67 protein-coding genes (1 of these 67 running past the window's edge) are annotated in these 57,671 nt (G+C 30.3%); 5 read left to right on the plus strand and 62 right to left on the minus strand.

Annotated features, from left to right (window positions below; all coding sequences use genetic code 11):
• Positions 1 to 361: 361 nt before the first annotated feature.
• Positions 362 to 901, minus strand: coding sequence for a metallophosphoesterase family protein (locus B5E87_RS05960; protein ID WP_087244015.1), 540 nt, complete (start codon positions 899 to 901; stop codon positions 362 to 364).
• 173 nt (positions 902 to 1,074) lie between these two features.
• Between B5E87_RS05960 and B5E87_RS05965 the strand changes: the two genes are divergently transcribed.
• From B5E87_RS05965 to B5E87_RS05985, 5 genes are all read left to right on the plus strand, one after another.
• Positions 1,075 to 1,389 carry a PTS sugar transporter subunit IIB gene (locus tag B5E87_RS05965; protein WP_087244016.1) on the plus strand — a complete coding sequence of 105 codons (315 nt, stop codon included), beginning with the start codon at positions 1,075 to 1,077 and terminating at the stop codon, positions 1,387 to 1,389.
• 83 nt (positions 1,390 to 1,472) lie between these two features.
• The gene (locus B5E87_RS05970) at positions 1,473 to 1,745 is read left to right on the plus strand and encodes an ACT domain-containing protein (RefSeq protein WP_087244017.1); all 273 of its coding nucleotides are present in this window, start codon (positions 1,473 to 1,475) and stop codon (positions 1,743 to 1,745) included.
• Between the two features lie 11 nt (positions 1,746 to 1,756).
• Positions 1,757 to 3,121, plus strand: coding sequence for a PFL family protein (locus B5E87_RS05975; RefSeq protein WP_087244018.1), 1,365 nt, complete (start codon positions 1,757 to 1,759; stop codon positions 3,119 to 3,121).
• Between the two features lie 47 nt (positions 3,122 to 3,168).
• The gene (locus B5E87_RS05980) at positions 3,169 to 4,398 is read left to right on the plus strand and encodes an ATP-binding protein (RefSeq protein WP_087244019.1); all 1,230 of its coding nucleotides are present in this window, start codon (positions 3,169 to 3,171) and stop codon (positions 4,396 to 4,398) included.
• On the plus strand, positions 4,395 to 6,104 hold the full coding sequence (locus B5E87_RS05985) for a GNAT family N-acetyltransferase (protein ID WP_087244020.1): 1,710 nt from the start codon (positions 4,395 to 4,397) through the stop codon (positions 6,102 to 6,104). Before B5E87_RS05980 ends, B5E87_RS05985 begins: the two co-directional genes overlap by 4 nt.
• Before the next feature lie 365 nt (positions 6,105 to 6,469).
• Here the strand turns inward: B5E87_RS05985 and B5E87_RS05990 are convergent, their stop codons facing one another.
• The 61 genes from B5E87_RS05990 to radC all read right to left on the minus strand — a co-directional run.
• The gene (locus B5E87_RS05990) at positions 6,470 to 6,739 is read right to left on the minus strand and encodes a hypothetical protein (RefSeq protein ID WP_087244021.1); all 270 of its coding nucleotides are present in this window, start codon (positions 6,737 to 6,739) and stop codon (positions 6,470 to 6,472) included.
• 12 nt (positions 6,740 to 6,751) lie between these two features.
• Positions 6,752 to 7,936: a phosphopentomutase gene (locus B5E87_RS05995; protein WP_087244022.1), complete on the minus strand. Its 1,185-nt coding sequence runs from the start codon at positions 7,934 to 7,936 to the stop codon at positions 6,752 to 6,754.
• Positions 7,923 to 8,846, minus strand: coding sequence for a tyrosine recombinase (locus B5E87_RS06000; protein ID WP_087244023.1), 924 nt, complete (start codon positions 8,844 to 8,846; stop codon positions 7,923 to 7,925). The genes B5E87_RS05995 and B5E87_RS06000 overlap by 14 nt, the downstream gene beginning before the upstream one ends.
• Before the next feature lie 58 nt (positions 8,847 to 8,904).
• Positions 8,905 to 9,474 (minus strand): hypothetical protein, encoded by a 570-nt coding sequence (locus tag B5E87_RS06005; protein WP_087244024.1) that lies wholly within the window; start codon positions 9,472 to 9,474, stop codon positions 8,905 to 8,907.
• 38 nt (positions 9,475 to 9,512) lie between these two features.
• A complete protein-coding gene (gene dinB / locus B5E87_RS06010) occupies positions 9,513 to 10,736 on the minus strand; it encodes a DNA polymerase IV (protein ID WP_422879805.1) in 1,224 nt (407 codons plus the stop codon).
• Between the two features lie 14 nt (positions 10,737 to 10,750).
• A complete protein-coding gene (spo0A, locus tag B5E87_RS06015) occupies positions 10,751 to 11,572 on the minus strand; it encodes a sporulation transcription factor Spo0A (RefSeq protein ID WP_087244092.1) in 822 nt (273 codons plus the stop codon).
• 212 nt (positions 11,573 to 11,784) lie between these two features.
• Positions 11,785 to 12,777 carry a SpoIVB peptidase S55 domain-containing protein gene (locus B5E87_RS06020; protein ID WP_087244026.1) on the minus strand — a complete coding sequence of 331 codons (993 nt, stop codon included), beginning with the start codon at positions 12,775 to 12,777 and terminating at the stop codon, positions 11,785 to 11,787.
• Between the two features lie 61 nt (positions 12,778 to 12,838).
• Positions 12,839 to 14,491, minus strand: a complete 1,653-nt coding sequence (recN, locus tag B5E87_RS06025; protein WP_087244027.1) for a DNA repair protein RecN — start codon at positions 14,489 to 14,491, stop codon at positions 12,839 to 12,841.
• Between the two features lie 9 nt (positions 14,492 to 14,500).
• The gene (locus B5E87_RS06030; RefSeq protein ID WP_087244028.1) at positions 14,501 to 15,304 is read right to left on the minus strand and encodes a TlyA family RNA methyltransferase; all 804 of its coding nucleotides are present in this window, start codon (positions 15,302 to 15,304) and stop codon (positions 14,501 to 14,503) included.
• Complete coding sequence (gene dxs, locus B5E87_RS06035) at positions 15,285 to 17,159, minus strand: 1-deoxy-D-xylulose-5-phosphate synthase (protein ID WP_087244029.1); 1,875 nt, start codon at positions 17,157 to 17,159, stop codon at positions 15,285 to 15,287. Before dxs ends, B5E87_RS06030 begins: the two co-directional genes overlap by 20 nt.
• Positions 17,160 to 18,050, minus strand: a complete 891-nt coding sequence (locus B5E87_RS06040; protein WP_479684545.1) for a polyprenyl synthetase family protein — start codon at positions 18,048 to 18,050, stop codon at positions 17,160 to 17,162.
• Positions 18,016 to 18,231, minus strand: a complete 216-nt coding sequence (gene xseB, locus B5E87_RS06045; RefSeq protein ID WP_087244031.1) for an exodeoxyribonuclease VII small subunit — start codon at positions 18,229 to 18,231, stop codon at positions 18,016 to 18,018. Before xseB ends, B5E87_RS06040 begins: the two co-directional genes overlap by 35 nt.
• 8 nt (positions 18,232 to 18,239) lie before the next feature.
• A complete protein-coding gene (gene xseA, locus B5E87_RS06050) occupies positions 18,240 to 19,493 on the minus strand; it encodes an exodeoxyribonuclease VII large subunit (RefSeq protein ID WP_087244032.1) in 1,254 nt (417 codons plus the stop codon).
• Positions 19,493 to 19,897: a transcription antitermination factor NusB gene (nusB, locus tag B5E87_RS06055; protein ID WP_087244033.1), complete on the minus strand. Its 405-nt coding sequence runs from the start codon at positions 19,895 to 19,897 to the stop codon at positions 19,493 to 19,495. The genes xseA and nusB overlap by 1 nt, the downstream gene beginning before the upstream one ends.
• Before the next feature lie 97 nt (positions 19,898 to 19,994).
• Positions 19,995 to 20,342 (minus strand): Asp23/Gls24 family envelope stress response protein, encoded by a 348-nt coding sequence (locus B5E87_RS06060; RefSeq protein WP_087244034.1) that lies wholly within the window; start codon positions 20,340 to 20,342, stop codon positions 19,995 to 19,997.
• A gap of 56 nt (positions 20,343 to 20,398) precedes the next feature.
• Complete coding sequence (locus tag B5E87_RS06065) at positions 20,399 to 20,857, minus strand: SpoIIIAH-like family protein (protein ID WP_087244035.1); 459 nt, start codon at positions 20,855 to 20,857, stop codon at positions 20,399 to 20,401.
• A 62-nt stretch (positions 20,858 to 20,919) separates the two neighbouring features.
• On the minus strand, positions 20,920 to 21,480 hold the full coding sequence (efp, locus tag B5E87_RS06070) for an elongation factor P (protein ID WP_087244036.1): 561 nt from the start codon (positions 21,478 to 21,480) through the stop codon (positions 20,920 to 20,922).
• Positions 21,481 to 21,569: 89 nt separating this feature from the next.
• Positions 21,570 to 21,725 (minus strand): hypothetical protein, encoded by a 156-nt coding sequence (locus B5E87_RS15000; protein WP_158093990.1) that lies wholly within the window; start codon positions 21,723 to 21,725, stop codon positions 21,570 to 21,572.
• A 13-nt stretch (positions 21,726 to 21,738) separates the two neighbouring features.
• A complete protein-coding gene (locus tag B5E87_RS06075; RefSeq protein WP_087304189.1) occupies positions 21,739 to 22,101 on the minus strand; it encodes a hypothetical protein in 363 nt (120 codons plus the stop codon).
• Positions 22,094 to 22,558 carry a competence type IV pilus minor pilin ComGF gene (locus tag B5E87_RS06080; protein WP_255374755.1) on the minus strand — a complete coding sequence of 155 codons (465 nt, stop codon included), beginning with the start codon at positions 22,556 to 22,558 and terminating at the stop codon, positions 22,094 to 22,096. The genes B5E87_RS06075 and B5E87_RS06080 overlap by 8 nt, the downstream gene beginning before the upstream one ends.
• Positions 22,559 to 22,711: 153 nt before the next feature.
• Positions 22,712 to 23,143, minus strand: coding sequence for a competence type IV pilus minor pilin ComGD (comGD, locus tag B5E87_RS06090; protein ID WP_087244040.1), 432 nt, complete (start codon positions 23,141 to 23,143; stop codon positions 22,712 to 22,714).
• Entirely contained in the window at positions 23,097 to 23,402 is a 306-nt protein-coding gene (gene comGC, locus B5E87_RS06095) for a competence type IV pilus major pilin ComGC (protein ID WP_087244041.1), read from the minus strand. Before comGC ends, comGD begins: the two co-directional genes overlap by 47 nt.
• A 17-nt stretch (positions 23,403 to 23,419) precedes the next feature.
• Positions 23,420 to 24,418, minus strand: a complete 999-nt coding sequence (locus B5E87_RS06100) for a type II secretion system F family protein (protein WP_087244042.1) — start codon at positions 24,416 to 24,418, stop codon at positions 23,420 to 23,422.
• Entirely contained in the window at positions 24,411 to 25,397 is a 987-nt protein-coding gene (locus B5E87_RS06105; RefSeq protein WP_087244043.1) for an ATPase, T2SS/T4P/T4SS family, read from the minus strand. The genes B5E87_RS06100 and B5E87_RS06105 overlap by 8 nt, the downstream gene beginning before the upstream one ends.
• Before the next feature lie 75 nt (positions 25,398 to 25,472).
• Positions 25,473 to 26,087, minus strand: a complete 615-nt coding sequence (locus tag B5E87_RS06110) for an MBL fold metallo-hydrolase (protein WP_087244044.1) — start codon at positions 26,085 to 26,087, stop codon at positions 25,473 to 25,475.
• 43 nt (positions 26,088 to 26,130) lie between these two features.
• A complete protein-coding gene (gene rpmG / locus B5E87_RS06115) occupies positions 26,131 to 26,280 on the minus strand; it encodes a 50S ribosomal protein L33 (RefSeq protein ID WP_066443283.1) in 150 nt (49 codons plus the stop codon).
• Positions 26,281 to 26,355: 75 nt separating this feature from the next.
• Positions 26,356 to 28,419 (minus strand): peptidoglycan D,D-transpeptidase FtsI family protein, encoded by a 2,064-nt coding sequence (locus tag B5E87_RS06120; RefSeq protein WP_087244045.1) that lies wholly within the window; start codon positions 28,417 to 28,419, stop codon positions 26,356 to 26,358.
• Between the two features lie 87 nt (positions 28,420 to 28,506).
• A complete protein-coding gene (gene lepA, locus B5E87_RS06125) occupies positions 28,507 to 30,315 on the minus strand; it encodes a translation elongation factor 4 (RefSeq protein ID WP_087244046.1) in 1,809 nt (602 codons plus the stop codon).
• A gap of 75 nt (positions 30,316 to 30,390) precedes the next feature.
• On the minus strand, positions 30,391 to 30,723 hold the full coding sequence (locus B5E87_RS06130) for a single-stranded DNA-binding protein (protein WP_087244047.1): 333 nt from the start codon (positions 30,721 to 30,723) through the stop codon (positions 30,391 to 30,393).
• A gap of 207 nt (positions 30,724 to 30,930) precedes the next feature.
• Positions 30,931 to 31,260 (minus strand): holo-ACP synthase, encoded by a 330-nt coding sequence (gene acpS / locus B5E87_RS06135; RefSeq protein ID WP_087244048.1) that lies wholly within the window; start codon positions 31,258 to 31,260, stop codon positions 30,931 to 30,933.
• Positions 31,260 to 31,859 carry a hypothetical protein gene (locus B5E87_RS06140; RefSeq protein ID WP_087244049.1) on the minus strand — a complete coding sequence of 200 codons (600 nt, stop codon included), beginning with the start codon at positions 31,857 to 31,859 and terminating at the stop codon, positions 31,260 to 31,262. Before B5E87_RS06140 ends, acpS begins: the two co-directional genes overlap by 1 nt.
• A gap of 41 nt (positions 31,860 to 31,900) precedes the next feature.
• Positions 31,901 to 32,221: a thioredoxin family protein gene (locus tag B5E87_RS06145; RefSeq protein WP_224762514.1), complete on the minus strand. Its 321-nt coding sequence runs from the start codon at positions 32,219 to 32,221 to the stop codon at positions 31,901 to 31,903.
• Positions 32,214 to 32,876 (minus strand): tRNA (guanosine(46)-N7)-methyltransferase TrmB, encoded by a 663-nt coding sequence (trmB, locus tag B5E87_RS06150; RefSeq protein ID WP_087244051.1) that lies wholly within the window; start codon positions 32,874 to 32,876, stop codon positions 32,214 to 32,216. The genes B5E87_RS06145 and trmB overlap by 8 nt, the downstream gene beginning before the upstream one ends.
• A gap of 19 nt (positions 32,877 to 32,895) precedes the next feature.
• Positions 32,896 to 33,618 (minus strand): pseudouridine synthase, encoded by a 723-nt coding sequence (locus tag B5E87_RS06155; RefSeq protein ID WP_087244052.1) that lies wholly within the window; start codon positions 33,616 to 33,618, stop codon positions 32,896 to 32,898.
• Positions 33,615 to 34,082 carry a hypothetical protein gene (locus tag B5E87_RS06160; protein WP_087244053.1) on the minus strand — a complete coding sequence of 156 codons (468 nt, stop codon included), beginning with the start codon at positions 34,080 to 34,082 and terminating at the stop codon, positions 33,615 to 33,617. Before B5E87_RS06160 ends, B5E87_RS06155 begins: the two co-directional genes overlap by 4 nt.
• A gap of 129 nt (positions 34,083 to 34,211) precedes the next feature.
• Positions 34,212 to 34,367, minus strand: coding sequence for a DUF1540 domain-containing protein (locus B5E87_RS06165; protein ID WP_087244054.1), 156 nt, complete (start codon positions 34,365 to 34,367; stop codon positions 34,212 to 34,214).
• 35 nt (positions 34,368 to 34,402) lie between these two features.
• Positions 34,403 to 34,573 carry a sporulation protein Cse60 gene (locus B5E87_RS06170; protein ID WP_087244055.1) on the minus strand — a complete coding sequence of 57 codons (171 nt, stop codon included), beginning with the start codon at positions 34,571 to 34,573 and terminating at the stop codon, positions 34,403 to 34,405.
• A 39-nt stretch (positions 34,574 to 34,612) separates the two neighbouring features.
• Entirely contained in the window at positions 34,613 to 35,491 is an 879-nt protein-coding gene (locus B5E87_RS06175) for an aldose 1-epimerase family protein (protein WP_087244056.1), read from the minus strand.
• Between the two features lie 13 nt (positions 35,492 to 35,504).
• Positions 35,505 to 36,635 carry an N-acetylglucosamine-6-phosphate deacetylase gene (nagA, locus tag B5E87_RS06180; RefSeq protein WP_087244057.1) on the minus strand — a complete coding sequence of 377 codons (1,131 nt, stop codon included), beginning with the start codon at positions 36,633 to 36,635 and terminating at the stop codon, positions 35,505 to 35,507.
• A 71-nt stretch (positions 36,636 to 36,706) separates the two neighbouring features.
• Positions 36,707 to 37,060 carry a 30S ribosome-binding factor RbfA gene (gene rbfA / locus B5E87_RS06185; RefSeq protein WP_087244058.1) on the minus strand — a complete coding sequence of 118 codons (354 nt, stop codon included), beginning with the start codon at positions 37,058 to 37,060 and terminating at the stop codon, positions 36,707 to 36,709.
• Between the two features lie 13 nt (positions 37,061 to 37,073).
• Complete coding sequence (gene infB / locus B5E87_RS06190) at positions 37,074 to 38,924, minus strand: translation initiation factor IF-2 (protein WP_087244059.1); 1,851 nt, start codon at positions 38,922 to 38,924, stop codon at positions 37,074 to 37,076.
• A 13-nt stretch (positions 38,925 to 38,937) separates the two neighbouring features.
• Positions 38,938 to 39,231 carry a L7Ae/L30e/S12e/Gadd45 family ribosomal protein gene (locus tag B5E87_RS06195; RefSeq protein WP_087244060.1) on the minus strand — a complete coding sequence of 98 codons (294 nt, stop codon included), beginning with the start codon at positions 39,229 to 39,231 and terminating at the stop codon, positions 38,938 to 38,940.
• Positions 39,221 to 39,475: an RNase P modulator RnpM gene (gene rnpM / locus B5E87_RS06200; RefSeq protein WP_087244061.1), complete on the minus strand. Its 255-nt coding sequence runs from the start codon at positions 39,473 to 39,475 to the stop codon at positions 39,221 to 39,223. The genes B5E87_RS06195 and rnpM overlap by 11 nt, the downstream gene beginning before the upstream one ends.
• Positions 39,476 to 39,487: 12 nt before the next feature.
• Positions 39,488 to 40,849 (minus strand): transcription termination factor NusA, encoded by a 1,362-nt coding sequence (nusA, locus tag B5E87_RS06205; RefSeq protein ID WP_087244062.1) that lies wholly within the window; start codon positions 40,847 to 40,849, stop codon positions 39,488 to 39,490.
• Positions 40,850 to 40,864: 15 nt separating this feature from the next.
• A complete protein-coding gene (locus B5E87_RS06210; protein ID WP_087244063.1) occupies positions 40,865 to 41,326 on the minus strand; it encodes a ribosome maturation factor RimP in 462 nt (153 codons plus the stop codon).
• A 112-nt stretch (positions 41,327 to 41,438) separates the two neighbouring features.
• The gene (locus tag B5E87_RS06215) at positions 41,439 to 45,761 is read right to left on the minus strand and encodes a PolC-type DNA polymerase III (RefSeq protein ID WP_087244064.1); all 4,323 of its coding nucleotides are present in this window, start codon (positions 45,759 to 45,761) and stop codon (positions 41,439 to 41,441) included.
• 40 nt (positions 45,762 to 45,801) lie between these two features.
• Positions 45,802 to 46,884 (minus strand): M50 family metallopeptidase, encoded by a 1,083-nt coding sequence (locus tag B5E87_RS06220; protein ID WP_087244065.1) that lies wholly within the window; start codon positions 46,882 to 46,884, stop codon positions 45,802 to 45,804.
• The gene (locus B5E87_RS06225) at positions 46,885 to 48,036 is read right to left on the minus strand and encodes a 1-deoxy-D-xylulose-5-phosphate reductoisomerase (protein ID WP_087244066.1); all 1,152 of its coding nucleotides are present in this window, start codon (positions 48,034 to 48,036) and stop codon (positions 46,885 to 46,887) included.
• A 1-nt stretch (position 48,037) separates the two neighbouring features.
• A complete protein-coding gene (locus tag B5E87_RS06230) occupies positions 48,038 to 48,826 on the minus strand; it encodes a phosphatidate cytidylyltransferase (RefSeq protein WP_087244067.1) in 789 nt (262 codons plus the stop codon).
• On the minus strand, positions 48,823 to 49,572 hold the full coding sequence (locus B5E87_RS06235) for an isoprenyl transferase (RefSeq protein ID WP_087244068.1): 750 nt from the start codon (positions 49,570 to 49,572) through the stop codon (positions 48,823 to 48,825). The genes B5E87_RS06230 and B5E87_RS06235 overlap by 4 nt, the downstream gene beginning before the upstream one ends.
• A gap of 112 nt (positions 49,573 to 49,684) precedes the next feature.
• A complete protein-coding gene (gene frr / locus B5E87_RS06240) occupies positions 49,685 to 50,230 on the minus strand; it encodes a ribosome recycling factor (RefSeq protein WP_087244069.1) in 546 nt (181 codons plus the stop codon).
• Positions 50,224 to 50,952: a UMP kinase gene (gene pyrH / locus B5E87_RS06245; protein ID WP_087244070.1), complete on the minus strand. Its 729-nt coding sequence runs from the start codon at positions 50,950 to 50,952 to the stop codon at positions 50,224 to 50,226. Before pyrH ends, frr begins: the two co-directional genes overlap by 7 nt.
• 62 nt (positions 50,953 to 51,014) lie before the next feature.
• Entirely contained in the window at positions 51,015 to 51,902 is an 888-nt protein-coding gene (gene tsf, locus B5E87_RS06250) for a translation elongation factor Ts (protein ID WP_087244071.1), read from the minus strand.
• Between the two features lie 59 nt (positions 51,903 to 51,961).
• A complete protein-coding gene (gene rpsB / locus B5E87_RS06255; RefSeq protein ID WP_087244093.1) occupies positions 51,962 to 52,828 on the minus strand; it encodes a 30S ribosomal protein S2 in 867 nt (288 codons plus the stop codon).
• A 147-nt stretch (positions 52,829 to 52,975) separates the two neighbouring features.
• A complete protein-coding gene (locus B5E87_RS06260; protein ID WP_241147140.1) occupies positions 52,976 to 53,650 on the minus strand; it encodes a site-2 protease family protein in 675 nt (224 codons plus the stop codon).
• Positions 53,651 to 53,708: 58 nt separating this feature from the next.
• A complete protein-coding gene (locus B5E87_RS06265; protein ID WP_087244073.1) occupies positions 53,709 to 54,296 on the minus strand; it encodes a M23 family metallopeptidase in 588 nt (195 codons plus the stop codon).
• Positions 54,297 to 54,340: 44 nt separating this feature from the next.
• Positions 54,341 to 55,117, minus strand: coding sequence for a septum site-determining protein MinD (gene minD / locus B5E87_RS06270; protein WP_087244074.1), 777 nt, complete (start codon positions 55,115 to 55,117; stop codon positions 54,341 to 54,343).
• Complete coding sequence (locus B5E87_RS06275) at positions 55,086 to 55,676, minus strand: hypothetical protein (protein WP_087244075.1); 591 nt, start codon at positions 55,674 to 55,676, stop codon at positions 55,086 to 55,088. The genes minD and B5E87_RS06275 overlap by 32 nt, the downstream gene beginning before the upstream one ends.
• Entirely contained in the window at positions 55,676 to 56,197 is a 522-nt protein-coding gene (locus B5E87_RS06280) for a rod shape-determining protein MreD (protein WP_087244076.1), read from the minus strand. The genes B5E87_RS06275 and B5E87_RS06280 overlap by 1 nt, the downstream gene beginning before the upstream one ends.
• Positions 56,194 to 57,051, minus strand: coding sequence for a rod shape-determining protein MreC (mreC, locus tag B5E87_RS06285; RefSeq protein WP_087244077.1), 858 nt, complete (start codon positions 57,049 to 57,051; stop codon positions 56,194 to 56,196). Before mreC ends, B5E87_RS06280 begins: the two co-directional genes overlap by 4 nt.
• A 96-nt stretch (positions 57,052 to 57,147) precedes the next feature.
• A protein-coding gene (gene radC / locus B5E87_RS06290) for a RadC family protein (protein ID WP_087244078.1) crosses the window boundary here: on the minus strand, positions 57,148 to 57,671 show its 3' portion. Its footprint extends 154 nt past the window's final position; the window shows 524 of its 678 coding nt (coding positions 155-678); its start codon lies beyond the right edge, outside the window — the gene reads right to left on this strand; the stop codon is at positions 57,148 to 57,150.

A 57,671-nucleotide genomic window follows, 5' to 3' on the forward strand; every position in this document is an offset into this window, starting at 1 on the left:
TAGAGCGGTCTGACCAATGGATAAATAAATGTCCAGTCAATGGCTTCCTCAAGCTCTCTTACCTTGTGATCTGATGGTACTAATTCATCTATAGTACTCAAAATAAAGCTGTCATTTTTGCGATTGTTTAAACATGTCATTGCCATAATATTTTACCTCCAAATACGCACTTACATTATATCATATTTTCATGACATGATGATAAAAAAAGGTCGTGGAGCCTCAAAGTTTGCGTACTTGGAAAGAAGTCATCCACGACAATGGATATAATACCATATATTCTTTCATTTGAAAACTAAAAGCTGTTGACTTTTTTACTTTGTCAACAGCCTGAAATTAGTTACAGAAGCTAATTTCTTTTTTATTTTAACAGTGTTTTAAATTCTTCTAATAATTCAAGTCCTTCATCTAATATATCCTGATTACAAATCTCATCTGTTTGACAATGATGAAATTCAACTTGGATATCATTGTTATCACGAATATCAATAAGAGCATATGTTCCATATCCATAACTTCCTCGATTCATCATCAAACTTCCTGGATTAACAAAAAGAATGTTTTGATGTTTTTGGACCGTTGGAACATGTGTATGACCATGTAAACAAAGATAACAATTTTCTTTTTGACAAAGCTGTATTAATTGATCATATCCATAATAAACTCCATAATATTGTCCATGTGTAACACAGATATGTTGAAATGTTTTATAGATAGGGAAGGGTGCATCATCATGGTTTCCCTTAACAACAATATCAAATAATTGTATATATGGATCATCAACAGGTAAAGATGAATCACCACAATGAATCATATAATCAACATGAAAACGATAGTGAGTTACCACACGCTGTAAATAATTTTCGTAAAGATGACTATCGCTGACAACTAATAATTTCATTTCAATCAACTCTTTTCTTATATTATTCTATCATATTTCAATTATAAATTCATAATTATATTGATAGAATCAACCGATTTTCTCAAATAGAAAATTTTTATCCGTAAGTGTTTACAATTCAGGTAAAAATTGTTACAATATATATTGTAATAATAAGAAAGGGAGTAAGAAATATGAAAACTATTTTATTAGTATGTTCTGCAGGAATGTCTACAAGTTTATTAGTTACTAAAATGGAAGCTGCTGCTAAAGATGCTGGTGTTGAATGCAAAATCTTTGCATTACCATTCTCTGATGCACCTAGAGTATTAGAAGAAGTTGATTGCATCTTGCTTGGCCCACAAGTTAGATTCCAAAAAGCTGCTATTGAAAAATTAGCTGCTGGTAGAAAAGCTGGACCTATCCCTGTAGATGTCATTGATATGAGAGATTATGGAACAATGAACGGTAAAGCCGTATTCGAAAAAGCTTTATCTTTATTAAAATAATTTCTTAAAGGAGCTATGCTCCTTTTTTTCTTTTCTTTTTACATATTGTTTGTTATAATGTTTAAAAATCAGGAGGAAGAAAAATGGAAAAAGCAATTATAACAGTTGTAGGTAGAGATCAGGTTGGCATTATTGCTCATGTATGTCAATTTTTATCTAAAGCAAATATTAATATTTTAGATATTTCTCAAACAATATTAGATGGGTACTTTAATATGATGATGATTGTTGATATGTCTTTAGCAAAAGAATCATTTTCAGACGTTTGTGATCAATTAGAAGATTTAGGAAATCATATAGGCGTTTATATTAAATTACAGCATGAAGATATTTTTAATAAAATGCATAGAATCTAAGGAGGAAAATCATGATAAATTTATTTGAAGTTAATGAAACAAATAAGATGATTGAGCAGGAAAACTTAGATGTCCGCACTATTACAATTGGGATTAGTTTACTTGATTGTATTGATGCTAATATAGATACTTTATGTCAAAATATTTATCATAAAATTACAAGTGTTGCTGAACATTTAGTTGAAACTGGAGAAAATATTGAAAAAAAATATGGGATTCCTATTGTTAATAAAAGAATTTCTGTAACTCCAATTGGTCTTATTGGTGCATCTGTATGTCAATCAACAGATGATTTTGTCAAAATCGCTAAGACTTTAGATCGTTGTGCTAAAAAAGTTGGTGTGAATTTTATCGGTGGTTACAGTGCGATTGTTTCTAAGGGAATGACACCTGCTGAAAAATTATTAATTCAATCTATTCCTCAAGCTATGAAAGAAACTGAATTGGTATGTAGTTCAGTAAACGTAGGATCTACAAAAACGGGAATTAATATGGATGCAGTTAAATTAATAGGGGAAATCATCAAAGAAACTGCTGAATTAACAAAAGAACAAGATTCTATTGGGTGTGCAAAATTTGTTGTTTTTTGTAATGCACCTGATGATAATCCTTTTATGGCTGGAGCTTTCCATGGAGTCAGTGAAGCTGATGCTATTATTAATGTGGGTGTCAGTGGTCCTGGTGTTGTAAGAAAAGCAATTCAAACAGCTAAAGGAAAAGATTTTGGAGAATTATGCGAAATTGTTAAAAAAACTGCTTTTAAAATTACACGTGTTGGACAATTAGTCGCTAGAGAAGCTTCTGCAGCTTTAAATATTCCTTTTGGAATTATTGATTTATCATTAGCCCCAACACCGGCAGTTGGTGATAGTATTGCCGACTGTTTAACAGAAATGGGCTTAGAAAGAGTAGGGGCTCCTGGAACAACAGCTGCTCTAGCTATTTTAAATGATCAGGTTAAAAAAGGTGGTGTTATGGCATCTTCATATGTTGGTGGACTTTCTGGAGCGTTTATCCCTGTCAGTGAAGATCAAGGTATGATTGATGCTGTTGAAGCTGGTGCCTTAACATTGGAAAAATTAGAGGCTATGACATGCGTATGTTCAGTTGGTTTAGATATGATTGCGATTCCAGGGAAAACATCAGCAAAAACAATTTCTGGAATTATTGCAGACGAAATGGCTATTGGTATGATTAATCAAAAAACAACTGCAGTACGTATTATTCCTGTTATAGGTAAAGATGTTGGTGAAAAAGTAGAATTTGGTGGTTTATTGGGATATGCACCTATCATGCCTGTCAATCCATTCTCATGTGATGAATTTATTGATAGAGGTGGACGTATTCCTGCTCCTATCCACAGTTTTAAAAATTAACAAAAAGACGATTTTATCGTCTTTTTTTACAGAAAGGAGTTCAATTTATGATTAACGATCAGCTTATAGTCTATAAAAATATATCTCAGGATGATGTTGTTTTAAAATGTTTATCTTTTATGGATGATGATGCATCTATTGATGAATCAGAATTTATTGCTAGTCTTCTTGTTTTAGCTGAAAAATATGAATTACATGGACAATTATTTCAAAGTCTATTAACGCATTTATTAGCTTATCATGAAAATACATTCACATTGGCATTAGAAAGAAAAAAAGACATTTCTGCTTCTTTAAAAAAAGTAGTTTGTCATGATTTTGAAATCATTTACAATCTTTATCATTATGATTTTTCTTATCTTGATTCTTTATATAAAGATTTATTTTTTGACTTTCAAAACAGTTCTACGATTATCAATCAAGAAATTTTTGATGTATTAACAAATTTACAAACTCAGCTTTCTCAAAGCACATCAGTGGAAGAGTTTTATCAAATATTATATAATCATTATTATCAGTATGGTGTTGGAAAATATGGATTAAATAAAGCCTTTCGATATTTGAATAATCAAATTATACCAATTGATCATATTGGCAATAATACACTTGAACAATTAATTGGTTATAAAAGTCAAAAAGAACGCTTAATAGCAAATACTGAAGCATTTTTAAATGGTCAAAAAGCCAACAATGTTTTACTTTATGGCGATAGTGGGACAGGAAAGTCAAGTAGTATTAAAGCTTTATTGAATCGTTATTATAAACAAGGTTTAAGAATGGTTGAAGTCTATAAACATCAATTTATATCATTGCCTCAAATTATTAATGAATTACAAAATAGAAATTATCGTTTTATCATTTTTATGGATGATTTGTCTTTTGAAGAATTTGAAGTTGAATATAAATATTTAAAAGCTGTTATTGAAGGTGGTCTTGAAAAGAAACCTGATAATATTTTAATTTATGCAACAAGTAATCGTAGACATTTAATCAAAGAAACATGGAATGATCGTAATCATGATCAGGAAATTAATAATAACGATGCTATGCAGGAAAAATTATCTTTAGTATCTCGATTTGGTGTTCAAATCATGTATATTCATCCAGATAAACAACATTATTTAGATATTATTGATGCATTAGCTAAGACTTATCATTTAACAATGCCAACTGAACAACTACATGAATTAGCATTACAGTGGGAAATAAGAAATGGAGGTTTTTCAGGAAGAACAGCAAAACAGTTTATTCATATGCTGCTTTCTCAACAATCATGAAACAATTAAAATTAGAAGATTATGCAATTATTCAACCGTATTTAGAAAAAGCCAATTATGAAGGATATAACTCCAATTTTGTCACAATGATGATGTGGAATCATGAGTATCATATACAATATGAAATACATGATAACTTTCTTATTATGCTGCATCATTATAAAAACATTTATTTTTGGGCCATGCCTTTTACGACACCCGAATTTTATCAGGAAGCTTTGGATTACATGATTAAATATAGCCATCAACATGGTTTTCCTTTTATGATTGATTGTGCTATTGAAAGTTTTGTTTCAACACTTCAAAAAAATGATTATTCGCATCAATTCCTTTTTGAAAGGACACCATTTAATGATGATTATATCTATGATAAAGATATGCTTCAAACTTTAGCTGGTAAGAAAATGCAAAAAAGACGTAATCATTACAATGCTTTTCTTAAAGCTTATCCTGATTATGAATATCGTGATTTGGATATAGTCAAAGATTTCGATATCATTTTTACATGTCTAAATAGATGGGAAGGGGAAAAGGATAATTTAAGTGAATCAATGACAAGTGAAGTTAGAGGAATCATGTCATTGCTTTCCTCAAAGCATCTTTTACCATTTCATATTGGAGGAATTTTTATCCATAACCAATTAGAAGCTTTTATTATTGCTTCAAAACTTAATCATTCTACTATTCAAATACACGTTGAAAAAGCAAATAAAGATATTAGAGGATTATATCCTGCTATATTAAAAGAACTATTAGAACATCATTTTCAAAATGAAAAATGGGTAAATAGGGAAGAAGATATGGGTCTAGAAAATTTAAGACGATCAAAGCAATCATTACACCCTGTTAAGATGATTCATAAATATCGTATTTATGAAAATCAGACAATAATTGAAAAAGCAAATGATCATGATTTAGAAGATATTAAAAAACTATGGCTACAATGTTTCGAAGATGAAACAGAAGAATCAACAAACTATTATTTTCAAGAGCTTTATCATAAAGAAAATACTTTTGTACTTAAAAATGATAATCGTATTTTATCTGCTTTACAAATCGTTCCAATGTCTATTATGAAAAATAAGAAGCCAGAAGAATGTTATTTTATATTAGGTGTGTGTACACATCCATATTTTCAAAAACAAGGCTTAATGAAGCAACTTCTATATTTTGTTTTGAGTAAATACACAAATAAAACGATTTATCTGCAAGCTTATCATCCTGAAATTTATCGACCTTTTGGATTTCATGCATCACATTATCATCAGGTTATTGAGATTGATAAAAATATGTTGGAAAATTATTCTGATTTGAAAATAAGTCAGCAATATGATTTGTTAGAAAAATATTATCATCAATTTGTTAGTCATTTTGATGAATATCGTATTCGTAGTCATGAATACTGGCAACTTTTAAGAAAAAGATGTGAAAGTTTCAATGATCAAATCCTTATATTTGAAGATTTAGGCTATTTTATATATCATGAAGATGATGAAAGTATTTATATAAGTGAAGCCATCTATTTCAATCAAAATAATCTTTTACAAATGTTGTCATATTTTAAGAAATCTTCTAAAAAGTTAATTCTTGAATGTGATATGACTGTAAATTTAAACTGTGAAAGTAAATATATCATTACAATAATGAGCAATACGCTTCAAAAAGATAGAATGGAATCTAATAAATATATTAATGAAGTATACTAATGAAGAAGCTAAAATGCTTCTTTTTTTATAAAAAAATACTGATTTTCAATTATCAATAATACAAAAACAACGGAAAACAAATATATCGTGTTATAATAGATATAAGATAAATTGTAAACGGATTTAATAATTCCATTTATTATGATTGATTTTGTAAAAATTTTATGAAAAAAAATCCAAAAAATCAATGTATTATTTAGATATAGAATATCTATGTCAATATAAATAAAGATAAATGGGAATTTGCTCATAAATATGCAGGGATGCAGGGGAGTCATATTTAAACATAATAAAAAGTCTTATAAATCAGTAATAAGACTTTTTAAAAGTATATACAACTTCGTATAATATATATTATGTGAATTTTATAAGAATATTGAAACAAAAGAATATGTACTTATAGCCAAAACTATGATAATCAATATAAGAATAGATATCATGAGATGAGAAGACATTTTTTTATACTGTTGAAATGCAGCTAAAAAAGAACAAGTATACAATATCATTGCGATGATATAATTTGTTATAATGACAAAATGATTATCTAAAGACAAAGCAAAAATATATAACAAAGCACCAATAAGAGTACCTCCTAAAGTTATCATAATACCATGTCTAGTGTCCTGTGAATTCATAATAGATTTCTCCTAGATGATTTGATTTAATATAGATGATCCTATACCAGGATTTTCAACATCAAAATTATCTGCAATGGTTGCTCCAATGACTGCATAACTTTTTAACAGTCCTAAATGTTTAGGCATTTGTAAAGACTTGCTATAAATGATAAGTGGAACATTTTCGCGTGTATGATCTGTTCCTTTGTATGTTGGATCATTTCCATGATCAGCAGTAATCATTAACAAATCATCACTATTTAAACAATATAATAATTCTTCTAACTGATGATCAAATTCAACAATGGCTTGTCCATATCCTTCAGGATTTCTTCGATGTCCATAAACAGCATCAAAATCTACTAAATTTAAGAAAGCTAATCCACGAAAATCTTCTTTCGCAATTTCTATTGTTTTTTCCATACCATCATGATTAGAAACAGTTTTGACTTTACGTGTAATACCTTGATCAACAAATATATCTGGTATTTTACCAATTCCAATGACTTCAATTTGATTTTCTTTAAGACTATCTAAAACAGTTTTACCAAATGGTTTTAACGCTAAATCATGACGATTAGCTGTTCTTACGAATTCACCTTTCTTTTTACCAACAAATGGTCTGGCAATGATGCGTCCGACTTTCCATCTGTCATCCATTGCAATTTCTCTAGCAATTTCACACGCTTTATATAATTCTTCAAGAGGTATAATTTCTTCATTAGCAGCAATTTGAAATACTGAATCTGCTGATGTATAAACAATCCAATCACCAGTTTTTATCTGATGTTCACCCCAGTCATCAAGTATTTTTGTGCCACTTTCAGCATAATTTCCAACACATTTACGACCTGTTTTTTCTTCAAATAGATCAATGAATTCTTTTGGAAATCCTGTTTCAGTGAATGTTTTAAAAGGTTTGGTAATATGTAATCCCATCATTTCCCAATGTCCAGTCATTGTATCTTTACCATTGGAAACTTCTTCAAGTCTTGCAGTATAAGCTAATTGATTTTTTAAAGCATGAATACCTTGAAATTGACCAATATTTCCTAAGCCCATTCCTTCTAAACAAGGAACATCTAGCCCCCCTACTTTTTCGCAGATATGACCTAAAGTATTTGCGCCAACATCATCAAATTGTGCAGCATCATGTGCATCTCCTATACCTAATGAATCTAACACTATTAAAAATACACGTTTATATTTTTCCATTTTTCTTGTTCCTTTCTTGCATTCTAGGATGTAATTGACGATAATCCTCAATTGCTTTATTTTGTGATACATGTGTATAGATAGTTGTTGTTGAAATATCACTATGCCCTAGCATTTCCTGAATTGAACGTAAATCAGCATCATGTTCTAATAAATGTGTCGCAAAAGTATGGCGTAAAGTATGAGGACTTATATGTTTCATTAAACCACTATTTTTCACTAAATGTTCAAGAATATGATAAAAATCATCTCTCGTCATTACTTTTCCATTTTGAGTTAAAAAAAGATAAGGTGTTGTTCCTTTTTTGCAAAGTTCATCACGGTACTTTTCAATATATTCTTTGAGTAGAAGTCCACAACTTTTATTCATTGGAATAATTCTTTCTTTATTTCCTTTTCCAACACATCTAACAAATCCTTTTTGAATATTAACACTTTGCAAAGTTAATGAACACATTTCACTCACACGCAAACCACATCCATATAAAACTTCTACCATACAACGATTTCGTGATGAAATGGCATCTTTTACAACAATAGAATTTAATAATTGAAACATTTCTTCTTCACTTAAAACCTGTGGCAGATATTTTTTACGCTTTGGCATTTCAAAAGAACTCATTATATTTTGAGAAACAATTTTTTCTTTAATGAGAAATTGATAAAACTGTCTTAAAGATATCATATGACGATCAATAGTTGCATCACTTAATTTTTGACGCATTGTTTTTAAGTATGAATATACATGATCCTTGTTTACATCCTCGATATATTGAATTTCATACATCTTAAAAACATAATCCAAAAAATGTTTAATATCTCTTTGGTATGCATGAACAGTATGCTGACTATAATTTTTTTCAACAATCATATACTCTCGATATTCCAACATAGCATCTTTACATTTCAAAATACATCACCATTGCTATTATAACAATTTTTATCAAAAAAAACTACTAAAGTCACTTCTAAAATAAAGGAACAATATATAATCGAAAAGCTAATGAACATGTGAGTACAATCAATGAGGCAATAATAAAATTAAGTCGATAATTTAAAATACTTTTGATATTAAAATTCTGTTCGATATAAAAATTAACTAATGTCACATAACTAGATATATATAGGCCAATATAAACAATAATTGAAACTATGATGATTTCAAAAAGAATTTCACATAACATTAAAATAACCATAATTACATTCATTTGAACAACAGATAAAACATATTGTAGAGAAAATGATATTTGTAATCCTTTTAAAAAAGTTATAAATAACAAACCTAATTGTCCTACATAACTCGTACTTAAATATGTACAAATAAAAATCAATAATCCACTTTGAATAATATATAATTGGTAATGATTTGTATAACTTTCAATATTTAAATAAAATAAATAATGGAAAAACTTTTGTATAGGGTCCTGTGTATGCGTATACTGATAAAAACCAAATAAAAAGCCCATTAATCCAGTAACCCCAATTGCAATAAGTATATATTTTTTATTTTGAATAAAACGCTGTAAAAAAACACTCATGTTATCACCTCTGTAAAGCATATGAGCGTTCTTTAAAATTATTCATTATTTTTGAGATACTTTTTTTGAATTTCATCATCTTCAATAAGTGAGGATGCTTTCATAACTTTCATATCAGGAAAGTGTTCATTAAATTGATGAATAAACTGATCGGTTTGAGAATGATGAGATAGATGATTCCCTTGTTTACCAAATAAAGATAACTGTATATTTAAATCTTGAACATGAACAACATTATTTAAACTGACACCAACAAGACGTAAATTTTCACCATTATAAATACTTTCAAACAATAATAAAGCTGTCGCATAAATGATATCAAAATCATTTGTATATTGATCAATAATAGTTTGTTTTGTTTTTGATTTTTCTCGTGTATATTTAAGTGTAATAGAAATAGAATTAGATACAAGATCTCTTTTTTTGGCACGATTTGAAACTTCCTGTGATAAAGAATGAAAAACAGATTTAATGAATTCTTCATCATGACTATCATTTTCAAAAGTCGTTGAATTTCCAACTGATTTTAACTCATTCTTCTTATAATTGATTTTAGAGAAATCTTTGCCATTAGCTCTTTGATAAACAATAAATGTATTCTTTTGAAAAATAGTTCTTATTTTTTCATAGTTTTCATATTTTGCCAAATCACCAATAGTATAAATTCCCATTTGCTGTAATTTTGGAACAGTCTTTTTCCCAATTCCATGCATATCCCCTACAGGTAAATGCCAAAGTTTTTCTTTAAAATTACGATTTGTAATCATGGTTATCCCCATTGGTTTTTTCATATCACTAGCCATTTTAGCAAGAAATTTATTAGGCGCAACACCAATAGAACATTGTAATTTTAAAGTTTTAAAAACATGATTTTGAATGTCTTTAGCGGCCTGATATGGATGGATATGCTGATGTTGAATATATTCTGTCATATCAACATAGCACTCATCAATACTTGCGACTTCAAGTTTTTTTGAAAAAGATGAGATAAGCTCAAAAAATTGTTGAGATAGAGTTTTATATAGTTGAAAATGAGGTGGAACAGTAATCAATTGAGGACATAGTTCTTTTGCTTGAAATAAAGGCATAGCTGAATGAATTCCATATTTTCTTGCTTCGTAAGAGGCAGTTGTAATAATGCTGCGACGTGACTCACGACAGACAACAATAGGTTTTCCTTCTAAATCAGGATTTTGAGAGATTTCAGCACTTGCAAAAAATGCATTCAAATCAATATGAAAAATAATTTGCAAAGAAATCACCTCAACTTTCATAACTATTTTAACATATAGTTTTTATAATTATAAAGACTTTCTTTTTTTACATGATCAGTTTTATGTGCTAATCTTAATTTATCAGCAATCATTGCAATAAATTCTGAATTTGTTGGTTTCGCTTTAACTGCCGAAACAGTGTAACCAAATATATCATCAATAGCATCTGTATTTCCCCTATTCCATGCGACTTCAATAGCATGTCTAATAGCTCTTTCTACACGAGATGAAGTTGTATTATACATTCTTGCTATATCTGGATATAAAACTTTTGTAACCTGACCAAGAATTTCAATATTATAATATGTTGTTAAAATAGCTGTTCTTAAGTACATATAACCTTTAATATGCGCAGGTATTCCAACTTCATGTAAAATTTCTGTGATTTCATTTTCAATCTTCACTTTTTTATATTTTTCAGATTCATCCTGATCCATTAAATCTGTTTTTTGGAATTCAGAAGCAGTAATATAAAGTGTTGATTGAATAAAGTGTTGAATATCAAAAGGATATTTAAAGCAATAAGTGACACCAAGTTCTTCTAACATATTGCAAATTGTCTGATTTGTAAATTGGGTAATACAGATAACTTTTTGAAAAGATTGTTTATTCATTTCTTTTAGTTTTTTCAAAACGCCAATGCCATCAATTTCAGATAACATCAGATCAATAATTAATAAATCACAAGTTCTTTGATTAAAGAAATTTAAACAATCAATACCATTTTGTGCCGTTCCAACAACAGTCATTTTATTTGTTTTTTCTAAATTATATTTTATATTTTCCAATAACTCTGGTTGTTCGATAGCAATAAATGTTTTCATAATTTCCAATTTTCCCTTTCGATTTCTTCTCATCAGCAAATTTATTATATATGTGTCAAATTCATATTCCTAGTCTTTATACAAAAAATAAATGTGAAAAAATGAATTTATATCTATTCGTCAAAATTTTCACTGCTTTTTTCGACATAAAGTTTGTTAAAAAGTCTAATCGTGTTGAAATAAGAAAAAGAGAATCTAGCAGGATTCTCTTTCTATTTGTCGTTTTTAAGCATCCAATCAATATATAATCCATAACCTTGATGAACATTGTTTATGTCAACATGTGTTACACATCCAATGAGTTTATTGTTTTGAATGATAGGTGAACCACTCATTCCTTGAACAATACCATTTGTTAATGACAGAACTTCTTCATCTGTTATTTCGAAAGTTATACCCTTTACATCAGGCTCGTTTTGTTTCTTTAAATCAGTGATGCGAATTGAACAACGACTGACTTCGTGACCATTGAGAACAGTTAAAAAATAAGCTTCTCCCAATTCAATCTCATCCATAGAAGCCGTTGAAATTGTTTGAAGTTGATCAGAAAGATTTGTATATTGGCCATAAATACCATAATTATTATTTTCATACAATCTTCCTATTTCAATAGAACCGATTTCAGCAATTTTTTCTCCTGGATTTCCATTTTGAGAAGGGTTTATTTTTTTAACATACGAATTATAAACTGTTCCATTTTTAATCGTTGTATCACTTGATAATGAAGTATCATACATCATATGTCCTAATGCTCCAAAGTGATGTGTTTCAGGGTTATAATACGTCATCGTCCCTATGCCAGTTAAACCATCCTGAACATAAAGTCCAGTCGTAAATTGATCATCTTTTTTTTGAAATTTCAATTCTTTTTTTATGGTCTTATACTGACGTTTTAAGGTTAACATAATTTTTTGATTCTTTTCTACACTGTTTTTAACAGATTCCATTAACTCTGAAATAGATTCTACATTCTGCTGATTCACTTGCGTAATTAAATCACCAGACTGATAGCCATCACTTGCTGGATTATAAGGACGATTGTCAATAGAAATATCATAAGTTCCAGTAATCATAATACCTTCATAATCAAGCTCGATACCTATTGATTGACCACCTAGAATAACATCTGCTGCAAAGACTTGAAAGGATGGGAATACTAATGAAACGACAGTGATGAGTGATATACTCAACTTTTTAAAAAGCAAAGCATATACACCTCCTTGTAATCAAATTGATTACATTTTATTTTGGCATATATGCTTTATTTTATGCATCTAATAATTTTTTAGCATTTGCTATAGCTTCTTGAGTCATAGTTTCACCAGATAACATTTTTGCAATTTCTATAATTTTTTGGTTAGAATCTAGAAGATGAATAGAAGTGATAGTTTCATCATCAGTTGATTTTTTTTCAATACAATAATGATAATCTGCCAAAGCTGCAACCTGAGGTAAATGAGTAATACAAATAACCTGTTTTTTTAAAGCTGTTTTTTTCATTTTTTCACCAATTTTCGTTGCTACTTTTCCACTGACACCAGTGTCAATTTCATCAAAAATAATAGTATCAATACTGTTATATTCTAAAATTGTTGTTTTTATTGCTAACATTATACGTGAAATTTCTCCCCCACTTGCTGTTTCGTTTAAAAGGCTTAAATCTTGTCCCTGATTGATAGAAACCATAAATTGTACATTAGTACATCCTAGTGGCTGAAGCATTTGAGATTCTTTTATTTGAACTTTAAAAATAGCTTTATCTAAATATAAGTCTTGGAGTTCTTGATGAATATCAGCTTCAAATTTTTTAGCATATTTTTTACGTATATGATGCATTTGCATTGCGATATCTTTTGTTTTCTTTTCTTGTTGCTGAAGCTTATTTTGAAGCTGTAAAATATATTCTTCTCTATTTTCAATAGTTTGAATTTTTTGTATTAATTCATCATGATATTCCTGAATATTTTGCATTGTAAAACCATATTTTCTTTTTAATCTATTGACTTTAAATAAAATGTCTTGAAGTTCATTAAAACGATATTCATCAAAATGAAAAGAACGATATGTATCCAGTATATTTTCTGTAATATCTAATAAGTTATAATAAAGATTTTGTATACTTTCTACAGGTTCCTCAAACTCTTGATAAGAAGATAATGATTGGATTTCATAAGTAGCCTCTTTTAATTTTGGTAAAACACCTTGACCATTATTCATAAGTTGTTCAAAATTTTGAATACATGCATTCATTTTCTCATAATTTTGTAATATTTTTAATTCTTCTTCAAAACGATCTATTTCATCATCTGTATAACTGACTTCTTCAATTTCTTTTAATTGACTTTTTAAAAAATCAAGCTGTTCATCTGACATATCTTCTTGAATAGTTTGATTCAAATGTTGTTGTATATCTTTATATTGTTGAAATTGAGTTTGATAATCTAAGAAAAGATCTTGTAGCTCATCTTTTGCATATTCATCCAATAAAAGGATATGATTTTTTTGAGCAAAAAGTTTTTGTGTTTCAAATTGAGAATGAATATCAATCAAATAAGGCATTAATAACTTTAAAGCATTATGAGTAGATGATTGATAATTGATTTTAACTTGACTCTTACCATTACTTTGAATATTTTTTGTAATAATAAATTCGTCATCAGCTTCTATATGTAATTGCTGACATATGGCTTCTAGTTGAGGTGTTACAGTCACATCAAAAACACCTTCAATGACAGTTTCTGAACATCCTTTTTTGACAAATGAAGCGGAAGAGCGGTTACCACATAATTGTCCAATAGCATCAATCACAATAGATTTTCCAGCTCCTGTTTCTCCAGTAATAACGCTCATTCCTTCTTGAAAATCAATTTTCATTTTATCAATAATAACAAATGATGAAACATATAAACTTTTTAACATGTATTTCACCTACCCTTTAAAATGGCTGTGTGCTTCTTCGACAACTTTATAAATATCTATATCTTTATCTACATTCTGACGATGAATAAAGCATCCTAAAAACTCAATATTCCCTTCTCCTCCAGTAATTGGCGAGTAAGTCAGTCCCTGTAAAGAAAATCCTTGTTCATGGGCATATGTAATAACTTCTTGAATGACTCTTTGATGAATTTCAGGTTGAGAAACAATTCCATGTTTTCCTACATCTTCTCTGCCAGCTTCAAATTGTGGTTTAATTAAAGCTACACAATATGAATCCTTTTTTAAAATCTGAGATAAAGCAGGAAAGATATGTTTTAACGAAATAAACGAAACATCAATACTCGCAAAATCCGGTTGACCATATTGAAATAAATCCATTGTAGCATATCGAAAGTTTGTTTGTTCTAAAACGTGAACACGAGGATCATTTCTTAATTTCCAGACTAACTGATTTGTTCCAACATCTAATGCATAAACCTCTCTAGCACCATGTTGTAAAGCACAATCTGTAAATCCTCCTGTAGAAGAACCAATATCAAGCATTAATAGATGATTTAAATCTAAATTAAAAATTTGAATAGCTTTTTCAAGCTTTAGTCCGCCACGTGATACATAAGGCAATTTTTCTCCTTTGATATACAAATGTGAATCAACTGGTATTTTAGTACCAGGTTTATCAATATAGTCATAATCATCACGAACGATTCCCGCCATTATAGCTCGCTTTGCCTTTTCGCGAGAATCAAATAATCCCTGTTCTACACAAAGAATATCAACTCTTTCCTTCTTCATCAAGTATCTCCTTTACTTTTTGTTTTAAATCATCTAAATGTATATGTTCTATTTTGAATAATGTGTCTAAATCTCCCTGAGGTGTGTAATGGTCATCAATTCCTATATAATCAATAGTCATAGGCATTTTCTTTCTTGAATAATAATGAGCAATAGATGCACCTAACGACCCAATCATCAAATCAGTTTCATAAACAAGTATATGTTGATGTGTTTGAGACAGTTCATCAAGAATATTTTCATCCATAGGTTTAATAAAACGTGCATTAATTAAATTAACTGGTAATTGTTCTGTCATAAGCCAATGAGCAACACGATCAACTTTTACATCATAAGTCATAATAGTTAAAGCATTCTGTGAATCAAAGATAATCTTTTCCCATGATCCTATACTTATCTCCTTATCTAAAGAAACATCTTTATCTTCAATATTCCCCTTTGGAAATCTGAGAATATATGGATGTTGAAAGTGACGAAAAACAGTATTTATCATCATTTTCATTTCAATAGCATCTTTAGGTGTCATAATAACAAGATTTGGAATAGATGAAAGAATACTCATATCAAAAACGCCATGATGTGTTTCACCATCTGCACCAACAAGTCCACTACGATCCACGCCTATGAGACATGGTAATTGCATTCTTGCAATATCATGGTTGATCTGATCATATGCACGCTGTAAAAAAGAAGAATAAATAGTAATAAATGGTTTCTTTTGAGCATTTGAAAGTCCAGCAGCAAAAGTCATAGCATGTTCTTCAGCAATGCCTACATCAAAAGCACGATCAGGAAAAGTATCAAAAATATGACGCAGACAGCTTCCTGATATCATTGCTGGTGTAATTGTTACAATGTCCTGGTCTTCATACATCCATTTTTCAATATGTCTTGCAACAACTTCACTCCAGCTAATCATAGAACTTTCTTTTGAACGAATACCTTCACGATAATCAAATGGAGCAACACCATGATATACTCCATAGTAATCATTTTCAGCAAGAGGGTATCCTTTTCCTTTTACAGTATGGACATGAACAACAACACTATGATCCATTTCAGATGCCAAACTCAAAGCATTAAAAAGATCATGAAAATCATGACCATTAATAGGTCCTATATAATCTAAACCAAATTCACCAAAAATATTATCATTAATAACATTGTTTTTTATTTGATCTTTCACTTTTTTTGTTATTTTATAAACTTTTTTTCCTAAATTTGATTTACTCAAAAAAGAAATATAATTATTACGAGCGTTTTTATATTGCGTAGACATACGAATATCAGAAAAGAAATTACTTAAGCCACCAACATTTCTAGAAATAGACATATTATTATCATTAAGAATAATAATCACTTTAGAATCAACAGATCCAATATAATTAAGCGCCTCAAATGATTCCCCACTCATAAGTGCAGCATCACCTACAACACATATCATTTCACCTTGTTCGTGATTTAAATCTCTAGCAATAGCCATTCCAATAGCTGCTGATAATGCTGTTGATGAATGACCAGCTTCCCATACATCATGAATACTTTCTTTTTTCTTTTGAAAACCACTCAAACCATTATATTGTCTAAGTGTTGAAAATTGTGCAGCTCGTCCTGTCAATATTTTATGAACATAAGATTGATGTCCAACATCAAAAATGATTTTATCTAATGGTGAATCAAAAATATAGTGTAAAGCAATTGTTAATTCAACAACCCCCAAATTACTAGAAAAATGTCCACCTGTTTCAGATACATGATGAATAATAAACGACCTGATTTGATCAGCCAGTTCTTCTAGTTCTTCAATATTTAATTGTTTTAAAAACTGAGGATTCTTGATTTGCTCAAGTTTCATTTAACTCACCCTTTTCAAAATTTTTATAAACAATTCTAAAATCAATCCATGATTAATTTGCATTGCATAAATTCTTTCATAACATTTTTGGAATAATTCTTCGATTTTTTTCTGTGAAGCTTCGACTCCTATCAAGCTTACATAAGTAGATTTATGATTTTCCAAATCACTTCCAACCTTTTTTCCTAACTCTTCAGTCGTCCCTGTAACATCTAAAATATCATCCTGAATTTGAAATGCTAAACCTAAGTCAAAACCTAGTTGTTTCCATGCATCAAGATCACTTTTTTTGGCGATACAGGCAGCCATTTGCATGCTAACTGAAATTAACTCTCCTGTTTTATGTTTATGGATATCTTCTAATTGAGATAAATCAGCTTTTCGATTTTCAAAATAAAGATCTTGTTGTTGCCCATAAATCATCCCATTAATTCCACTTGCCTGATACAAAAGATTAGTTAGTTGAACTTTTAAAGAATCATCAAGTGAAGTTGTTTGTAATATGATATTAACTCCTAAATTTAATAAAGCATCTCCAGCCAAAATAGCTGTAGCTTCATCAAATTCTTTATGACACGTTTTTCTTCCTCTTCTTAAATCATCATTATCCATACCAGGTAAATCATCATGAATAAGTGAATAAGTATGAATCATCTCAATTGCACATGCAACATCTAAATATTGATGGTAATCAAATTGATAAGCTCTTAACACTGTTAAAAATAAAATTGGACGCAAACGTTTACCAGGTGCCAATAATGAATATAACATTGCATCCTTGACTCTTCCATCTTTCAATGGTTCACATAATTCCGCTAAACGTTGATTAATTTCTTCTTTCATTGTATCCATTGTATTATTCCCCATTCTTAAATTCTTTGAGCTTTCCATCTTCATATATTTGTGCAACTTTTTCTTGAATATTTTTTAGTTTTTCATCACAATATTTGGAAAGAGTAATACCTTCTTGAAATAAAGCTATGCTATCTTCTAATGCAATTTCATTATTTTCAAGTAAACTTACAATTTCTTCTAAACGCTTTATAGCTTCTTCATATGTCATTGCTTCCATTTTCTCACCTACTTTATTTGTGCTTTTCTCATACCATCATAAAATTGTATATCAATAAGATCGTCTGTTTTTACATCATTTTGAGATTTTATAAGTTGATTATCCTTCTTTATTAAAGTATAACCTCTCTGCATAACTTTTAAAGGGCTTAAAGCATCAAGTTGGATAATCAATTGTTGGATTTTATAGTTTTGTTTTTGTATATTTTGATCCATTTTTTGCTTTAACTGTTTTTGATGATGTAAAAGCTGTTGTTCAACTTTCATATTTAATAACTTAAACTGATAAGAGAACTGATCTTGTAAATGTGTTAGACGTAATATCTCTTGTGAATAAAGAGCTTCTGGTGTTGTTAAAAAATAAGAATTTTTTAATCTATTTAATGTTTGTTGACAATTTTGAAGATAGTGGTTCATATCATGCACCAATTGTTGGGTTAATCCATTCAAATGTTTTTTTAATTCTTCCTGATCAGGCGTAGCGCTTACAGCTGCTGCTGTTGGAGTTGGACAACGCAAATCACTGACAAAATCGCATATTGTAAAATCTAATTCATGTCCAACGGCACTAATAATAGGCGTCTGGCATTGAAAAATAACGCGGGCTAAAGCTTCTTCGTTAAAATTCCACAAATTCTCAATTGTACCACCACCACGTGTTATCACAATTAAATCAAAACCAATGCGATCTACATTTTGTAAAGTTTCGATAATTTTTAAATATGCATTTTTCCCTTGGACTGGAATTGGGAAAAAAATCAATCTTACAAAAGGGAAACGTGAATGTGCAATTTCAATAAAATCATGAACAGCATCTCCACTTTTAGCTGCTAAAATAGCGATAGATTTAGGAAAACGAGGTATAGGCTTTTTATACTTTTCATCAAATAAGCCTTCTTTTGCTAATTTCTTTTTCAAATCTTCAAATGCTAGATATAACTTTCCTAGGCCATCCTGTTCAATTGATTGTACATATAACTGATATTCACCAGTGACTTCATAAACCGAAACACGGGCTCGTATATACACTTTCATTCCATTTTCCAATTGAAATTGAAGTTTTTTTGCTGCCGAAGAAAACATAACTGCTGAAATTCTTGAATGATCATCTTTTAAAGTGAAATAAAGATGACCACTAGGATGTGGTCTATAATTTGAAATTTCACCAGTAATATAGACATTATGCAAAGAAGCATCCTGATCAAATCTTGCTTTTATATATTTATTTAATGTATGTACACTAATATATTTTTTTGCATCCATTAAGCAATATGTCCTAAAATACCATTAATGAATTTATAAGATTCATCATCACAGAACTTCTTAGCATTAACAACAGCTTCATTAATCACAATTGTTTTAGGAAGATCGGATTCCAACAATTCACAAGCCGCAATTAATAAGATGGCTCTTTCCATAACGCTTAAACGTTCAAAAGTCCAACCTTTCTTTAAATGTTTTTCTAATAATTTTTGATAAGATTCTTTACTCTGTAATGTTGTTTCTACTAACCACAACGCAAATTTTAACGAATCTTCGCTTTTTGATAACTTTTCATTTTCTGATATATAAGTACGCATTTCATCAAGAGAAGTTCCTACTAATAAATTTTGATAAATACAAATCGTAGCTTGTTCTCTCGCTATTTTTCTATGTGTTTTTTCCATATAATTAAGTTGCCTCCACAATTTTCAAATATATTACATTTTACCACAATTATATATAAAAATAAACAAAAGAAAAGTAAGAAATCATTTTCTTACTTTAATCAAACTCAATATTATCAACTTCAATATTGATGTGTTGTACGTCAACATCAGTCATTTGTTTAACAGCAACTGCTATTTTCTCCTGAATTTCTTTTGTTATTGATGAAATATTAACACCATATTTAATACGAACATGGATACATATATAAACTTCATTATCTTTTATTGAGCAGTTTACTACTTTTTTTGTACCGGGAATCTGCATTCCCTTAGATGTATCTAAAGAAACATTTTTCATTTCATTGACAGTTCTCTTTGTAATTTCATCAAACACTTGAACATTCATCAAAATCTTTCCATTAACACGTCCTTGTGTATAAGTATAGTATTCATTATGTGCCATAACATTACCTCTCTTCTTACTACTATTGTATATAAAAAGTTACAAAAATACAAGTTTTATTCATCAATAAATTTAACTTCCACCTGATATGAATCACCTACTAAATTAAGAACTTCTTTAATGACATTTGAAGCATCACTTTGTGTTGCATCCTTTTTCAAAATTGTTATTTTGACAGTCTGATTATCAATTTCTACATAACTTTCCTGATAACCAAGTTCCCCTAATTGTGTGACAATTGATTTTTCTTTTTCAGTCACATTTTTTGTTTCACTTATAGTTTCTAGTGCTTCATTAATAGATTCAGAAGTGCTTGATTCTTTTGCAATAATTTCATTGTTTTTAGTAATAATATCTTCTCTTTTTTTATCAAGCTGATTCTGTAATTGTTCAATAGTAGAAATATCATTTTGAACAACTTCATTTTGTGAGGTTGGTGGTAACATGATGTAATAAATTGATAACACAAGAATAAGACTAAATAAAGTTAAAAATGTAAAAGCCTGTTTATTCATATTCATTCTCCTTTTTTCTATATACTATATGATAAAACAGACTTAATTATGAAAAAAAGAGCTTACGCTCTTCCTTGATATTTACCATCAACTGTATTAACAATAACAACTTCACCTTCATTAATAAATAAAGGAACTTTAATTTGATATCCAGTTTCGATAGTTGCATTTTTTGTTGCTCCAGTTGCTGTATCACCTTTTACAGCTGGTTCAGTTTCAGTAATTTTAAAAGCAACATTAATTGGTAATTGAATTCCTAAAACTTCACTTTCATAACTTGTTATTTCTACTTCGTCTGAAGGTTTTAAGAAATTCTTTTCCCATTCAAGACGACTAGCAGGAATTTCAATTTGTTCATAAGTTTCATTATCCATGAAAACAAAGCTATCTCCTGAATCATATAAATATTGCATTTTTCTTTTTTCAATCATTGCTAAATCAACTTTTGCAGTAGGATTATAAGAAACTTCAGTAATAGCACTTGTTCTCATATTTTTTCTTTTTACCATATATTTTCCTGATAATCTACCTTGTTTATTTTGATCATTAGAAATACATAAAAAAAGATCATTATTTTCTGTATATGCATTTCCTGGTTTTAATTCTTTAATGTTGACTGCCATAAAAAATATCTCTCCTTTGCTATATGTCTTCTAGATTATAGCAAATTTCAATGATATTGTAAAATAAAAAAGTGCATTGTACTATTGCTTTAGAAAAAAAGAATAAAGATAAAATCTATTGCAAGTAAAATATAGGTCATAACTTTTAGATTGCGTTTCTTTTTTTCATCTATCATTGCCTTATTACAATAACATGTTAATAAAAAACAAATAATCAAAATACCAAAAACAATATAATAAATCATAAAATAGAACCTCCTATACATATTCAAATTTTAAAATGGCTCCTGTATCCACTTCTACCCACACTAAAAAAGAATACTGCATCTGTTTTGTTTGAACAAATGTTGTGACTTCATAATAATTCCCTAAATCATCTACGGTTGATATCACTTCATTACCATTAAAACTGTAATCATCACTTAGTAAAATATCATTTTGAACAGTATCGCTATAATATTTTACCAAGAAAATTTCTAAATTTTTTTGTTTCAATAACAAAGAAATAGAATGGAGCTGGCTGGCAGATTGAAGAATATAAAAACTCGTTATAGATAATGCTAATGTTAAAAGCATAAAAACAATTAATACGATTTGAAGAATAGATCCCCTTCTATTCATTAGTAACGATTTCATCTTGTCCTTCCTCTTTTTCAGAAGTAAACGCATATGTCAATAGAAAAGAGTAACGTTGACGATCTCTTGTTAAATGGATATATATCAAATCATTTTCAATAGAAAAAGAAACATCATCAACATGAAATAATAATATTTCAAATCCTGGCGTTTTTACTAATCTATTGTTATCAAGAATAAGCGAGTTCTCTTCTCCATCAAAATCTAAATAGCGAAATACCTCTCCAACTTCTATGTACGATGTTCCAATGGTATATTGACTGCATTGTTTGGCTGCAATATAAATATCTTCATTATTTGCAGTATGATGAGTATAAGCGTATTGTATAAGATTAAATAAACCAGTTAAAGTGAAAATAATCATCAGTGTTATTGAAAGAGATAATAATACTTCAATTAAAGTAAAACCATCTCGATGATACTGACGTAATCTTGTGAATATGTGAAATCACCTTCTTCTTTTAACAATAATTGATAATCTTGATGTATCTTTATTTCCTTTTTGTATAATATTGAAAATAAACTTATAAAGAGAATAAAAACTGAAATAAAAATTCCAAAAGCAAACAAGCTTTCAATTAATGTAGTTCCTTTTCTATTGAACATAAAAACTACCACTTCCAATCTGATAAACAAGTGTATAAACTTGACTCCCACAATAATAGGTGAGTGTCTTTGCTCCTTGAATGTTTCCATTTTCATTAAATGTCAGCTGATGTGATTCAAATGAATCATTTGAATCAAGAGTAAAAGTTTGTGAGGATTCTTCCCATTCGTATTGAATAAAATCAGATGCAAAAGTCACTGTCACTTGCGTTTTTAGATTCATAGCTGTCAATTTCGCCTGATATAAAAAACGTGTTATTTCTTCAATCTTTGTATGATCGTTTTTGACTGGTAAATGTATGCGCCACGACAAACAAAATAACATACACATAATCATGAGAACAAATAATGTTTCAATCATAGTGAATCCTGATTTATCGTACATAGGCTTGCCCATTTTTGATAGATATTTTCTTTCCATTTGGACAGACACCTTGCTTTTCTGTTAAATATGGATCAGAGCCACTTGTTAAATCAGAAATCTTAGTAGGTAATTTACCATTTTCAATTTCATATAACAAAATTTGTGAATTGACAACCTCAATTTGAGCTTCACACCCTTTATTTTTAACAACAGTATTTTTAGATGTTACATTAGGAATAACAAGAAGTAGAATAACTAAAATAACACTAATACAGAAGATCATTTCAATTAAAGTAAACCCTTTTTTATTAAACATATTAACTTTCCTTTCTATTATATATTTGATATGGAATTCATCATAGGAATAATAATGGCTATATAAATTGTAATGACAAACAAAGCCACAAAGCCATAAATCATAGGAATCAGATATTTTAAAAAACGTTCTATATAATAATCTAAATATTCATATGTAACCTGAATATAATAAGATAATGAATGTCTTTGTTGTGGATTTTTCATATACATCTGAAAAAAAGATATAAATAAATCATCAAAATATTCAAAGTCTTCCAATATTTCTTCTAAGTTCTCACCTCCATACAATCGATTATTTATCTCATACAAAATAATTTTTAAATCACTATCCGTCATCTGTTCATTTAAAATGCTTATAACACTGGTACTGTCAATATCTTCACTTAATAATTCATGAAAGTATAATGCAAATTTGAGTGAAAAATATTTTTGTAAAATCAGCTTAAATATCGGCCATTTGAGATACATTTCAATAATTCTATATAATTTATGCTTTAACGCATAAATCAGCCTTAAAACAAGATATAACGCTATAAAAACAGCACCAATAATAAAACTTGGTATAAAATAAAAAAAGCTAAATAAAATCTCTATAAGAAATGATTTTTCGATTTGGAAAGAACTAAAAAGCTGATTGACATTCGGTAACAGCATAAACACAACAAATAGTGAAAAAAGAAATAAAAAAGTCACCAATATAGAAGGGTATGTTAACTTTGATTTCAGTTTATTTTGATATTCTTCTTTCATTATGCATATATCTAGGCTTTTCTTAATTGCTTCTGATAAACAATTTTTATTTTGAAAAAAACGAAAATATTCGCAGAACAAATGTGGTAAAGAAGAATTCAATAAAATGTTTTCTATTGATTCACCGTGATTTAACTGCTCCAACATTTCATCAATAACATGATAATGAATCATTTGCTGACATAAACGTAAAGCTTCTTCAATACTATAACCTGCTTCCAATAAACCATACAGATTTTTTAATAACAAATAATCTTTATTCATAGACAAGTTCCTCTTCAAATAATTCAGATGGGAATCCCATTTCAATGAATTGATGAGCTGCTTTATGAAAAGAAAGATAAGAAAACTCCTGATGATTTAGATATTTGTCTATATCCTCTTTTTTCATGAGTTCAGATATGACAAATGCCTTTTTATTTGCCACGTCATATTTCATACGCTGTGAAATAATGCCTACAACAACATCAAGTATATCGGTTTTGTGAATACCCAAATTCATAAAGCGTTTAATAGAAAGTGGTGCATTACTAGCATGGATAGTTGTTAAAACAAGATGTCCAGTTAAAGCACAAGTCAAAGCTATTCTTGCTGTTTCTTCATCTCTAATTTCACCAATCATAATAACATCTGGATCATGTCTAAGGATTTGTCTAAGCGTATCATAATATGTAATACCAATCTTTTCATTCAACTCAATCTGTAAACAACCATCCAAATGAATTTCAATAGGATCTTCTATTGTAATGATGTTTTTTTGAGAGTCATTAAGAATTTGTTTTAAAACAGTATATAAAGTTGTTGATTTTCCTGAACCTGTAGCTCCACTTATAAAAAAGAGTCCATGACTTTGTTTCGATAACCAACAAAGATAATCTTGTATTTCTTTTTGATATGTAAGTTCTTGAATCGAACGTAATTCATGATTGTTTAAAATTCTTATGACAATACTTTCAAATTCTAATGACGGTAAATAAGAAACTCTTAAGAAATATTTTTTCTGATTCATTTTTAAAGAAATATTTCCAGTTTGTGGCATCAAACGATAATTCGTATGAATCAATGATTTATATTTAATAAAATTCATTAATTTATACCCTTTTTCATTTTCTAAAACATCATACAGTTTTAACTCACCAAAAATACGAAATTGAATTCTCAAATCTTTTTTTAATAACATATGAATATCCGTAGCTTTTTGATTCAATGCACGATAAATCATTTTTTCAAATAGTTCATCCATAATAACCCTCCTATTATATATATACGCATTATTTTTTCATTTTTCTTTTTTTCAACAAAAAAAGATCATAAATTTTTATGATCTTAAAAATGGATTATGCTTTTGTTCATAATTTAATGAGCTTTCTTCTCCATGCCCAGGGAGTAAACGTGCATCAAACTGTAAAGATTTAATTTTTTCTAAACTTTCTTTAGTAGTAAGATGAGATGATGTGGGGAAATCATAACGACCAATCGAACCAGCAAACAGAACATCACCACTAAATAAAGCATTTTCTTGAGGAACATAAATCATGCTGCTTCCATAACAGTGTCCTTCTAACAATAGCCACTGAACTGTCATCCCTATAATATTCATTGTAGAAGTTGCTTCCAAAAGAGGAGCTTTTAAAGTAAACGATTCTCCCATCATTGCAGATAGATTATATTGAGGATTTCTTATGATTTCAAATGATTCTTTTTGTGCATATACTGGACATTGAAATCTTTCATATAAATAATCAACAGCGCCAATATGATCAAAATGTCCATGTGTCAATAATATAGCTTTTAATTCTAACTCTTTTTCTTCTAAAAATTTAGCAACTTTTTGTCCTTGAGCACCTGGATCAATAATAAAACATTCATGATTATCATTATATATAACATAACAATTTGTTTGCATTGTTCCTAATATTAATTTTTTTATCATTATCTTCGTTCCTTTCAAAATAAAGAAAAAAAGCCAAAAAGGCTTATTTTTTTTCTTTATGAGTTGTTTTTTTATTACATCTAGGACAGTATTTTTTGACTTCCATTCTTTCTGGATGATTTCTTTTATTTTTTGTATTAATGTAGTTTTCTTCACCACATTCAGTACATTTTAAAATGATGTTTTCTCTCATTTTTACACCTCCATCACGACTTTGCCATACTATAATAGCATAAACAATTCAAAATTACCATAAATTTTTCACTTTTTATCCATATTTTTCAAAATACTTTTCAAATGCATATTTTGATAGAGTCGTACATGTCCCTCCACCAGCATCAGGTAATGCTTCAGCAATACAAGCAACAGCTATTTCTGGATTATCATAAGGAGCATATCCAATAAAGCCTCGATTGGCCCATACGTCACTTGTTCCTTCATAAACTTTCTGTGCAGTCCCAGTTTTTCCTGCTGCTTCATAATCTCCATTGACACCACTCGCTAGTCCTGACACACAACCCATTCTAAATCCAGTATGAATTGTATCAAAAGCTAATTTATAACTTGAGACATCATCGAGTACTTTTACCTGATGTTGTAAAAGTGATATCTTTGTACCATCGTCATCTTCTGTAAAAGATTCCATAAAAAGATGTGGTTGAACTCTTTTACCACCATTGGCAATTGAGGAAACATATTGTGCCATTTGAATTGGTGTATAAGTATCATATTGTCCAATTGCAAAGTCAAGAAAGTTACCAGCTTGTCGTTGTGTAACACGACCACGATAGCCTAAGGCTTCACTAGGTAAATCTATACCTGTCTTTACACCTAATCCTAATTCTCCTACATCAAGTCTCATCTGATCAAATGCTGAATCCCTAATAGACAAAGGCTCTCCGTATTCATAAGTTCCTCCACCTAATAAGGTTGCAACATAAAACATATAAATATTCGAAGATTGCGACAATGCTTCTGCAGCATTTAAACGTCCTAATCCACCTGTATCCCATGAAAACTTGGTCGGTGTACCAGCTATTTTAAAACCACTACTTGTATCATCAAATTCCGTGTATTGATTAATCACACCATGTTTAATACCTGCATATATTGTTCCACCTTTAAATGCCGAACCTATTTCAAATGCGTTTTGAACAGCGCCACCAGCCAATTCATAAATATCTCCCTTTTCATCTCTTTGATAACCACACATTGCATAAATGGCTCCTGTATTAGGATCAATCATAACAAGATAAATGTTATTAGCATATCTATATATTGAACTCGTATGTGCCTTCATTTGTTTTTCGATTTCATCAGTAATCGCCGATTGTAAATCCCAATCAATAGTCAAACGAATATTATCACCTTTTGTCCCGCTTGATACAGTTTCTACAACAGGATTTCCATCACTATCATAAGCCAAGGAATAAGTTGCTGGAGTTCCAGCCAAAATATTTTCATATTGCATTTCTAAACCACTTATTCCTACACGTGAATCATTGTTATAATCCTGAGCTAATAATATATCTTTTGTACTTGCAGGCAATCCTTCTTTTTTCGATGTTACTCTTCCTAAAACAGATTTAAATTCTGTACCATACGTATTTTCTCTTGACCAGTCATTTGTTACTTTAACACCACGTAAAATATCAGAATTTTCACCAATGAGACTTGCTTCTTTAACTGTTAAACCTTCTAATAAAACAACTGATCCACTTGTACAGTTTTGAATTTTTGAATAAATCATATAATACTTCATATCATCATCAGATAAATTGTCTTTTAACATCTGACTTGTAATACGACTTAATTGTAATTGATAAATTTCATCACTTGAATATGTCGATCTTTCTTCGCTAGTGATTAAATCATTAATTAAATCATCTTTAGTATCCTTGCATTTTAAAATCAAATAATCTTTTTTATCTCTTTCAGTTACACTTTTAATATCAACATTTACATTTTTGACTAAAAAATTTGCAATGATTTTGATATCATCTTGCGTAATACTTTGTACGGCATAATAAGTCGCACAATTGATATTTTTATTGTAAGAAAGTCTTTTATAATTTCGATCATAAATATTACCACGGAATGTATCAGCAGTAAAAAGACTCGTATTATATTGTTTAAGTTTTGTTGAATAATATTCCTGTTGAGAAATTTGAGTAATAAACAAACGTATCAACAAGACAACACCAACAACACCAATAACTCCCATTAAAATTTTAAATCTTCTTGAGATGACATTATCAGTTTGATTTTTAATTTGGGTTTCAATTTCTTTTTGCCCTTCAAATCGAATGGGATTTTTTTTGAATAAATTCAATTTTAATGCACCTCCTCGACTTATTATATTATATACAATCTAGAAAGTAAATCAACCCATAAGAAAAAGAGAATTTCACAAATTCTCTTAATCATCATCAACAGAAAGAATAGCCATAAAAGCTTCTTGAGGAATTTCTACACTTCCTACTGCTTTCATTCGTTTTTTACCTTCTTTTTGTTTTTCTAAAAGTTTTTTCTTACGTGAAATATCCCCACCATAACATTTTGCTAAAACGTTTTTACGCATAGCTTTGATATTTGTTCTCGCAATAACTTTACCCTGTATTGCAGCTTGAATAGGAACTTCAAACATCTGTTTTGGGATAATCTCTTTTAATTTCTCACAAATAATACGACCACGATTATAAGCAAAATCTTTATGAACAATTGTTGATAAAGCATCTACAACATCACCATTCAATAAAATATCCATACGTGTTAATCGACTTTCTTTATAACCATCTAATTCATAATCAAAAGAAGCGTATCCTTTTGTACATGATTTTAATTTATCAAAAAAGTCATAGACAATCTCACTTAATGGAATCAGATAAACAACATTTCTTCTCAAGTCATCAATATATTCAATATCCTGATATTCACCACGTTTAGATTGGCATAGTTCCATAATTGGACCTACATATTCATTAGGTGTCATAATTGAAGCCTTAACAAATGGTTCTTCAATATGATCGATTCTTTGTGGTCCAGGCAATGCAGCAGGATTGTCAATTTCAATCATAGAACCATCTGTTAAATAACAATGATAAATAACGGATGGCGCCGTAGCTATTAATTCAAGATCAAATTCTCTTTCAAGACGTTCTTCAATAACATCCATATGTAAAAGGCCTAAAAATCCACAACGGAATCCAAATCCTAAAGCCTGTGACGTTTCCGGTTCAAAAACAAGTGATGAATCACTTAATTTCATTTTTTCTAATGCTTCTCTTAAATCTTTATACTTTGCATTATCAACAGGATACAAACCACAGTAAACCATTGGATTTAATTGACGATATCCTGGTAACTGAACATTTGAAGGTTGTTCTAAAGTTGTAATTGTATCACCGACATGAACGTCACTAATGGATTTAATCGAAGCAGCAATCCATCCAACTTCCCCTGTTACAAGTTCTTCTTTTTTAACCTCTTTTGGTGTTCTGACCCCTACTTCCAACACTTCATAAACAGCTCCAGTAGCCATAAAACGAATATGATCTCCAACTTTTATTTTTCCTTCTTTGATACAAACAAAAACAATAACACCTCGATAACTGTCATAATAAGAATCAAAAATCAAAGCCTGTGTAGGATGAGAAATATCACCACGTGGTGCAGGAACATTCAAAACAATATCTTCCAAAACATCTTCGATATTTAATCCAGTTTTGGCTGAAATCAAAGGTGCTTCATCAGCTGGTAAACCTATAATATCTTCAATTTCATGAATAACACGCTGTGGGTCTGCGCTTGGTAAATCAATTTTATTAATAACTGGTAAAATCTCTAAATCATTATCTAATGCTAAAAAGACATTAGCTAATGTCTGCGCTTCAACACCTTGAGCAGCATCAACAACCAATACAGCTCCCTCGCATGCAGCTAAAGAGCGTGAAACTTCATATGTAAAGTCTACATGACCGGGTGTATCTATTAAATGCAAAAGATATGTTTCGCCATTTTTGGCTTTATAAGTCAATTGAACAGCATTTAATTTAATAGTAATACCTCTTTCTCTTTCCAAGTCCATACTATCAAGTAACTGTTCCTTCATATCACGATCACTCACTGCCCCAGTAAGTTGTAAAATTCTATCAGCAAGAGTCGATTTTCCATGATCAATATGGGCGATAATAGAAAAATTTCTAATATGTGACTGATCAATACTCATCTTTATCTCCCCTTTCTATTCTTATCTATTTTACACAATTCTATCTTAAAAGAAAACAAAAAAATAGTCAAATGACTATTTTTTCATAAAATACTTATCCAAAAATTCAACATGTTCAACTTTGACTTCCATGATCGTTGTAGATAAATGATCAGGAGATTCAAATGTTTTAGACTGAAGCCTTCCTTTAATTCCTAAAAAACTTCCTGCTTCGCAACAATCCATAACTTCTTGAGCTATGCCTTTCCAAAGAACACAACTAATATAATCATGATCTCTAATCCCTAAATTATTACGATAAGGTCTTTCTACATCTAAGATTAAAGTTGCTAATTTAACACCAGTCGGTGTTTCTTTGAATTTTGGATTTTCAGCAAGTCTCCCTATTAAAATAATTTCATTAAACATTTTTATATTTTACCTCCTCATCTATGAGTATATAGGAAAATACAAAAAGTACCAAAAATGGTCATTTTTACCCTTTTTATAACTTTTCTTTATATTTTGGAAGCTCAAAAAACATAAAATGATAAAAAAATAGAAAAATCATACAAAAATATGAACCAATTTATTAAAATGAGTCATGCCTATAAAAGAAAAAAGTAAAGAAAATCTTTACTTTTCAAGCAAAACAAATGCAATTGCATATTTATTTTCATGTGAAATAGAAATATGAGCATGAGAATCATGTAAATAAGGCGCACCTCTTTCATCATTTAAAATTTCAATATCATGAAAAGCCATTGCTCCAATACCGACATGACAAGCTTTCATATAAGCTTCTTTACCAGCAAAACGTCCTCCTAAAAATTCTAATTGTCTTTTAGGAGAATTCATTTTTGTAAATATCTGATATTCTTTTGGCGATAAAATATGTTTAACAAAATTGAGATTATGAATATCTAAACGTTCAAGATCAATAATATCAACACCTATTCCCTTCATTAATCTTTAAACTTTTTTTCATAAAGACTCATTAATTCATCTAAACTCATAGAATCATCAATTTCATCAATGAAAGAATCCTCATCTTTGTTTTGGAAATCTAGCTTAAATTCACCAGTTCTCTCTTCAATAATTTTTAATTGATCTTGTTCTTCTTCAACAATATTTGCTATATTTCTTAAATTCTGTTCAACACTTGGTTCTTCCACTTCAACCTTTTTTGGTTTTTTTGTCTTTTCTTCTTGCACATTTTCAAAAGGACCGTAAAACGGACTAATAATGGGAATTAATTCATCTGATTCCTTTTTGACTTTCTTAACCTTAGGTTTTGCCACCTTTTTAACTTCTGGTTTTTTTGTCTCTTTTAAACCTGTCATTGGAGATATAATCTCACTCATACGATAAGTAGATTCTGCAGGCGCACTTTTTTTAACCTCTTTTTTCTTTGGCTCTTCTTTTTTGATATTTTTCTTTGTTTCAACCTCATCATTATAAATAAGAGGAGTACTAAATTTTTCTTTACGTCTTTGTTCTAAAACAGGATCAACTTTTTCAAATAATTCTTCTTCCTCTTCTTTTTTAAAAAACTTTTTAAACATTTTGCTTTCCTCCTTACAACATTATTTCTATTTCTCATTTTCTAATCAATCTGATCAATAAACTCCTGAATCTGCTGTTGTGTTTTTCTTAATTTATTGACATATCTTCCAACTTCTTTACCATCACGATAAGCGACGAAAGATGGAATACCCATAATCTCTAAATCAATACACAAATCAACCATTTCATCACGATCTATATAATAGAAAGTCCACTCTGGATTTTGTGCTACTAAATCATCAATAAATGTTTTTAAAAAATGACAATCTGGACACCATGTTGTTGAAAATACTAACATAGCATTTCCTTTAATTGCATTTTCAAATGCTTGTAAATCACTAATCTTTATTAAATTATCCATTTTTATTAACTCCTTTAAATGTTGTTTTGACTTGATATATTGGACCAAATGGAGAAAACTTTCTCTCATATTCTGTTTGAATATTATCCTCATATCCTTCACTATGATGCAAGTCTAAGCATACATCTTCAAAATGTAATCCATAGTTTTGAAATGACACCAAAGAATATTCAAACAATAAACGGTTATCTGTTTTTAAAATCAATTCACCATTATCAATAAGAATATTTTGATATACATCTAAAAATGCAGGTGATGTTAAACGTCTTTTTGTATGTCTTTTCTTAGGCCAAGGATCACTAAAATTTAAATGTATACGATTCACTTCATGTTTACCAAAAACTTCTGTTAAAAGAATGGCATCTTCTTTTAATAATTTTAAATTTGATGGTATTTTTTCTAATTGATCTATTTTTTTTATAGCTCCGACCATAACACTTGGAAATTTTTCAATTCCAATATAGTTGATATTTGGATAACGTAAAGCATTTTCAATAATAAAATCACCCTTACCCATTCCAATTTCAATATATATAGGATTTGAATTTCCAAATAACTCATTCCATTTTCCACGATATTGTTTACCATCTAAAATCACAATATCATCATGTGCAGCTAAAATATCATTAGCTTTAGGATTATTTCTTAAACGCATATAAGCCTCCTATATTTTTTTATTGTAACACAGTTTCACTCTTTAATCTATCTAATTCTTCATCAGTTAAAGGACGATAAGCTCCTAATTCAAGATTTTCATCTAAGTTTAAATTTTTCATACGTATTCTTTTTAAATAAAGAACTTCTTTACCAACAGCATGAAACATTTTCTTAACCTGATGGAATTTTCCTTCATAGATTTCTACTTCAATCTCACTATGATTTTGTGTTGTTGATAAAATTTTTAAATGTGCACTTTGACATTGAAATTCATTATCAATAACAACACCAGATAAAAAGGTTTGAACATCATCATCTGTTACAACACCTTGAATTTTTGCATAATACACTTTAGGGCAATGTTTTTTAGGTGATAACAGCTGATGAGCAAGAACACCATCATTTGTAATCAATAATAAGCCTTCAGTATCAACATCTAATCTCCCAACAGGAAATAAATCTTGGCGATAATTTTCTTCAATTAAATCAATAACAGTTGGATAAACATTATCTTCAGTGGCACTCACATAGCCAGCAGGTTTATTTAACATATAATAAACATATTCCTGATAATGAATACGTTCATCATCAACATAGACCTTATCTCCTACAGGATCAACATGATGTTTATCTTTTTTAATAACTTCACCATTGACTTTCACATAACCATTTTTGATTAATTGTTTTACTTCTTTACGTGTCCCAAAACCACAATGGGCTAATAATTTATCTAATCTCATGATTGTACCTCAATATATTTTTCTACTTTTTGTGTTTTTTCTTTATCCAAATAATAACAAACATATATTTTTACATCTTGTATCTTTTCAGTTTCTCCAGAAAGCTGAACTCCTTTATAAAAATGTTGACTTTTATCAATATAATCAACTTTCATGTGGCTGATAGAGTCATCAACAATTCCTAAAACCGGACACATCTTTTGATCATCTTCATGAGCATATGCCATAGCCTCGATATAATACATATCAACCTGTGGCTGGTCGATAATAACATCATAACGATAACTATCTTCTAAATCATAAAAAACAACTTGAACATGAAATGGATAATCTGTATCAAATTCCTGATGTGATATTAACTGTTCTTTAATTTGATAATATTCCTGAAATTGTTCATCAGAAGATGATGATTGACATGCCACACAGAACAAAGAAATCAATAAACATAATAATATTTTTTTCATATCATCACCGCTTCTATTATAACAAATTTATAATTAGATAGCTATATGAAATCATCATGCTCATAATGAAAAAAGGTATCATTATGACTAGCATAACAATACCTTATTTTCAATACAACATTGAAAAATTTATTTTCCACGACATTCAAATGTATCACAAGCAGTTTCTGCATTTTTCTTTGCTTCAACGCAGTGACAATTACCGACATGAATACAGTTTGCTTCACAACATCCATCACAATAATATTTACAACTATCTACGCTACATTTAACATCCTTAGCCATAGTTTCACCTCCATATATTATTATGGCTTGATGGACTATGAATATACAATCAAACAACTAAAACTGTATTCAAGATTTCCATGACATGATGTTAAAGCAACCTGATATTGCATATCCTGAATTTGTGGATTTTCTTTTTGAATAAATTCATTAAGTGCATCTTCTAAATCCAATTCATGTGTTTTTTCTATGATTTTAATTTTCATATGTCTATTATAACATCATGACCATATTCAATTTGTCAACTATTGACGTATTTCAATAGCAAATTGGCAACTGAATTCTTGTTGTGGTTCTAATGAAATGATACCTTCTTTATCTTTAAATTCGCCATCAAAGTCGATATAATCTCCATGTCCGTTCCATGGTTCTAAAGCTAATAATCCACCGACATGTTTACTTGCCCAGATACCAAGATGTGGATAATTTTTCATATGGAAATAAATAGCTTTTTGATGATTAATTGATTTTAATGCAACATAACTTGATTGAAAATTTTTAAACACAATAGCATCATTATCCAATAATGCCTGTCTTACAAAGAAACGTTTTTCATGATCAAAAAATGGTTTTGTTGTACGTGACATGGCACGATGAGCAACATCAATGACTTTCTGATCAAGAGTTTCTTCTTTTTCAAATTCAACATAGTAATCATTACTTGATTCATTTTCCATAAACGGACATGCAAATGCTGGATGTCCACCAATCTGGAAATAAATTGTTTTTTGATCAGTATTTTTGACAACACATTGGCATTCCAATGTATTCCCTTTTAAAGTATAAATGACTTTCAAATTAAATAAATATGGATATTGTTTTAAAATATCTTCATTTGGAGTTAATTCAAACTCAACGCAAGTATCAGATAATTGATGTGTCATATATTCATTATGTCTAGAAAAACCATGTTGTGTCATATGATATGTTTGTCCATCTATACGACATTCATCATTATGCAAAGCTCCTACAATTGGGAAAAGTATTGGTGCACTACTTGCCCATAATGATGGATCTCTACGCCACATATAGTTTATTTGATCATGCTGTCCGATAATTTTAATAATTTCAGCACCTTTTGCATTTAATTCAACTTCTAATTCGCTATTTTTTAAAATCACCATATTCTATACCTACCTATTTCAATTGTCCCTTAATCATTGTTTGTTGGATTTGAATGTTGTCATCAAAGAAAATAATATCTGCATAATTTCCCACTTTAATTTCTCCTAATAATGGTTCATTTAAACTCTGAGCAGGATTATAACTTGCTAAATTGACAGCTTCATTCAATGTTAATCCAAGATGCTCATAAGCATTTTTAACAGCCACATTCATTGAAACAATACTTCCTGCTAATGTTCCATCAATCAATCTTGCTTCTCCGTCTTTTACATAAACATCTTGATTTCCTAAAAGATATTTTCCATTTTCCAAGCCTGCTGCTTCAAGAGAATCTGTAATTAAAATCAATTTATCTTTACCTTTACTACGTAATAATGCTTTAGCAGCTGCATAATTGACATGTACGCCATCTAAAATCAATTCTGCATAAACACTATCGTTGATCATAACAGCTCCAACAACACCTGGTGCTCTATGTGTTAATGGTGTCATAGCATTATAAGTATGTGTTCCTGAAGTTGCCCCCGCATCAATAGCCGCTTGAGCTTGTTCATAAGTTGCATTTGTATGTCCTAAAGAAACAACTGTATTCTTATCTTTTAAATAAGATATGAGTTCTAATGAGTGTTCTAATTCAGGAGCAATAGAAATTTTTCTGATGATATCCTGATGATCTTGAACAAAAGATAAATAATTATCAACTGTTGGCAAAATCATACATTCTTCTGGTTGTGCTCCTTTATATTTTTTATTAAAGAAAGGTCCCTCTAAGTGTGTACCTAAAACTTGAGCCCCTTCAACTTTATCTTTATTGACAGCAATATTTTCAATAGCTTTAGCAATATCATCAACAGGCATAGTCATTGTTGTTGGTAAAAATGATGTTACTCCTGTTTTTAAAGTTGCTTTAGAGATTGTGTTTAAATCATCAAATGTAGCATACATCGTATCACTACCACCACGACCATGCGTATGTACATCAATGAAACCTGGGCTTACATAAGCACCTTTTGCATCAATAATATCTTCATCTTCTGGTTGACGATCACTAATTTCTGTAATCTTATCATCTTCAATAAATACATTTTTGTTTACAATTTCATCATGTAAAATGATTTTCCCGTTTATAATACATTTTTTCATTTTTTATGTCCTCCTTCTATTATTATATGCTTATTAACCTTAATCTTCAAACAATATATAAAAAAAGATTTCTAATCATTAGAAATCTTTTTTTGTTGGTTTAATTCTTCAATAATACTTTCAATTTTATTACCATATTCAATTGATGTATCTATAACAAACTGTAGCTCAGGACATTTACGAACTGTTAAACGTTTTGCTAAAAGAGTACGAATAAATCCTTTAGAATGTTGTAAAGCTTCCATTCTTTTTTGAGGATTTTTATTTAAAAAAGAAACATAAACTTTAGCAATTGATAAATCATTTGTTACTTCTACACCAGTAATCGTACAAAAACCTATGGCTGGATCTTTAACTTCCATTTGAATAATATCAGATAATTCTCTTTGAATAATATTATTTAATTTTTCTTTTTTTAATACCATAAAAGATCAGCTCCTATTTTCTTTCGACTTCTTCCATGATGAATCCTTCAATGATATCTCCTTCTTTAATATCATTATAGTTTTCAATTGTCATACCACATTCATACCCAGCCGATACTTCTTTTGCATCGTCTTTAAATCGTTTTAAAGATGCTAATTTTCCTTCATAAATAACAACACCATCACGGATTAAACGAATACCACAATCTCTACGTATATATCCATCTGTTACATATGAACCAGCAATATTTCCAATTTTAGAAACCTTGATAACTTGTCTAATTTCAGCTTGACCAGTTACAACTTCTTCTAATTCAGGAGCAAGCATACCACGCATAGCCGCTTCAATTTCTTCAACCATTTTATAAATAATATTATGAAGTCTGATTTCTACTCCTTCTTCCTCTGCTTTACGTCTTACGTTAGCATCAGGACGAACATTAAATCCATAAATAATAGCTTTAGAAGCACTAGCCAATAAAACATCAGATTCACTGATTGCACCAACAGTCGAACGAATAACATTGACACGTACACCATCAATATCAATCTTTTCTAATGAACCCTTAACAGCCTCAGCTGTACCATTGACATCAGCTTTGACAATAATATTTAAATGAGCAACCTGTCCTTCTTTAATCTGATTGAACAAATCATCTAAGCTCATTGCTGAGCTAACACCACGATCTTGTTCCTGTTTAGCCTTTTGTCTTTCTTCTCCAACATGACGAGCCATCTTTTCAGTTTCAAATGCCATAAACTTATCACCAGCTACAGGCACATCATTCAATCCTGTAATTTCTACTGGAGTTGAAGGACCAGCTTCTTTTAATTCTTTTCCATGATCACCAAGCATCTGACGAACACGTCCAAAGGCAGTTCCAACAACAATTGGATCTCCAGCTCTTAATGTTCCATTTTGTACAAGTAAAGTTGCAACAGGTCCTCTTCCTTTATCCAAACGACCTTCAACAACACTACCATAAGCATAACGTTTTGGATTTGCTTTTAAATCAGCAAGTTCTGCAACAACTGTCAATGTTTCTAATAATTCCTGAATTCCAATTCCTTTTTTTGCAGAAATATTACAGTAAACTGTATCTCCACCCCATTCTTCAGGCATTAAACCTAATTCACTCATTTCACCTTTGATACGTTCAGGATCAGCACCTTCTTTATCAATTTTATTAATAGCGACAACAATAGGTACACCAGCAGCTAAGGCATGGTCAACTGCTTCTTTTGTTTGTGGCATAACGCCATCATCAGCAGCAACAACAATAATAACAATGTCTGTTAATTGCGCTCCACGGGCACGCATTGCAGTAAATGCTTCATGTCCAGGCGTATCCAAGAACGTGATTTTCTTTCCATTCACTTCAACCTGATAAGCACCAATATGTTGAGTAATACCACCAAATTCGCCTTCTGCCACTCTTGACTTTCTAATATAATCAAGTAAAGTTGTCTTACCATGATCAACATGTCCCATAATTGTAACAACTGGTGGACGACCAACTAAATCAGCTTCATCATCAATGATTTCAATATCTTCAAAGTTAATTTCACTGACAATAACCTTTTTCTTTACTTCATAACCATACTCAAGACAAATTAACTCAACTTGTTCATCATTTAATGATGAATTGATTGTTACCATTGTTCCAAGCATGAATAAAACTTTAATAACATTAGCTGGTGTCTGTCCAATCATCTCAGCTAATTCACCAACTGTAATACCATCTTCATATTCAATAATTCCATCTCCCAATTTCTTTTCTTCCTTTTTTTGTGGAATATTAGAAATGAGTTTCTTTTTATGATGGTTTCCCTTTTTCTTTGTTGATGTATTCTTTTTTGCCATAATATCAACCTCCTCATTTTGATTTGATTTTATTTGCAAAACCTTTATCCAATATACCTAACGCAACACGATTGTTTTTCCCAATGGCTTGAGAAAGTTCTTCACTTTGTCCCATAACACAATAATCAATATGATAATAGGTACATTTATCAATATATTTCTTTTTGGTATTATCACTTGCATCTTCTGCAATGATAACAAAATCAACCTTTTTTTGTCGAATTGACTTTAATAACACATCTCCTGTAGCAATTTTTCTAGCACGCATTGCTAATCCCAACAATGAAATCGTACTTTTATCCAACATATTTTTTTAATTCTTCAAAAATCTCATCAGGTATATCTACTTCAAGAGATTTTTTTAAAACTCCTTTTTTTTGAGCTATTTCAATTGCTTCAAGGCTTCTTTTTAAATAAGCACCTCTTCCATTCATCTTTCCTGTTGGATCAACAAATACTTCACCTTCTTTATTTCTCACCACACGAATCAATTCTTTTTTAGGCAATTGTTCTTGTGTTGCTACACACTTTCTTAAAGGTATCTTTCGCACTCAAAATCACCCCTATTTTTCATCATAATATTTGTCAAATTCATCATAATCAATGTCTTCATCATATTTTGGATCATAATCATAATCATCATACTCATCATAGTCATCATAATCATCGAATTCTTCTGATTCCTCTGATTCATCATGATCTTCTTGATACATATCACTATCTTCTTCTATTATATCATTTTCTTCGAAATTTTCTTGTAATTCTTCATCTGTTTCAGATAATTTATCTTCAAATGATTCTTCAATAACAGGTTCGTCTTCTTTTATCATTTCTGCTTCAAATGATTTTTCAAATTCAGCATCTTCACCATATATAATACCTTCATTTGCAGCTTCACTAACTGACTTGATATCTATTTTCCATCCAGTTAATCGTACTGCTAAACGTGCATTTTGACCTCTTTTTCCAATAGCAAGTGATAACTGATTATCAGGAACTATAACTAAAGCACTGTGTTTTTCTTCATCAATATCGACATGTACAACATCTGATGGTGATAAGGCGTGTGAAATATACACAACTGGATCTTCACTCCATTCAACAATATCAATCATTTCTCCATTTAATTCATTCACAACATTGCGTACACGGCTTCCTTTTGGACCAACACATGCTCCAATAGGATCAATATTTTCATGACTTGTATAAACTGCAATCTTGCTACGATCTCCAGCTTCACGAGATACAGATTTGATTTCAACAGTTCCATCATAAATTTCAGGAACTTCCATTTCAAATAATCTTTTTACTAATCCAGGTTCTGTTCTTGAAACACCAATATGTGTTCCTTTTGTATTACGTTCAACATCACTCACATAAACTTTAATACGTTGCCCTTCATATATCTTTTCACCTGGAATTTGTTGATTTAATGGTAATAAAGCACCTGTTCTACCAATATTAATAATCGCAAAACGTTCTTCCACGCGATCAACAGTTCCATTAATAATATCATCTTTTTTATCAATATATTCGTTATATAATGTTTCTTTTTCAGCTTCACGAATTTTTTGTTTCAACAACTGTTTTGTCTGAATAGCTGCCAAACGTCCAAAAACTTCTGGATCAACTTCAGTGACAACATCATCACCTATTTGATACTTAGGATTAATCATTTGAGCTTCTTCTAAAGACAGTTCATAATCTTCATCATTGACATCATCAACAACATGTTTAATCTCATATAAACGAATCTTTCCATTGATTTCATTAATTTCAACACGAATAATTGACTCAGGACCACCATAGTTCTTTTTATATGATTTTTCTAATGCTTCTTTTAAAGCATCAAGCACAATTTCTTTTTTGATACCTTTTTCACTTTCTAATAAATCAAGTGCCTGAATAAATTTTTTACTAGCCATTTTACATTATCCTCCTTAAAATTTAACAGCTAACCTTATAAAAGCAATATCATTATAATCAATATTGCATTTTTTCTTAATGTTTTTTACCATATACTGTAACTCAATTTGAGTACCTTCAACATTCAGTATTGTCCCATAAACCTCATTCATGCCTTGAGTTGGATTCTTAAACTGGATATATACATACTCTCCAATAGATTGTTGAACTTTTTCAAGTGTTTTTAATGGTTTTTCAGCACCAGGTGAAGATACTTCTAAATAATACTCATCTTCAATCAAATCTTCCTGATCTAACATATCGCTAATAGCTTCACTCACTGCAACACATGTATCCATATCAAGATGACCATTATTTTTCTCAATAAAAATTCTTAAATACCATTCATTTTTTTCTTTGACATATTCAATGTCATCTAAATAAACATCATGATCATTTAATATAGGTTGAATAAGTTGTTTGATTTTTTCTAGCATATAATCCTCCGTTTACAAATATAAACGAGAGGGTTTCCCCTCTCGTAAATCACTGATTACTTTTATAATATAACATAATCAATCACAAAAAACAATGCTTTCATCACCATTTTTATGAGAAATCAAATAATGATAATTGATTCTCTTCAGACATATTTTCAAATGCCCCCAGTTTTGTTAGAAAATCAATTTGATTATTTGTTAATTTTGTACGTTTCATGACATCTTCTTTTGATAAGAATCTATTTTTCTGTCGTGCTTCAACAACACTATCACCAACGGATGTTCCTAAACCGTCAATAGAAACAAATGGTGGTAATAATGCCGAGTCATCATCTGGATCTATAATAAAGTTCTGCGAATCAGATTTTTCCAAAGAAATATTACTAAAATGCATTCCTCTTTCAAACATTTCTAAGGCGATTTCAAAAACAGAAATCAAAGCTTCTTCTTTATTTGAAATTTTGACTCCGTTTTGCTTATCATTTAAAATGCTCTGATATTTCGCATAGACAGCTTCCTTTCCTTGAATCATCGTTTCAATATCATAGGCATCACAACGTGTCGTGAAATAGACAGCATAATATTCTCTAGGATAATATAATTTCCACCAAGCAACACGTACGGCACTTAAAACATACGCAGCAGCATGAGCTTTAGGGAACATGTATTTGATTTTTTTACATGATTCAATATACCATGTTGGTACATCATGCTGACGCATTAGCTCTTCATATTTTTTCTCTGGAAAAACAACCGGTGATTTTCCTTTACGAACGCATTCCATAATATCAAAAGCATCTTTATTAGGTAGACCTTTTTCAATCAAATAAACCATAATATCATCACGACACCCAATAACTTCTTTTAGCGTACATGTTCCTGAACTAATCAGTGTTTCAGCGTTTCCAAGGTAAACATCTGTTCCATGAGATAGCCCTGATAAAATAACCAAATCACTAAATGAAGTTGGATGCGTCTGTTCAAGCATCCCACGTACAAACTTAGTACCAAACTCAGGCAATCCAAGTGCTCCCGTTTTACAGTTTAAATAACTCAAATCAATGCCTAATGCTTCTGTCGAATTAAATAAACTCATGACTTTTGGATCATTGGTTGGAATATCCTTAGGATTAACGCCAGTTAAATCTTGCAGCATTCTAATAACGGTTGGATCAACATGTCCTAAAATATCAAATTTTAATACATTATCATGAATAGCATGGAAGTCAAAGTGCGTCGTTTTCCATTCCGCAGATAAATCATCAGCAGGATATTGATATGGTGTAAAATCAAAGACATCCATATTTTCAGGAATAACAATGATTCCTCCTGGATGCTGACCAGTTGTACGTTTTACACCCGTACATCCTTTAGCAATTCTTTCCAGTTCAGCCTGACGCATAGTATTTTCTTTTCCCATTAACTCTGCATAACCTTTTGCATAACCATAAGCTGTTTTTTCAGCTACAGTTGAGATTGTACCGGCACGATAGACATGACTTTCACCAAAAATTTCTTTTGTATAAGCATGAGCCGTTGGTTGATAATCACCTGAGAAGTTCAAATCAATATCCGGTACTTTATCAGCATTAAATCCCAAGAATGTTTCAAATGGAATGTTATGTCCATCACCTTTTAAAGGATGTCCACATTTTGGACATTTTTTATCAGGAAGATCATAACCATTAGCAATATACCCTTCCGGTAAAAACTCATTATATTGACAATGTGGGCAATAATAATGCGGAGGTAAAGGATTAACTTCTGAAATATTGGCCATTGTCGCAACAAATGACGACCCTACTGATCCTCGACTTCCTACAAGATAGCCTGCTTCATTAGATTTTTTAACAAGCTTATGTGCAATATAATAGATAACTCCAAACCCATGTTTAATGATATTATCTAATTCCTTTGTTAAACGCTTTTCAACAATATCAGGTAGAACTTTGCCATATTGTTTATGCGCATTATCAAAACATAATTGACGTAAATTTTCATCAGCATTATCAATATGAGGTGTAAATAATTTATCATGAACAACATGGAAGGAACCATCAATCATATCTGCAATTTTATTTGTATTTTCAATAACATATTCATACTTTTCATCTTCACTTAAATAAGAAAGACTATCCATCATTTCCTGAGTTGTACGTAAATACTCATCAGGTATCCAGGCTGTAGGATTATTACGATCTGTCAATGGATGCAAAGCTCCACCTAATCCAATCTTAGGATTGCATGTAAAAACATCTCGGAAAATTTTATCTTTTTGATCTAAATAATGAACATCACCAGTTGCAACAATCAATTTTCCCATTTCTTTTGCAGTATCTACAATACGACGCAAAATACGAGTGAGATCTTCCATCGTATCAATACGGCCTCTTTCAACAAAATATTGGCATATATCTAATGGAAGAATTTCAATATAATCATAAAAAGACATCGCTTTTTTTAATTCATCAAGACTTCTTGTCATTGCAAGATCAAAAATTTCTGAGTTATAGCACCCACTACCAAATAATAAACCTTCACGATAAAACTCTAAACGTTCTCGTGGAATACGTGATGTTTTTTCAAAATAAGTTGTATTCGCTTCAGAAACAAGTTTAAACATATTTTTTAAACCTGTTTTATCTTTAGCAAGAACACACATGTGTTTAGGACGAACAATCTTATATGCCTGTGGACATTCCATTTTATTCATATCCAATACATTATAATAACCTTGTTGCATCAAATCATGTAACATCATATTAAAAACACCAGCTAAAACTTCAGCATCATAATCAGCACGATGGGCATCATCACCATCATAAGGAATACGATAATGTCTGGCAACATTACCTAAACGATATCCTTTCAAATCTGGTAAAAGCTTCCACGCTAAAGTTAATGAGTCAATAGCTGGATTCTTTAATTTCTGATATCCATATCGTGTTAAGATTTCATTTAAAAATCCAACATCAAAAGTTGCATTATGAGCCACAATAACATCATCACCAAAGAAGTCTAAAATTTTCGGTATAAATTCTTCAATTGAAGGTGCATTTTTAACATCTTCATTTGTAATATGTGTTAAATTGGTAATCTTCTGTGAGATACGTTTATGAGGTTTAATAAGGCTTTGAATACGATCAATTTCCTGTCCATTTTTTATTTTAACCGCACCAAATTCAGTAATATCATCATCCATAACAGATAATCCAGTTGTTTCAAGGTCAAAAGATACAAATGTTAAATCTTTTAATGTTTTGTCTGTTTCATTATAAACAACTGTAAATTCTGGATCAATCATATACATTTCGACCCCATAAATCATTTTGATCTTATGTTTCTGACTTGCTGTTTGTGCCTCTGGAAATGATTGAACATTTCCATGATCAGTAACAGCTATAGCCTGATGTCCCCAATAAGCAGCTCTTTCGATATACTCAGAAATACTGCCAATTCCATCCATTGCTGACATCTTTGAATGCACATGTAATTCAACACGTTTTTTTTCAGACTGATCTTGACGTATTTTAGGTGAAGGAATGACTTCTACTTCTCGAGCCACAATAACAGTATCTTTCATATATGTATCATATTCAACATTTCCTTTTACACGTACCCAAACATTACCTTTTTTGACTTTATTCATCTCTTCAACACTGTTGCCACCTTTATTTTCAAAACGTTTAACAACAATACTGTTGGTATAATCAGTCACATATAATGATTGAATTGTTTTTCCTGATTTGACTTTCTTAGATTCTTCTTTAAAAACATAGCCTTGAATCATCACTTCTTTGACCGTGTCATCAATTTCATCAATTGTTAATGAAAAATAATCTTTTTTATATCCTTGATACTTTGGTTTATTTTCTTTTTTTGGAGCTTCACTAACCTGATCAAATGTTTTCATATCAACTTGAACTTCATTTAAAGCATCCATTTCCTCTTGGATGGATTGATATGTTTGATTATTTTGATCAATAAAAGCATGAAAACCAATTTGCATTCCAAATTTATTAAAATACTTATCAAAAATTTTATATAATTTCTCTAGCTGATTGAGTTGAATATCATTAATAACCTCAATTTCAAGAGTATTATTTTCAAAAGATAATAAATCTTCTTTAATAAAATCAATTTGTGGAAAACGATGTTTTAATCCATCAAAAATAAATAGAGCATATTCTTTAACGTCTTGAGGAGTATATGAAGATGCCCAATCAAAAAGAAATTCACATGGATAAGGAAATTCTTTTTTAGCTGCGAATAATAATCTGATTTCTGTTAATGGCACAATATGTGATGCACCAATATAAAATGTATAAGAGTTATCTTTATGTACAATCACACGCTCAATATAAGCATGTTTCAAAGCAGAAACTTCGTTTTCAAGATGAAGCTGCTGTAATAATATAAGCATTTTATCCATCCAATAAACCTCCTATAGCAAAAAGGGATAAAAATCCCTTTTATTGAAATATTCTTAAAACATCTTGATATGTGACAAAAATCATTAATAACATAACCAATCCTAATCCACAAAGCTGCAAAGCAATCTTGATTTTTTCAGGCAATTCTCTTCCAATAACCTTTTCAATTAATGCAAAAATAACCTGACATCCATCCAAACCAGGAATTGGCAATAAGTTAAAGATACCTACATTGACTGAAAGCAAAGCCAATAAATTTAAAATGTAAGTAATCTGCCCAGTTTGTGTGACCTGCGAAGTGACCTGATAAATCCCAACAGGCCCAGAAAGCTGTGTAACTGTTTCACTAAAACGAGTAATCAATTGACCAAGAGCCACAAAAATCGCAACACTCATTTCACCAATAGAAATAAACGTATATTGAATCGCTTCAGCTATATTCATAGAACGTGTTGCCTGATAAATTCCTAATTTATAAGCTTGTGATGACTGATCATATTTTAAAGTTGCCTGTAAATTTTTTGTCTGCCCATCACGATCCACTTTAATTTGAACATGGATTGTAGATGCGGTTGTCTGAAGATCTTTTTGAGTCAGTTGAATATCCCCAAAATTTGATACTAAAATAACTTGTCCTGTTTCATTAATCGTTAATTCTTGAATAGTATCTCCCGTTTCTAATCCTGCCTGTTGAGCAGGAGAATTTTCTATAATTTGACCAACTTGAGCTGTTTGAACAGGTAACTGACCACTCAATGCATTAACACCAAATGTGACAACAACTGCCAATACAAAATTCATAAAGACTCCAGCCAAAAAGATAATCACTTTCTGATATGTTTTAATTCCTTTTAAAGTTCTTTCAAGAGGAATATCTTTAAGTTCTTCTTCATCACTCTGTTCTTCACCAGCCATAGAAACAAAGCCCCCAAAAGGCAAAGCACGAATTTCATATTCCGTTTCCTTACCTTTTTTAGACCATAATTTAGGACCAAATCCTATTGAAAAGTGTGAACAATAGACACCAAAAATTTTAGCAGCAATGAAATGTCCAAATTCATGAATAATAATGATTGAACCTAATATCAATAAAAATACTATGATAGTAATGATTGTCTGCATCTATATTTCTCCTACTCTTTCTTTTACAAAATTTCTTGCCCATTGATCAATTTCAATGAGTTGTTCTAAAGTTGGATGATCAATCCAATGATGCGCACGCATAGCTTCTTCAACATATTTTTCAATATCTAAAAATTCAATTTTTTTCTTTAAAAATAAAGTATTTGCCTGTTCATTTGCACCATTTAAAACACATGGCATTGAACCTCCTCTACGCCCTGCTTCATATGCCAAAGCTAATGCATGAAAACGATGAAAATCAGGTTTTTCAAAATGCAAAGTTCCCACTTCACTTAATGATAAACGTTTGCCACCCATTAATGGGAAACGATGCGGATAAGTTAAAGCATATTGAATAGGTAAACGCATGTCCGGTGTTCCAAGCTGTGCAATAACAGCAGTATCCTTATATTCAACCATGGAATGTATAATACTTTCTGGATGAATAAGAACTTCTATATCGTCATAATCAACATCAAAAAGCCATTTGGCTTCCATGACTTCAAGACCTTTATTAAATAAAGTCGCACTATCAATGGTAATCTTTGCACCCATAGACCAGTTTGGATGCTTAAGTGCATCTTCAACACTGACATGTGAAAGTTCAGATCTTGTTTTATCACGAAAACTTCCACCACTTGCTGTTAAAATAATTTTATTAATTTCTCCATGATATTCACCATTGATACATTGAAAAATAGCAGAGTGTTCACTATCTACAGGTAATAACTGTACCCCATATTCTTTTATCAGAGGAATAATCAAATGTCCAGCAACAACAAGTGTTTCTTTATTAGCCAAAGCAATATCTTTATGAGCTTTAATAGCATTCATTGTAGGAAGCAAACCAGCAAAACCAACAATTGCATTTAAAACAATATCAATTTCACTTAAAGTCGCAATACTTACCAAACCTTCCTGACCACAATAAAAATGAACATCTTTGTATTTTCTTTGAAGATAAAGCATATCTTCTTCATTTTGAACACAAATATGCTTAGCATGAATAACTGTCATTGTCTGTTCTAATAAATCAATATTTCGACCAGCACTCATGGCTACAATTTCAAACTCATCACGATGATGTTTCACAACATCAACAGTTTGTTGACCAATTGAACCGGTTACTCCTAAAACACAAATTTTCTTCATATTAAGCCACCACCATTGTTATAAAATGAATCAAAATACCAAAAACCATTGCATTAAAAAGAATTGAATCAAAACGATCTAAAATCCCACCATGACCAGGTAAAATCTGAGAAAAATCTTTGACTTCAAAAGTTCTTTTCATACTACTAAAAGTTAAATCACCAATTTGACTTGTCATTGTTAATATGAAACACATAATAATCAACCAGATTATGGGCATATCTATTTGAATATATGCACCGTATCCAGCAGAAAGAACAGTTCCTAAAAAGATTCCACCAATCGAACCTTCAATCGTTTTTTTAGGTGAAAGACGAGGATTTAATTTATGCTTTCCAAAACACATCCCTGTAAAATAAGCTCCTGTATCTGTACCAAAAGTAGCCAAAGCAAGAATCAAAATATATTCTAATCCATATGTTAAACGTAGTTGATAAAGCATATGTAATCCCATAGCAATTAAAACACCTGATGTAAAATAATAACACAATCTTAAAAAGTTCATACCTTCATCAAACATACTACATGCCATTAAAATAATCATATATAAAATAATAATTTCACTTGAAATCAGTAATGATTTTTCAAAATATAAAGAATAAAATACAAAGATAGCTACGATTGGATATAAATAAATATGAGCTTTAGGACGATTGCAGATAGATAGCATTTCAAAAACAGCAATTCCTGCAACAATACCTATTAATACCTTAAATGGTAAACTACCCCATATCACACATGGTAAAATAACAATAAGAAGAACAATAGCTGTAATAATACGTGTTTTCATTTTAAAACACCTCCAAATCTTCTTTCTCTACCTTGATATATCGCAATAGCATGATGCAATCTCTCTTCATCAAAATCAGGCCATAATGTCTCATCAAAAACAAATTCAGCATAAGCTAATTGCCAAAGTAAAAAATTTGATAAACGACATTCGCCACTACTTCTCACCATTAAATCAACAGCTGGAAGATCTTTTGTCATAAGATGTCTTTCAAAATAATCTTCTGTAATATCTTCTAAAGTAATATGACCATTTTTATATTGTTCGCAAATATCTTTTGTTGCTTCAATAATTTCATCACGGCCACCATAAATAAAAGCAAATGTCAAAATCAACCCATGATTTTGTGCTGTTTGTGCAATTGCATCTTTAATGATTTTCTGTGTTTCTATTGGAGCCATTTCTAAATGACCAATATAACGAATTTGAACATCATTATCCATTAATTCCTTCAAATAAAGATTAAAAAATTCTTTAGGTAATTTAAAAATATATTCGACTTCACTGGCATCTCTTTTAAAATTTTCAGTAGAAAAAGCATAAACAGTCATAGCCTTTACACCAAGACGGTTTGCTTCTAAGGCTAAAGTACGAATTGTTTTTGTACCTTCATGATGTCCATATGTACGTGGCATTTTTCTTTTTTTTGCCCAGCGACCATTACCATCCATAATAAAAGCAATATGTTTAGGAATATTGGTCATATCTAAATCATAATCTATTTTTCTTTTTTTCTTAAAAAACATATCGTCACCTCATAATCTTTTTGTATTATAACATAAAAGGATTCAACATGCGAACTCTTATCTTAAAATATTCTACAAAAAAACTCCTACTTTTAAGCAGGAGTCTAAAAAACTAAACTGTCATTAAATCATTTTCTTTGTCTTTTGTTAATTGATCAATGATTTTAACATATTGATCAGTTAATTTTTGAACTTTCTCTTTACCTAATTTAACTTCATCTTCAGATAAATCAGCTTTTTCAACATCATCATTAGCATTTCTACGAATGTTACGTAAAGCCACTTTTGCATCTTCAGCATATTTTTTCGCTTGTTTTACGTATTCTCTTCTTGTTTCTTCAGTTAATGCTGGGACATTGATACGAATAATTTCACCATCATTTTGTGGTGTTAATCCTAAATTAGCTTCATAAATAGCATGTTCAATATCTTTTAAAATATTTTTATCATATGGTTTAACAACAAGTTGACGTCCTTCTACAACTGAAATACCAGCAGTTTGATTTAATGGTGTCATTTCACCCCAGTAATTAACTTTTACTCTATCAAGCATAGTTGGATTGGCACGACCAGTTCTTACTGATGAAAGTTCGTGTTTAAAAGCTTCAATAGATTTCTCCATTTTTTCTTTAGTTTCTTCTAAAATTAAATCTAGCATGTTTCTTTCCCTCCTTTTGAAATAATTGTACCAATTGATTCACCATTACATGCACGTGCAATATTACCATCTTCTTGCATATTAAATACACAAAGATCGATACCATTGTCTTTACATAATGTAATTGCTGTTTGGTCCATGATATGTAAATCTTCATTTAATACATCTAAATATGTTATATGATCATATTTTTTAGCTTGTGGGTCGATTTTAGGATCAGCTGAATAAACACCATCAACACCATTTTTAGCCATTAAAATAACATCAGCATTCATTTCAGCAGCACGCAAAGCAGCAGTTGTATCAGTTGTAAAGAATGGACTACCAGTTCCTGCTCCAAAAATAACAATACGATTTTTTTCTAAATGACGTACCGCTCTTCTTCTAATATAAGGTTCTGCCACTTCTTTCATATCAATAGCTGATAATAAACGTGTATCCAAACCAATAGCTTCTAATGCATTTTGTAAAGCCATACCATTCATCACAGTTGCTAACATTCCCATATAGTCAGCAGCGGCTCTTTCCATACCCATATCACTACCAGTTTTACCACGCCAAATGTTTCCACCACCACAAACAATAGCAATTTCTACACCTAAATCTTTAGCATCTTTAATTTGTCTTGCAACATCTGCAACAACAACTGGATTAATTCCAAATCCCTGTTCACCAGCTAATGCTTCACCACTTAGCTTTAATAAAACTCTTTTGTACTTCATATGATCTCTCCTCCATTTTACAAGAAAAGGGCACAAAAAGTGTGTCCTTTCTATTTATATAATTATCCTCTCATTTGAGCAGCAACTTCTTCAGCAAAGTTTTCTTCACGTTTTTCCATTCCTTCACCAACTTCAAAACGTACCATTTCTAAAACTTTACCATTACCTAAGTATTGAGCTACTGTTTGATCAGAATCTTTAATGAATGCTTGATCAACTAAGCACATTTCTTTTAAGTTTTTGTTTAAACGCCCTTCAATCATTTTTTCAATAATATTTTCTGGTTTTGGTTTTGCACTCTTAGCATTTTCTTCCATAGCTTGAGCTTTTAAAACAGTTCTTTCATGTTCTAAAATTTCAGCTGGAATAGCTGTTCTATCAATATATTGTGGAGCAATTGCAGCAACTTGCATAGCAACATCTTTAGCTTTCACTTCATCAATACCAGAAGCTTTAACTAAAGCACACATTTTTCCACCCATATGAGAATATGCACCGAAGATTTCATCATCATTTTTAGTCATTACAGTAAATCTTCTTAAACTTAATTTCTCACCAATTTTACCACTTTTTTCAGCAATAACAGTTCCTAAATCTTTACCTTCAACATCTAATTGTAAAGCAGCTTCTACATCTTGAGGTTTTGCATTTACAATTGTTTTTGCTGTTAAAGCTACTAATTCCTGGAATTCAGCATTTTTAGCAACGAAGTCTGTTTCAGAGTTAACTTCAACGATTGCTGCAGCATTTCCATCAACAACAAAAGCAGTTAAACCTTCAGCAGCAATACGATCTGCTTTTTTTGCAGCTTTAGCAATTCCTTTTTCTCTTAACCAGTCAAAAGAAGCTTCTAAATCACCATTACAAGCTTCAAGTGCTTTTTTACAATCCATCATTCCAGCACCAGTTTTTTCACGTAATTCTTTTACTAATTTTGCACTAATAGCCATTTTTTTCTCCTCCATCTTTTTTATAAAAAAAGGAAAGCATAAGCTTCCCCTCTTATTAACTATGCTTCAGTTTTTTCTTCTTTAACTTCAGCTGGTTTGCTTACTTCAGCAGGTTTGTTATTTTTAGGACGTCCAGCATTTTTGTATCTAGGTCCTTTTTGTTTATTTTCTTCTACAGAAGCAACAGCATCATTCATTGATACTTCTTTATCATCTTCATCTTTTACATAGGCAACTGTTACTGGTTCACCTTTTGCTTCACATACTGCATCTGCCATAGCAGCTACAATTAATTTAACAGCTCTAATAGCATCATCATTAGCAGGGATTACATAATCCACTTCATCAGGATCACAGTTTGTATCAACGATACCAAATACAGGGATACCTAAGATTCTTGCTTCTGCAACTGCGTTATGTTCAACTTTAGGATCTACTACAAATAAAGCATTTGGTAATCTTCTCATTTCTTTGATACCACCTAAGTTCTTTTCTAACTTAGCTTTTTCTTTCATAAGAAGAACTGCTTCTTTTTTAGTGAATAATTCTAAAGTTCCATCTTCTTCCATTTTTTCTAATTCTTTTAATCTTCTAATTCTCTTTTGGATAGTTTTGAAGTTAGTTAATGTTCCACCTAACCAACGAGAATTTACATAGAAACTTCCAGATCTTTCAGCTTCAGTTTGAACAGCTTCTTGAGCTTGTTTTTTAGTTCCTACAAATAAAACTTTTCCACCTTTAGCAACGATATCCATTAAAGCTGCATAAGCTTCATCAATTTTATCAGATGATTTCTTTAAATCAATGATATAAATACCGTTTCTAGCTGTGAAAATGTATGGAGCCATTTTTGGATTCCATCTTTTTGTTTGATGTCCAAAATGAACACCCACTTCTAATAATTTTTTCATTGAAATTACTGCCATTGTAACTTCCTCCCTTTCGTTTTTTTCCTCCATTGTTTCTAACATAAACCACCATGAACAGGCACTCGATTTATGAATTCACAATGTGTGTATTTTCAATACCCGTTGTATAATACCATAACACGTCCAAAAAAACAAGATAATTTCCTATATTTTTCTTTTTTTTATACTTTTTAAAAGCTCTGGTATCATTTCTTTTTCATCTCTCATTTTTTGATCAATAACATAATAATTATGATAACCTCTTCGATATATCAAACAATCATGAACAAGAGGTGGTCGTTGATTAGAAAAAGATGGTATCCTTCCATAATATGTCCTTAAATAAATAAAAATAAACCTATAAAAACAACATAGCTGATAAAAAAGATAGCATAAAATAACAACAGTATTCATTTGCAAATAAAACAAGAAAAGCAAACAATATACAAAAATAGATATTTTTAAAGTCAAAAATAAAGACTTTTTTAGATCCATAATACTTTGTAAAAGTAAGCTTAGAAATCTACCACCATCCAAAGGATAGATAGGTAAAAGATTAAAACACAAAACAAACATATTCATTGTTAATAAAAAATCCTGATAAACACCATGACTTAACATTTGAATTCCTGCATAAATAAACAAATGACTACATGGTCCAGCTAAAACAACACACATTTCTTTCCAGATAGATTGAAAATAAAAATCTTTTAAATACAAATAAGCTCCAAATGGAAGCAATTCTATCTTTTTAATTTGAAAATGAAAATAATATGCCATCAAGAGATGGCATATTTCATGTAAACAAACAATCAATAAAGTTGAAAGATACCATTTCAAATAGCCTCCCAGCCATGAAAAAAGAAAATAAACAAGTGTAATTGGGTGGATAGAAAGTTTATGATATAAGCTCTTCAAATGTTGAATAATCAATTTCCTGTTCACCTTGAGTAAAAACAATCATAACCTGATCTTCATATGTTCCCAATATAGTTGATTCTTCAACCTGGTCATACATACTTACAAAAACATCCTGCATATTTCCAAATGTCACTTCTATGTTATTTTCTAAAAGAATCGTTACATATTTTCCTAATAAATTCTGTTCTCCCACATAGATGACACGTCCCTTGCCAAAATTCAATACTTCGTTAGACTGATTCGTATAATAATTATCTTTGATATGTGTATAATTCATCTTTGATGAAACAGTTGCAGTTTCCTCTTGTCCTTGAAAAGACAATAAATGCTGGTTAATCCATGATGTGACTTTTGAAAACTGCAAATCATTTAATACGTAATCTTTAATATAATCTCCATTAGGACTAACCTTAACATATGCACAAATAGCAATTCCCACAAGTAAAGCAACCATTGCTTTAATCATACCATTATAAATTTTAGAAAAATGACGATCAGTTAAGACAGGATGACGATGCGCCCTTCTCTTCTCCATTCTCCTTCTAATTTCATCAATATCATTCACAAGTTTTCACCTCATTTTAACTTATGAAAGAAAACAAAAAAATATTATCTAAAAAGACGTTCCAGTAGAGGTTTTCTTTTATTTTTTTGAAAAGGAATCTCCTGCCCCTCTAATCGTTTGACAATACGATCAAAACATCGATAAATATTTTCTTTTTTATTCATATAAATAGGCATGCCTTTATTGTTAGCCTCAATCATATCATGTTCTTCATAAACAATTCCAATCAATGGAATTGACAAAATATCGTAGGCTTCTTTAAGTGAAGGACAACGCCCTTTCAAAACATCTGATTCATTATATTTATTGACAAGCATATGTAATTGATCAACACCCTGTTTCAACAATAAGCCTACAACACGATCAGCATCACGTAAAGAAACAGTATCTAGATTGACAACGATAATAGCTTCTTTTGACAAACTACTGGCATATTGAAACCCTTTTTCAATACCAGCAGGACTATCAATCAATATATAATCAAATTCCTGTTTTAACTGTTCTACCATATTGATCATATAATCTAAATTTAAATTTTCAAAAGAAAGCGATTTACACGCAGGCAATAAATATAAAGATTGCATTCGTTTATCTTTAACTAAAATCTGTTGTAAAGAACATTTATTTGAAATAACATCTTTCAAATCAAAAATCACTCTATTTTCTAATCCTAACATGACATCTAAGTTTTTCAAACCAAAATCCGCATCTATTAAACATACTTTTTTATTCATATTGGCTAATGCATAACCCAAATTAATGGTCATACTACTTTTTCCAACACCACCTTTACCCGACGTAATGACTATAGTTCGACACATAATTTTCCTCCTTCGTCAAAATAATCTGGTTATCTTTATAATAAACGCTTGTGAGTGCAGAAGTTGTCAAATCATGTAATGTCTGTTGATTAATTATAATTTGAGCATTTTGAAAATCATGTCCAAATATACGTACATCTTCATTCATTGCGACAATAGTTCCTTTGACTGTATTAAGAAAATAAACATTCTGATAACAATAAACATAACTTCCTGGATTGACGATTCCTAAAAACAATGTTTCATGATCAATGATAATTTCTTCACCATTGTGAAGTTGTTCTTTTCTGATATGGACATGATGAGGTTGTTGATGATATGTCATACCATCAAATAAAACCTTTTCTTTTTGCATCAGTAAATCCATCAAAGAATGAACTTCATCAATTGCTAAAACTCGACAGCCAAAATCAAAAAAAGCTCTTGGATAGTACCCCTCCTGTTGAAATAGGGGTTGCTCCAAAAGCTGATTCAAATCATCTAAAAACTGCTGAAATGTACAATTCTCATTGACTTTCATAACCAGTATTCCATTAATTCCTTTGACTTCAATATTCATTATTTCACCTCAATTTTCACTTTATTGTAGATCCAATAAATGATAACTGATAAAACAGCATTCAAAAGTAGTGTTGGTAATAATTGCATAACTACAAATGAAACCATTGGATATCTTGTCATATTGGTAATCCACATCAACCAATATACAATACATTCCTGGGCGAATATTGTCAAAACACAAAAAATTGTAGATTCAACAATATTTAATGTGTCTAATTTAAACAAATATGAACGAACAAAGGCGATTAAACAATAAATAAGAATATATATGGCTAAAGAATTTGCATAGACAACAGAATAATAAAGACCACATATGGTTGCAAAGAAATAACGTTCTGCACCGTCTATTGTCCTCACTAATAAAGCAAACATCATTAAACCTAAGTATGGTGTGATGGTTATTCCGGTTTTAGTGAAATTATAGGGCAAGAAATAATGAATTGTACTATCGACTACAAAACATAAAAAAACGACTAAAAAACATTTGACTAGATAGCTATCTTGGACACGTTTTCTCATTCTTCATTCACCCTTTGAACAACAGCAACATCATTAAGAGCGTCAAAATCCACACTAGGTGTGACATCACAAACAGACTCAGTTGCATCATCACCAGTCGCATAATTTTCTACTGTTCCAACTAAAATACCTTTTGGACTCTTTCCTTTTCCACCTAGACCACTTGTTACAACCTTAGCATCTTTTTCAATTGTTTCAACATCACTTAGCAAAGTAATAGAATATTTATGCGTATTAATATTATAACGATTTAATAATCCATAGTATTCCTCATCACCACTTAAAATCATAACTGGCAATTGTGACTTGGATGTTTCACTTGATAATAAAGTGACTGTTGAAGAAATTTCACTGACACTTGTAATTGTCCCAATCATTCCCTGAGCATTGACTACTGCCATACCTTCCTGTACACCAGAAATTTTCCCTAAATTAATAGTGACCTGATTATTCCAGTTTTGAGCATCTCTAGCAATCACATTTGTATATTTTACCTGATATTCAGTAGGTAGATGATCAATATCCATAATTTCTTTTAAATCATTTAATTCATTTGTTAAAACTTCATTCATTGCACTCTCACGAGCCAAATTATCTAATTGTTCCTTGAGCTTTGCATTTTCTTCATAAACATCTTTTAAATCATTATATTCTTCAAATAATCCTGTTACATATTGAATAGGCGCTTTAATAATATAATATTCTAAATTTGCAATTGTATCTTTAAAAATAATTTCTATACTTGAAGCAGAACGACTGGTTACAAGTGTTAATACTGAAAATGAAACCAGTACAACTGTTATAATAACGATTCTTCTTTTTTGTTTTGTCCATTTATTACCTTTTCTATACAAAGATACCACCTCTTATCATTCATACATTATAATATCTCAATATAAAAAAAGCAATTCGTAAAAAACAATTTATCAAATTCCTATATTTTCACATCTTTATTCATAAAAAAACAATTGTTTTGCCATAATACTATAAAATTGATTCCACCCAACCACAATATGATCTATGACTTCAATTGACATCATTTGTCCTAATTTTTGAAACTGTTCTGTCATAAGCAAGTCTTCTTCACTAGGCAATGCATCTCCACTTGGATGGTTGTGTACTAAAACAATTTTTGCACTGCTTATAGCGATAGCTTCTTTAAAGACTTCTCTAGGCGTGACAACACTCATATTTAATGAGCCAATAAAAATGGTTTTTTCTTTGATGACTTTATTTTTATTATCTAAACAGAGCAACAGGAAATGTTCTTGCTTTAAAAACATCAACTGGTTATGTACTCTTCCAAAAATATCATAAGGATTGAGTAATGGCTTCTCTATTGATGAAACATCTTTTAATCTTTTAGCAATTTCTATAATACTCAATATTTCAATTGCTTTTGCTTGCTTAATTCCCTTCAAAGCAATCAAATCTGCATAAGTAACCGTCGATAGATTTGCAAAACCTCCAATTT

This window comes from Massilimicrobiota sp. An142, assembly GCF_002160725.1.
In the GTDB taxonomy this organism is placed as follows: Bacteria; Bacillota_I; Bacilli_A; order Erysipelotrichales; family Coprobacillaceae; genus Allocoprobacillus; species Allocoprobacillus merdigallinarum.

Bases quoted from the DNA above. Each gene is read 5' to 3' on its own strand.
- B5E87_RS05960 (WP_087244015.1), bottom strand. From the start codon at position 901: ATGAAATTATTAGTTGTCAGCGATAGTCATCTTTACGAAAATTATTTA.
- B5E87_RS05965 (WP_087244016.1), top strand. From the start codon at position 1,075: ATGAAAACTATTTTATTAGTATGTTCTGCAGGAATGTCTACAAGTTTA.
- B5E87_RS05970 (WP_087244017.1), top strand. From the start codon at position 1,473: ATGGAAAAAGCAATTATAACAGTTGTAGGTAGAGATCAGGTTGGCATT.
- B5E87_RS05975 (WP_087244018.1), top strand. From the start codon at position 1,757: ATGATAAATTTATTTGAAGTTAATGAAACAAATAAGATGATTGAGCAG.
- B5E87_RS05980 (WP_087244019.1), top strand. From the start codon at position 3,169: ATGATTAACGATCAGCTTATAGTCTATAAAAATATATCTCAGGATGAT.
- B5E87_RS05985 (WP_087244020.1), top strand. From the start codon at position 4,395: ATGAAACAATTAAAATTAGAAGATTATGCAATTATTCAACCGTATTTA.
- B5E87_RS05990 (WP_087244021.1), bottom strand. From the start codon at position 6,739: ATGAATTCACAGGACACTAGACATGGTATTATGATAACTTTAGGAGGT.
- B5E87_RS05995 (WP_087244022.1), bottom strand. From the start codon at position 7,936: ATGGAAAAATATAAACGTGTATTTTTAATAGTGTTAGATTCATTAGGT.
- B5E87_RS06005 (WP_087244024.1), bottom strand. From the start codon at position 9,474: ATGAGTGTTTTTTTACAGCGTTTTATTCAAAATAAAAAATATATACTT.
- spo0A (WP_087244092.1), bottom strand. From the start codon at position 11,572: ATGAAAACATTTATTGCTATCGAACAACCAGAGTTATTGGAAAATATA.
- recN (WP_087244027.1), bottom strand. From the start codon at position 14,491: ATGTTAAAAAGTTTATATGTTTCATCATTTGTTATTATTGATAAAATG.
- B5E87_RS06030 (WP_087244028.1), bottom strand. From the start codon at position 15,304: ATGAAGAAGGAAAGAGTTGATATTCTTTGTGTAGAACAGGGATTATTT.
- dxs (WP_087244029.1), bottom strand. From the start codon at position 17,159: ATGAAACTTGAGCAAATCAAGAATCCTCAGTTTTTAAAACAATTAAAT.
- B5E87_RS06040 (WP_479684545.1), bottom strand. From the start codon at position 18,050: ATGGAAAGCTCAAAGAATTTAAGAATGGGGAATAATACAATGGATACA.
- xseB (WP_087244031.1), bottom strand. From the start codon at position 18,231: ATGGAAGCAATGACATATGAAGAAGCTATAAAGCGTTTAGAAGAAATT.
- xseA (WP_087244032.1), bottom strand. From the start codon at position 19,493: ATGGATGCAAAAAAATATATTAGTGTACATACATTAAATAAATATATA.
- nusB (WP_087244033.1), bottom strand. From the start codon at position 19,897: ATGGAAAAAACACATAGAAAAATAGCGAGAGAACAAGCTACGATTTGT.
- B5E87_RS06060 (WP_087244034.1), bottom strand. From the start codon at position 20,342: ATGGCACATAATGAATACTATACTTATACACAAGGACGTGTTAATGGA.
- B5E87_RS06065 (WP_087244035.1), bottom strand. From the start codon at position 20,857: ATGAATAAACAGGCTTTTACATTTTTAACTTTATTTAGTCTTATTCTT.
- efp (WP_087244036.1), bottom strand. From the start codon at position 21,480: ATGGCAGTCAACATTAAAGAATTAAAACCAGGAAATGCATATACAGAA.
- B5E87_RS15000 (WP_158093990.1), bottom strand. From the start codon at position 21,725: ATGATTTATTATATTGTTTTTGGTATTTTGATTATTTGTTTTTTATTA.
- B5E87_RS06075 (WP_087304189.1), bottom strand. From the start codon at position 22,101: ATGAATAGAAGGGGATCTATTCTTCAAATCGTATTAATTGTTTTTATG.
- comGD (WP_087244040.1), bottom strand. From the start codon at position 23,143: ATGGAAAGAAAATATCTATCAAAAATGGGCAAGCCTATGTACGATAAA.
- comGC (WP_087244041.1), bottom strand. From the start codon at position 23,402: ATGTTTAATAAAAAAGGGTTTACTTTAATTGAAATGATCTTCTGTATT.
- B5E87_RS06100 (WP_087244042.1), bottom strand. From the start codon at position 24,418: ATGAATAAAGATTATTTGTTATTAAAAAATCTGTATGGTTTATTGGAA.
- B5E87_RS06105 (WP_087244043.1), bottom strand. From the start codon at position 25,397: ATGGATGAACTATTTGAAAAAATGATTTATCGTGCATTGAATCAAAAA.
- B5E87_RS06110 (WP_087244044.1), bottom strand. From the start codon at position 26,087: ATGATAAAAAAATTAATATTAGGAACAATGCAAACAAATTGTTATGTT.
- rpmG (WP_066443283.1), bottom strand. From the start codon at position 26,280: ATGAGAGAAAACATCATTTTAAAATGTACTGAATGTGGTGAAGAAAAC.
- lepA (WP_087244046.1), bottom strand. From the start codon at position 30,315: ATGAGTATTGATCAGTCACATATTAGAAATTTTTCTATTATCGCCCAT.
- B5E87_RS06130 (WP_087244047.1), bottom strand. From the start codon at position 30,723: ATGTTTAATGAAATTATTTTAATAGGGAGACTTGCTGAAAATCCAAAA.
- acpS (WP_087244048.1), bottom strand. From the start codon at position 31,260: ATGAAGGGAATAGGTGTTGATATTATTGATCTTGAACGTTTAGATATT.
- B5E87_RS06140 (WP_087244049.1), bottom strand. From the start codon at position 31,859: ATGTTTAAAAAGTTTTTTAAAAAAGAAGAGGAAGAAGAATTATTTGAA.
- B5E87_RS06145 (WP_224762514.1), bottom strand. From the start codon at position 32,221: ATGGATAATTTAATAAAGATTAGTGATTTACAAGCATTTGAAAATGCA.
- trmB (WP_087244051.1), bottom strand. From the start codon at position 32,876: ATGCGTTTAAGAAATAATCCTAAAGCTAATGATATTTTAGCTGCACAT.
- B5E87_RS06155 (WP_087244052.1), bottom strand. From the start codon at position 33,618: ATGAGATTAGATAAATTATTAGCCCATTGTGGTTTTGGGACACGTAAA.
- B5E87_RS06160 (WP_087244053.1), bottom strand. From the start codon at position 34,082: ATGAAAAAAATATTATTATGTTTATTGATTTCTTTGTTCTGTGTGGCA.
- B5E87_RS06165 (WP_087244054.1), bottom strand. From the start codon at position 34,367: ATGGCTAAGGATGTTAAATGTAGCGTAGATAGTTGTAAATATTATTGT.
- B5E87_RS06170 (WP_087244055.1), bottom strand. From the start codon at position 34,573: ATGAAAATTAAAATCATAGAAAAAACACATGAATTGGATTTAGAAGAT.
- B5E87_RS06175 (WP_087244056.1), bottom strand. From the start codon at position 35,491: ATGGTGATTTTAAAAAATAGCGAATTAGAAGTTGAATTAAATGCAAAA.
- nagA (WP_087244057.1), bottom strand. From the start codon at position 36,635: ATGAAAAAATGTATTATAAACGGGAAAATCATTTTACATGATGAAATT.
- rbfA (WP_087244058.1), bottom strand. From the start codon at position 37,060: ATGGTATTAAAAAAAGAAAAATTAAATAATATTATTCAAAGAGAATTA.
- infB (WP_087244059.1), bottom strand. From the start codon at position 38,924: ATGGCAAAAAAGAATACATCAACAAAGAAAAAGGGAAACCATCATAAA.
- B5E87_RS06195 (WP_087244060.1), bottom strand. From the start codon at position 39,231: ATGTTGGATAAAAGTACGATTTCATTGTTGGGATTAGCAATGCGTGCT.
- nusA (WP_087244062.1), bottom strand. From the start codon at position 40,849: ATGGCTAGTAAAAAATTTATTCAGGCACTTGATTTATTAGAAAGTGAA.
- B5E87_RS06210 (WP_087244063.1), bottom strand. From the start codon at position 41,326: ATGCTAGAAAAAATCAAACAACTTATTCAACCTATATTAAATGATCAT.
- B5E87_RS06215 (WP_087244064.1), bottom strand. From the start codon at position 45,761: ATGGATAAAATGCTTATATTATTACAGCAGCTTCATCTTGAAAACGAA.
- B5E87_RS06220 (WP_087244065.1), bottom strand. From the start codon at position 46,884: ATGCAGACAATCATTACTATCATAGTATTTTTATTGATATTAGGTTCA.
- B5E87_RS06225 (WP_087244066.1), bottom strand. From the start codon at position 48,036: ATGAAGAAAATTTGTGTTTTAGGAGTAACCGGTTCAATTGGTCAACAA.
- B5E87_RS06230 (WP_087244067.1), bottom strand. From the start codon at position 48,826: ATGAAAACACGTATTATTACAGCTATTGTTCTTCTTATTGTTATTTTA.
- B5E87_RS06235 (WP_087244068.1), bottom strand. From the start codon at position 49,572: ATGTTTTTTAAGAAAAAAAGAAAAATAGATTATGATTTAGATATGACC.
- frr (WP_087244069.1), bottom strand. From the start codon at position 50,230: ATGCTAGATTTAATTTTAGAAGAAACTAAAGAAAAAATGGAGAAATCT.
- pyrH (WP_087244070.1), bottom strand. From the start codon at position 50,952: ATGAAGTACAAAAGAGTTTTATTAAAGCTAAGTGGTGAAGCATTAGCT.
- tsf (WP_087244071.1), bottom strand. From the start codon at position 51,902: ATGGCTATTAGTGCAAAATTAGTAAAAGAATTACGTGAAAAAACTGGT.
- rpsB (WP_087244093.1), bottom strand. From the start codon at position 52,828: ATGGCAGTAATTTCAATGAAAAAATTATTAGAAGTGGGTGTTCATTTT.
- minD (WP_087244074.1), bottom strand. From the start codon at position 55,117: ATGTGTCGAACTATAGTCATTACGTCGGGTAAAGGTGGTGTTGGAAAA.
- B5E87_RS06275 (WP_087244075.1), bottom strand. From the start codon at position 55,676: ATGAATATTGAAGTCAAAGGAATTAATGGAATACTGGTTATGAAAGTC.
- B5E87_RS06280 (WP_087244076.1), bottom strand. From the start codon at position 56,197: ATGAGAAAACGTGTCCAAGATAGCTATCTAGTCAAATGTTTTTTAGTC.